General features: G+C 38.4%; 54 protein-coding genes and 2 riboswitches (2 of these 56 cut by a window edge). Of the genes, 15 read left to right on the top strand and 39 right to left on the bottom strand.

Annotated features, from left to right (window positions below; genetic code table 11):
- A protein-coding gene (locus MKX72_RS01920) for an MFS transporter (protein WP_155008628.1) crosses the window boundary here: on the top strand, positions 1–538 show its final stretch. It extends 647 nt beyond the left edge of the window; the window shows 538 of its 1,185 coding nt (coding positions 648–1,185); its start codon lies beyond the left edge, outside the window; its stop codon occupies positions 536–538.
- A 14-nt stretch (positions 539–552) separates the two neighbouring features.
- Here MKX72_RS01920 and MKX72_RS01915 read toward each other — a convergent pair whose 3' ends face one another.
- On the bottom strand, positions 553–1,482 hold the full coding sequence (locus MKX72_RS01915) for a cation diffusion facilitator family transporter (RefSeq protein WP_049162767.1): 930 nt from the start codon (positions 1,480–1,482) through the stop codon (positions 553–555).
- A gap of 15 nt (positions 1,483–1,497) precedes the next feature.
- Positions 1,498–1,815, bottom strand: a complete 318-nt coding sequence (locus MKX72_RS01910) for an ArsR/SmtB family transcription factor (protein ID WP_034267028.1) — start codon at positions 1,813–1,815, stop codon at positions 1,498–1,500.
- Between the two features lie 208 nt (positions 1,816–2,023).
- Here MKX72_RS01910 and MKX72_RS01905 point away from each other — a divergent pair, with 208 nt between their 5' ends.
- Positions 2,024–2,173 (top strand): BH0509 family protein, encoded by a 150-nt coding sequence (locus tag MKX72_RS01905; protein WP_013055132.1) that lies wholly within the window; start codon positions 2,024–2,026, stop codon positions 2,171–2,173.
- 225 nt (positions 2,174–2,398) lie between these two features.
- Positions 2,399–4,318 carry a heavy metal translocating P-type ATPase gene (locus MKX72_RS01900; RefSeq protein WP_049162765.1) on the top strand — a complete coding sequence of 640 codons (1,920 nt, stop codon included), beginning with the start codon at positions 2,399–2,401 and terminating at the stop codon, positions 4,316–4,318.
- Positions 4,319–4,547: 229 nt separating this feature from the next.
- On the opposite strand, the gene MKX72_RS01895 is transcribed toward MKX72_RS01900, so the two are convergent.
- The 3 genes from MKX72_RS01895 to MKX72_RS01885 are packed head-to-tail and all read right to left on the bottom strand — an operon-like array spanning position 4,548 to position 6,253.
- Positions 4,548–5,387 (bottom strand): YihY/virulence factor BrkB family protein, encoded by an 840-nt coding sequence (locus MKX72_RS01895; RefSeq protein WP_034267022.1) that lies wholly within the window; start codon positions 5,385–5,387, stop codon positions 4,548–4,550.
- A 14-nt stretch (positions 5,388–5,401) separates the two neighbouring features.
- Positions 5,402–5,740, bottom strand: a complete 339-nt coding sequence (locus MKX72_RS01890) for a YtxH domain-containing protein (protein ID WP_155008627.1) — start codon at positions 5,738–5,740, stop codon at positions 5,402–5,404.
- 39 nt (positions 5,741–5,779) lie between these two features.
- Positions 5,780–6,253: a low molecular weight protein-tyrosine-phosphatase gene (locus tag MKX72_RS01885; RefSeq protein WP_033580741.1), complete on the bottom strand. Its 474-nt coding sequence runs from the start codon at positions 6,251–6,253 to the stop codon at positions 5,780–5,782.
- A gap of 176 nt (positions 6,254–6,429) precedes the next feature.
- Between MKX72_RS01885 and MKX72_RS01880 the strand changes: the two genes are divergently transcribed.
- Positions 6,430–6,657, top strand: coding sequence for a DUF1128 domain-containing protein (locus MKX72_RS01880; RefSeq protein ID WP_013055127.1), 228 nt, complete (start codon positions 6,430–6,432; stop codon positions 6,655–6,657).
- A gap of 182 nt (positions 6,658–6,839) precedes the next feature.
- A riboswitch (purine riboswitch) is annotated at positions 6,840–6,941 on the top strand.
- An 83-nt stretch (positions 6,942–7,024) separates the two neighbouring features.
- Entirely contained in the window at positions 7,025–8,761 is a 1,737-nt protein-coding gene (gene ade / locus MKX72_RS01875; protein WP_047751737.1) for an adenine deaminase, read from the top strand.
- Positions 8,762–8,999: 238 nt separating this feature from the next.
- Here ade and MKX72_RS01870 read toward each other — a convergent pair whose 3' ends face one another.
- The 4 genes from MKX72_RS01870 to hmpA all read right to left on the bottom strand — a co-directional run bounded on the left by MKX72_RS01870 (position 9,000) and on the right by hmpA (position 13,304).
- Complete coding sequence (locus MKX72_RS01870; protein ID WP_033580739.1) at positions 9,000–9,746, bottom strand: CAP domain-containing protein; 747 nt, start codon at positions 9,744–9,746, stop codon at positions 9,000–9,002.
- A 358-nt stretch (positions 9,747–10,104) separates the two neighbouring features.
- Entirely contained in the window at positions 10,105–10,617 is a 513-nt protein-coding gene (locus MKX72_RS01865; protein ID WP_013081517.1) for a type 1 glutamine amidotransferase domain-containing protein, read from the bottom strand.
- Between the two features lie 143 nt (positions 10,618–10,760).
- Positions 10,761–12,050: a lysine N(6)-hydroxylase/L-ornithine N(5)-oxygenase family protein gene (locus MKX72_RS01860; RefSeq protein WP_028412459.1), complete on the bottom strand. Its 1,290-nt coding sequence runs from the start codon at positions 12,048–12,050 to the stop codon at positions 10,761–10,763.
- A 72-nt stretch (positions 12,051–12,122) separates the two neighbouring features.
- Entirely contained in the window at positions 12,123–13,304 is a 1,182-nt protein-coding gene (hmpA, locus tag MKX72_RS01855; RefSeq protein WP_155008626.1) for an NO-inducible flavohemoprotein, read from the bottom strand.
- 216 nt (positions 13,305–13,520) lie between these two features.
- On the opposite strand from hmpA, the gene MKX72_RS01850 reads away from it, so the two are divergent.
- Together MKX72_RS01850 and MKX72_RS01845 are read left to right on the top strand one after the other, a co-directional pair.
- A complete protein-coding gene (locus MKX72_RS01850) occupies positions 13,521–13,970 on the top strand; it encodes an Rrf2 family transcriptional regulator (RefSeq protein ID WP_028410145.1) in 450 nt (149 codons plus the stop codon).
- 173 nt (positions 13,971–14,143) lie between these two features.
- Positions 14,144–14,275, top strand: a complete 132-nt coding sequence (locus MKX72_RS01845) for a YflJ family protein (RefSeq protein ID WP_016762840.1) — start codon at positions 14,144–14,146, stop codon at positions 14,273–14,275.
- A gap of 48 nt (positions 14,276–14,323) precedes the next feature.
- Here MKX72_RS01845 and MKX72_RS01840 read toward each other — a convergent pair whose 3' ends face one another.
- Entirely contained in the window at positions 14,324–15,409 is a 1,086-nt protein-coding gene (locus MKX72_RS01840) for a nitric oxide synthase oxygenase (protein WP_155008625.1), read from the bottom strand.
- Between the two features lie 99 nt (positions 15,410–15,508).
- Positions 15,509–16,441 carry a D-2-hydroxyacid dehydrogenase gene (locus tag MKX72_RS01835; protein WP_033580734.1) on the bottom strand — a complete coding sequence of 311 codons (933 nt, stop codon included), beginning with the start codon at positions 16,439–16,441 and terminating at the stop codon, positions 15,509–15,511.
- A gap of 261 nt (positions 16,442–16,702) precedes the next feature.
- Here MKX72_RS01835 and MKX72_RS01830 point away from each other — a divergent pair, with 261 nt between their 5' ends.
- The gene (locus MKX72_RS01830) at positions 16,703–18,259 is read left to right on the top strand and encodes an ABC-F family ATP-binding cassette domain-containing protein (RefSeq protein ID WP_028412463.1); all 1,557 of its coding nucleotides are present in this window, start codon (positions 16,703–16,705) and stop codon (positions 18,257–18,259) included.
- Between the two features lie 194 nt (positions 18,260–18,453).
- Here the strand turns inward: MKX72_RS01830 and MKX72_RS01825 are convergent, their stop codons facing one another.
- Both MKX72_RS01825 and MKX72_RS01820 read right to left on the bottom strand, forming a co-directional pair.
- A complete protein-coding gene (locus tag MKX72_RS01825; protein WP_155008624.1) occupies positions 18,454–19,350 on the bottom strand; it encodes an amidase in 897 nt (298 codons plus the stop codon).
- A gap of 160 nt (positions 19,351–19,510) precedes the next feature.
- Entirely contained in the window at positions 19,511–20,848 is a 1,338-nt protein-coding gene (locus MKX72_RS01820) for an ATP-binding protein (protein WP_155008623.1), read from the bottom strand.
- Positions 20,849–21,195: 347 nt separating this feature from the next.
- Here MKX72_RS01820 and msrA point away from each other — a divergent pair, with 347 nt between their 5' ends.
- Positions 21,196–21,711, top strand: a complete 516-nt coding sequence (gene msrA / locus MKX72_RS01815; protein ID WP_028412466.1) for a peptide-methionine (S)-S-oxide reductase MsrA — start codon at positions 21,196–21,198, stop codon at positions 21,709–21,711.
- Positions 21,712–21,759: 48 nt separating this feature from the next.
- Here the strand turns inward: msrA and MKX72_RS01810 are convergent, their stop codons facing one another.
- Both MKX72_RS01810 and MKX72_RS01805 read right to left on the bottom strand, forming a co-directional pair.
- A complete protein-coding gene (locus tag MKX72_RS01810; protein WP_033580731.1) occupies positions 21,760–23,397 on the bottom strand; it encodes a family 14 glycosylhydrolase in 1,638 nt (545 codons plus the stop codon).
- Between the two features lie 104 nt (positions 23,398–23,501).
- A complete protein-coding gene (locus MKX72_RS01805) occupies positions 23,502–24,656 on the bottom strand; it encodes an endonuclease (RefSeq protein ID WP_155008622.1) in 1,155 nt (384 codons plus the stop codon).
- A gap of 287 nt (positions 24,657–24,943) precedes the next feature.
- Here MKX72_RS01805 and MKX72_RS01800 point away from each other — a divergent pair, with 287 nt between their 5' ends.
- Entirely contained in the window at positions 24,944–25,420 is a 477-nt protein-coding gene (locus MKX72_RS01800; RefSeq protein WP_028412469.1) for a hypothetical protein, read from the top strand.
- Between the two features lie 50 nt (positions 25,421–25,470).
- Here the strand turns inward: MKX72_RS01800 and essA are convergent, their stop codons facing one another.
- The 16 genes from essA to corA form a co-directional block, all read right to left on the bottom strand.
- Entirely contained in the window at positions 25,471–25,968 is a 498-nt protein-coding gene (essA, locus tag MKX72_RS01795; protein ID WP_155008621.1) for a type VII secretion protein EssA, read from the bottom strand.
- Positions 25,946–29,128, bottom strand: coding sequence for a type VII secretion protein EsaA (gene esaA / locus MKX72_RS01790; protein ID WP_155008620.1), 3,183 nt, complete (start codon positions 29,126–29,128; stop codon positions 25,946–25,948). The genes essA and esaA overlap by 23 nt, the downstream gene beginning before the upstream one ends.
- Positions 29,125–33,603, bottom strand: a complete 4,479-nt coding sequence (gene essC / locus MKX72_RS01785) for a type VII secretion protein EssC (RefSeq protein ID WP_034266980.1) — start codon at positions 33,601–33,603, stop codon at positions 29,125–29,127. The genes esaA and essC overlap by 4 nt, the downstream gene beginning before the upstream one ends.
- A 12-nt stretch (positions 33,604–33,615) precedes the next feature.
- Positions 33,616–34,920 carry a type VII secretion protein EssB gene (gene essB / locus MKX72_RS01780; protein ID WP_155008619.1) on the bottom strand — a complete coding sequence of 435 codons (1,305 nt, stop codon included), beginning with the start codon at positions 34,918–34,920 and terminating at the stop codon, positions 33,616–33,618.
- A gap of 14 nt (positions 34,921–34,934) precedes the next feature.
- A complete protein-coding gene (locus MKX72_RS01775) occupies positions 34,935–35,174 on the bottom strand; it encodes an EsaB/YukD family protein (RefSeq protein ID WP_025752817.1) in 240 nt (79 codons plus the stop codon).
- Positions 35,175–35,267: 93 nt separating this feature from the next.
- Positions 35,268–35,561, bottom strand: coding sequence for a WXG100 family type VII secretion target (locus tag MKX72_RS01770; RefSeq protein WP_028412473.1), 294 nt, complete (start codon positions 35,559–35,561; stop codon positions 35,268–35,270).
- 369 nt (positions 35,562–35,930) lie between these two features.
- Entirely contained in the window at positions 35,931–36,323 is a 393-nt protein-coding gene (locus MKX72_RS01765; RefSeq protein ID WP_033580724.1) for an SseB family protein, read from the bottom strand.
- Between the two features lie 61 nt (positions 36,324–36,384).
- On the bottom strand, positions 36,385–36,984 hold the full coding sequence (locus MKX72_RS01760; protein WP_028412475.1) for a WXG100 family type VII secretion target: 600 nt from the start codon (positions 36,982–36,984) through the stop codon (positions 36,385–36,387).
- A 109-nt stretch (positions 36,985–37,093) separates the two neighbouring features.
- Positions 37,094–37,411: a hypothetical protein gene (locus MKX72_RS01755; protein ID WP_013055102.1), complete on the bottom strand. Its 318-nt coding sequence runs from the start codon at positions 37,409–37,411 to the stop codon at positions 37,094–37,096.
- 252 nt (positions 37,412–37,663) lie between these two features.
- Complete coding sequence (locus MKX72_RS01750) at positions 37,664–38,869, bottom strand: DEAD/DEAH box helicase (RefSeq protein WP_028412476.1); 1,206 nt, start codon at positions 38,867–38,869, stop codon at positions 37,664–37,666.
- A 364-nt stretch (positions 38,870–39,233) separates the two neighbouring features.
- Positions 39,234–40,328 carry an ATP-binding protein gene (locus MKX72_RS01745; protein WP_224980631.1) on the bottom strand — a complete coding sequence of 365 codons (1,095 nt, stop codon included), beginning with the start codon at positions 40,326–40,328 and terminating at the stop codon, positions 39,234–39,236.
- A gap of 293 nt (positions 40,329–40,621) precedes the next feature.
- The gene (locus MKX72_RS01740) at positions 40,622–41,374 is read right to left on the bottom strand and encodes an STAS domain-containing protein (RefSeq protein ID WP_033580723.1); all 753 of its coding nucleotides are present in this window, start codon (positions 41,372–41,374) and stop codon (positions 40,622–40,624) included.
- Positions 41,361–42,020: a cobalamin B12-binding domain-containing protein gene (locus MKX72_RS01735; protein ID WP_028412479.1), complete on the bottom strand. Its 660-nt coding sequence runs from the start codon at positions 42,018–42,020 to the stop codon at positions 41,361–41,363. The genes MKX72_RS01740 and MKX72_RS01735 overlap by 14 nt, the downstream gene beginning before the upstream one ends.
- A 141-nt stretch (positions 42,021–42,161) precedes the next feature.
- Positions 42,162–42,887 carry a response regulator gene (locus tag MKX72_RS01730; RefSeq protein ID WP_028412480.1) on the bottom strand — a complete coding sequence of 242 codons (726 nt, stop codon included), beginning with the start codon at positions 42,885–42,887 and terminating at the stop codon, positions 42,162–42,164.
- Complete coding sequence (gene dcuS / locus MKX72_RS01725; RefSeq protein ID WP_049166327.1) at positions 42,880–44,466, bottom strand: DcuS/MalK family sensor histidine kinase; 1,587 nt, start codon at positions 44,464–44,466, stop codon at positions 42,880–42,882. The genes MKX72_RS01730 and dcuS overlap by 8 nt, the downstream gene beginning before the upstream one ends.
- Positions 44,467–44,620: 154 nt before the next feature.
- Positions 44,621–45,586: a magnesium/cobalt transporter CorA gene (gene corA / locus MKX72_RS01720; protein ID WP_155008618.1), complete on the bottom strand. Its 966-nt coding sequence runs from the start codon at positions 45,584–45,586 to the stop codon at positions 44,621–44,623.
- A gap of 151 nt (positions 45,587–45,737) precedes the next feature.
- Between corA and MKX72_RS01715 the strand changes: the two genes are divergently transcribed.
- On the top strand, positions 45,738–46,193 hold the full coding sequence (locus MKX72_RS01715; protein WP_028412483.1) for a ferritin-like domain-containing protein: 456 nt from the start codon (positions 45,738–45,740) through the stop codon (positions 46,191–46,193).
- Between the two features lie 54 nt (positions 46,194–46,247).
- On the opposite strand, the gene MKX72_RS01710 is transcribed toward MKX72_RS01715, so the two are convergent.
- The gene (locus tag MKX72_RS01710) at positions 46,248–47,414 is read right to left on the bottom strand and encodes a M20 family metallopeptidase (protein WP_155008617.1); all 1,167 of its coding nucleotides are present in this window, start codon (positions 47,412–47,414) and stop codon (positions 46,248–46,250) included.
- Positions 47,415–47,557: 143 nt separating this feature from the next.
- On the opposite strand from MKX72_RS01710, the gene MKX72_RS01705 reads away from it, so the two are divergent.
- A complete protein-coding gene (locus MKX72_RS01705) occupies positions 47,558–48,613 on the top strand; it encodes an aromatic acid exporter family protein (RefSeq protein ID WP_033580721.1) in 1,056 nt (351 codons plus the stop codon).
- Between the two features lie 32 nt (positions 48,614–48,645).
- Here the strand turns inward: MKX72_RS01705 and MKX72_RS01700 are convergent, their stop codons facing one another.
- Positions 48,646–50,100 (bottom strand): alanine/glycine:cation symporter family protein, encoded by a 1,455-nt coding sequence (locus MKX72_RS01700; RefSeq protein WP_028412486.1) that lies wholly within the window; start codon positions 50,098–50,100, stop codon positions 48,646–48,648.
- A 256-nt stretch (positions 50,101–50,356) separates the two neighbouring features.
- On the opposite strand from MKX72_RS01700, the gene MKX72_RS01695 reads away from it, so the two are divergent.
- Positions 50,357–51,109 carry a lipase family protein gene (locus tag MKX72_RS01695; protein WP_034327418.1) on the top strand — a complete coding sequence of 251 codons (753 nt, stop codon included), beginning with the start codon at positions 50,357–50,359 and terminating at the stop codon, positions 51,107–51,109.
- A 26-nt stretch (positions 51,110–51,135) separates the two neighbouring features.
- On the opposite strand, the gene MKX72_RS01690 is transcribed toward MKX72_RS01695, so the two are convergent.
- Both MKX72_RS01690 and MKX72_RS01685 read right to left on the bottom strand, forming a co-directional pair.
- Positions 51,136–51,624 carry a DinB family protein gene (locus MKX72_RS01690; protein WP_028412487.1) on the bottom strand — a complete coding sequence of 163 codons (489 nt, stop codon included), beginning with the start codon at positions 51,622–51,624 and terminating at the stop codon, positions 51,136–51,138.
- A 634-nt stretch (positions 51,625–52,258) separates the two neighbouring features.
- On the bottom strand, positions 52,259–52,783 hold the full coding sequence (locus tag MKX72_RS01685; protein ID WP_013055087.1) for a type 1 glutamine amidotransferase domain-containing protein: 525 nt from the start codon (positions 52,781–52,783) through the stop codon (positions 52,259–52,261).
- Positions 52,784–53,088: 305 nt separating this feature from the next.
- Here MKX72_RS01685 and MKX72_RS01680 point away from each other — a divergent pair, with 305 nt between their 5' ends.
- Positions 53,089–53,511, top strand: a complete 423-nt coding sequence (locus MKX72_RS01680) for a DoxX family protein (RefSeq protein WP_033580717.1) — start codon at positions 53,089–53,091, stop codon at positions 53,509–53,511.
- Between the two features lie 67 nt (positions 53,512–53,578).
- On the opposite strand, the gene MKX72_RS01675 is transcribed toward MKX72_RS01680, so the two are convergent.
- From MKX72_RS01675 to MKX72_RS01660, 4 genes are all read right to left on the bottom strand, one after another.
- Positions 53,579–54,742, bottom strand: coding sequence for a M20 family metallopeptidase (locus tag MKX72_RS01675; protein ID WP_155008638.1), 1,164 nt, complete (start codon positions 54,740–54,742; stop codon positions 53,579–53,581).
- Positions 54,743–54,973: 231 nt separating this feature from the next.
- Positions 54,974–55,771, bottom strand: a complete 798-nt coding sequence (locus tag MKX72_RS01670; RefSeq protein ID WP_340758611.1) for a HoxN/HupN/NixA family nickel/cobalt transporter — start codon at positions 55,769–55,771, stop codon at positions 54,974–54,976.
- A gap of 133 nt (positions 55,772–55,904) precedes the next feature.
- A riboswitch (cobalamin riboswitch) is annotated at positions 55,905–56,087 on the bottom strand.
- 105 nt (positions 56,088–56,192) lie between these two features.
- Positions 56,193–56,612 carry an organic hydroperoxide resistance protein gene (locus MKX72_RS01665; RefSeq protein WP_028412491.1) on the bottom strand — a complete coding sequence of 140 codons (420 nt, stop codon included), beginning with the start codon at positions 56,610–56,612 and terminating at the stop codon, positions 56,193–56,195.
- A gap of 152 nt (positions 56,613–56,764) precedes the next feature.
- Entirely contained in the window at positions 56,765–57,358 is a 594-nt protein-coding gene (locus MKX72_RS01660; protein WP_155008616.1) for an undecaprenyl-diphosphatase, read from the bottom strand.
- A 190-nt stretch (positions 57,359–57,548) separates the two neighbouring features.
- On the opposite strand from MKX72_RS01660, the gene MKX72_RS01655 reads away from it, so the two are divergent.
- Positions 57,549–57,671, top strand: the start of a protein-coding gene (locus tag MKX72_RS01655) for a response regulator transcription factor (protein ID WP_155008615.1). It continues 570 nt past the right edge of the window; only the first 123 of its 693 coding nucleotides appear in the window; it begins with the start codon at positions 57,549–57,551; the stop codon falls past the right edge of the window.

Genomic DNA, 57,671 nt, shown 5'->3' with positions numbered 1-57,671 from the left:
ATATGGTTTTTTAGAGTCATCACTGAACGGCAGCTTTCCTGTATACGGTTTACGAATTGGATTGCAAGTAGAGTTTATTTCACTGCTGCTGACTTCCTTTGCAGTTGGAGCTATTGTGTTTCAGCTTCCTCTTGGCATACTGAGCGATAAATTCGGACGGAAATTGATATTAGGATGGATTTTATCAATTGGAGCCGTGACTTTTTTTACAGCAAGTCTCTTGGAAGACACCGCTATTCCATTAGTAGCGTGTTTATTTATAGCAGGCATGGTTGTAGGTTCTACGTTTAGTTTAGGAATCAGCTATATGACGGATTTGATTCCTACTCGTCTGCTTCCTACAGGTAATTTACTGTGCGGCATTGCTTTTAGTATCGGAAGCCTTGCCGGTCCTTACATAGGCGGTACTTTTATTCAGTTCTTTCATCATGTCAGCTTTTTTAATATTATTAGCGGGATGCTTGGCTTTATTTTTATCCTTCTTTTTGTATTCGGACAAAAAATGCCTATGCAGCAAAAAACAAGCGAGAACTTATAAGTTCTCGCTTGTTTTTAAACTTTTAGCGTCCGGTGCTGAAGAGCTGATTTTTCAATTTGTATCGTCGTATGCTCAATACCACAGTGATCGTGTACTAAATCAATGGCTTTTTGCAAAATCTGCTGACAATCTTTTTCATCTTCTACGCGCATATGACAGCTCAATGAGTCCAGTCCTGAAGTAATCGTCCAAATGTGTAAATCATGCACATCTTTGACTCCTTCAATGTTTTCAAGAAGGTTTTTTATTTCACTGTGATCCACTCCTTCAGGAGAGCCTTCCATCAAAATATGAACGCTATGAGCAAGCACGCCCCAAGCGCTTTTTAAAATTAATACAGACACAACTACAGAAATAATCGGATCAGCAATATACCATCCAAACAGCATCATAAGAAGTCCCGCTACAATAGCTCCAATAGACCCTAAAGCATCTCCCAATACGTGTAAGTAAGCGCTGCGCAAATTTACATTTCCTTTTACATCGCCTTGTCTCATAAGTGACCATGCGCTGATTAAATTAGCGAGTAAACCAACAGCAGCAATCAGCATCATGCTGCCACTTGCTACAGACTGCGGCTCCAGTACGCGCTGATAGGCTTCATAAATGATAAACCCTGCTATTACAAACAGTGCCACTCCGTTAAAAAGAGCCGCTAATATTTCAAAACGATAATAACCGTACGTTTTTTTAGCCGACGCAGCTCGGTTAGCAAACCATATGGCTACGAGGCTAAGAGCAAGTGAGCTTGTATCAGACAGCATGTGTCCGCTATCGGATAATAGCGCTAAACTATTTGTAAAAAGCCCTCCGACAAACTCAAGAACCATAATACCCGCGGTGATAATTAGTGCAATTAACAGACCTTTTTTGTTGCCTTCACGCTGTGTATCAAAATGGTGATGATGACCATGATGATGATGGTGGTGATGATCATGACTCATGCAAAGACCCTCCTTCTAATCGTTATGTGCGCATTCTACGTGCTGAATCACTTGATGCAGTATTCCAACCACGTGTTCATCATCGTACGTATAGAAATACGTATTCCCTTCACGGCGATATTTTACTAAACGTAAATGACGCAAGTGAGTTAACTGATGTGAAATAGCTGATTGTGAAACACCAAGCACTTCAACCATATGACCGACTGAACACTCTTCTTGAAATAGCAAATAGAGAATCTTCATTCTCGTAGGATCTGAAATAGCTTTTAGTATTCTTGATGCTTCTTCTACTGTTTGAGGTGATAAAAACGAATGTTCATCTTTTTTCATAACATCTCTCCGTTCATTATATGCAAGTATATGAGCATATGCTCATATATGAATTATAAAATACCTTTTTCTCTATAGTCAATTATTTACGTCTTTCAAAATTTTTTTGCCTATTTTAAAAAAAAATCCACACAAAATACTTTTTCTGTTATATAATACAATTAAATATAATAAACTGTATTAAAACAGATGGAGAGGAGAATAATAAATGAGCAGACAAGAACGTAAAAACATGATTACATTTATTGAAACAATGAAGGGGATTGACCGTGAAACCTTAATGTACATGACGGATGCCGATATCGAGCACATTTACACTTCCGCTTATAAATATTATGAAGAGCATTTAGATATGTAGTACGTTTTTTACAGAATGCAGACGTCCAGCTGCATTCTGTTTTTATTTTTTAAGCATTAGTTGTTACCTACTTGCTTGTTCCGTGCTATACTATACTAAATATCCCAATTCAAAAGATAATAAATGGAAAAAGTGTGCTGCTATCGCTGAGATGGCAGCTTTCGTGCTTTTTTAGGGGTAATGATTGTGATTATTTTTCTCAATTATCGTTCAAGGAGGATTTGTATGGAAAATGCGTTACCTAAAAAACAAGAACAAACGCCGCAAACATCTTCTGCTGTCAACGTATTAAAAACACATGGTGAACTCATTGCTGCACTGTTGAGCGGAGTGCTTATTTTAGCCGGCTGGCTGATTTCAAAACAGCAGGATACAGCTGTATCTATTACGCTCTTTGTATTAGCTTATGTGATAGGTGGATTTGCTAAAGCAAAAGAAGGCATTGAAGAAACGATTGAAAATAAAGAATTAAACGTCGAAATGCTAATGATTATTGCGGCCATTGGAGCGGCTGTAATTGGCTACTGGACAGAAGGTGCTATGCTTATTTTCATTTTTGCACTAAGCGGTGCATTAGAAACGTACACCATGAATAAAAGCAACCGAGAAATTAGCGCCTTAATGAATTTGCAGCCGCAAGAAGCAACGCGGCTGATTGGAGACCAAGAAGAAATTGTCTCCATTTCAGATTTACAAATCGGAGACTTGCTGTTAGTTAAGCCGGGTGAACGAGTGCCGTCCGATGGTATTGTTGTCTCAGGTCAAACAACGATTGATCAGGCAGCTATTACGGGTGAATCTGTCCCTGTACTAAAACAGCTCGAAGATGAAGTATTCGCGGGCACGGTGAATGTGAAAGGCGCCATTACCATTAAAATGACAAAGCCAAGTGCTGAGACGCTGTTTCAAAAGATCATTCAACTTGTTCAAACGGCTCAAAGTGAAAAGTCTCCTTCTCAATTGTTTATCGAACGATTTGAAGGCACATACGTAAAAATTGTTCTATCGGTTGTGGCAGTTATGCTGTTTCTCCCCCACTATGTGCTTGGATGGAGCTGGACTGAGACATTTTACCGAGCAATGATTCTCTTAGTTGTAGCGTCTCCTTGCGCCCTAGTTGCATCTATCACCCCTGCTTCGCTGTCTGCTATTTCAAACGGAGCAAAAAAAGGAATTTTGTTCAAAGGCGGCGTGCATTTGGAAAGGTTAAGCCATTTAAGCGCAATTGCTTTTGACAAAACAGGCACGTTAACAAAAGGAAAGCCAGAAGTGACAAATGTTATTGTACGTTCTGATATAAACGAACAGGAATTTCTTATTAAAATAGCATCAATTGAACGTCAGTCTAATCATCCGCTTGCTCAATCCATTGTTGACTTTGTGAAAAACAAGCAGGAATTGACGCTCGTTCAGCCAGATTCACTTGAAGACGTTCCCGGATACGGTGTGATTGGGTCTCTTCAAGGAGATACGTGGAAGATAGGAAAAGCAGATTTTGTAGGTAAAGAAGAAGCAGCTGAATTTGAAAATGGGATTTCATCTACGCTTGCCAGTGAAGGAAAAACGATTGTGTACGCAAAAGACCAGCATGGTATTGTGGGATTGCTTGCGCTAAAAGACGTTGTACGAACAGAAGCTGTAGAAGCTGTTAAATCTCTTAAAGAGCAGGGTATTCATACCGTCATGATTACAGGAGACAGCGAAAAAACAGCCGAGGCCATTTCAAAAGAATGTGCCGTCGATGAATACATTGCAGAATGCTTGCCTGAAGCGAAAGTAGATAAAATTAAAGCGTTAAAAGAAAAATTCCCTACCGTTTCAATGGTGGGAGATGGTATTAACGATGCACCTGCTCTCGCTACTGCTAACGTTGGAGTAGCCATGGGAGAAGGAACCGATGTGGCACTGGAAACGGCAGATATTGTTTTAATGAAAAATGATTTATCAAAAATTTCGGATGCAGTAGCTCTTTCCAGACGAATGAACTCAATTGTGAAGCAAAACGTTATTTTTTCTATTGCCGTCATCTTTTTATTAATTTGTTCGAATTTTTTCCAAGTGCTTGATATGCCATTTGGTGTTATAGGTCACGAAGGCAGCACCATTTTAGTTATCTTAAACGGCCTTCGCTTGCTAAAATCTTGACGAAAAAAAGCCTAACGTATTTGTTAGGCTTTTTATTATGGAAATCAATGCCTTAATGGTAACCGTTTTGTCCATTTTGGCTGTTGCTTGTTTTATGCTTTGGCTGACTCTTTTTATTTTGCTTTGTATTGCTTCCGTCTTTTTTCGTATGCTTTGTCATGATGTAAAACCTCCCTTTCACTTTGTTAGTATGCTCATATCTTGTGAATGATTTCATCCCAATTTGTGACTATGAAGATTTGACTCGGCGGTCGTAGAAAATAGCGTTAATTTCTCCTCCAATAACGATAATCATACCCGATAGGTACAGCCAAATAAGCAAGATAATAATTCCGCCCAAGCTTCCATATGTAGCCGTATAGTTATTGAAATGATTGACGTAATACGCAAATAGCATCGATACCACTGTCCATCCGACCGTAGCAAAAGCCGCTCCTTTTACAACATTTCGAATCAGCAGCTTTTTATTAGGAGCAAAGTAATACAACCCCGTAAAAACAGTAAACAAAATGAGACCGCTGATAATCCAGCGGGAAGCAGACCATAAAGCGAGAAAAGTTTCTGAAAATCCAAACGTAGACGATAAATAAAGACCAATCATATGACCAAAAACAGGAAGTAAAAGCGCTACAATAATAACAAATATCATCGCAAAAGTAAGGAGAACTGCCATGCCTCTCGCCACTAAAAACGGCCGATTTTCTTGTACGTGATACGCTCGGTTAAATGCCCTTACGATCGCATTAATTCCATTTGAAGCAGACCACATCGTGGCAATGATACCAAAGGACAATAGTTTTTCATTATGAGAACCAATGATATGAGAAACGTTGCTTTCAATCATGTGCAGCGTTTGCTGTGGCGCTACATTTTCGACCAAGTCAAGCAGATCTGTTGATTCCAATGGCAAAAATCCAATCAGCGTAATTAAGAAAATTAAAAAAGGAAATAGCGAGAGCAGCAAATAATAAGCCAATTCAGCTGATAAGCTGGGCAGCTCATCTCGATGAATGCGGCCCATCAGTTCTTTGCCAAACTTTACGATGTTATTTATGTATATTCCAGCCATATGTGCCTCCTTATTTATTTTTGTTCATCACCATACTTCTCTACAAATGCTTCTTTTGTATCGTTTACAATTTCCATCACCTGAGGGGTTGTTTCTTTTAACTTTTCTACTTTTCCCGCTACAAATGATACATCTTCAGAAACTTGCTCAATGGTCGTACGGATCGTTTCATATTTCTCTTTCACAGTATCCGTCACAAGTTCAGGATGCTGAATAAGAGTTTTTGTTTTGTCTTTCAGTTTTTTACTTCCTTGAATGACGGAACTTCTGGTTTCTTTATCAAATAAAGAAACAGCTCCTCCTATAATTGCTCCAATGACCATACCTTCTACTAGCTTATTTCGATTACCCATTTGTCGTTTCTCCTCCGTTTTTTATTTTTTAAGTATCACTTATTCTGAGAAATGCTTCTCTATAATTTCGTCTAAAAGAGCCTTGCATCCTTCTTGAACTAAGTCATATACTTCGTCAAAATTCCCCGTAAAATAAGGATCAGGCACATCTTCAATATGTAAATCGGGCACAAAATCCAAAAGTCTTGCAATATAACCTGTTTTAGTATGTCCAGCCATTCTTCTCAGATTTCCTACATTTTCGACATCCATTCCAATAATATAATGAAATTTAGCTACATCCTCTTGAATCACTTGTCTTGCTGTTTGCCCTTTAAAATCAATGTTGTTTTTCGTTAAAATAGATTGCGTCCCTTCATGAGGAGGATTTCCTTTGTGCCAGCCTCCTGTGCCTGCAGAATCTACGTGAATTTGTCCTTGTAGCCCTTTTTTCTTCACCATATCTTTAAAGACCGCTTCTGCCATGGGTGAACGACAAATATTTCCCAAACAAACGAATAATACGTTAATCATAGTCTCGACTCCTTTCCCTTATTACAAACATTATATACAATCATTTTTAAACTAAAAAATAGTTTTCTTTTATTTATATCGTTTCCACTCTTCTGTGGATAAGAACCTGACATAAAAGTGTTCACACGATAAAAACATGTTACAATAAAAAAAACGCAACTGGAAGGATGAACAAAGTGGATTTATCAGTAAAATCTCCAGAGAATATTAAACATATGGTCGATAGCATCAGTGAAAAATTGCGCATGCTAAATATCGGAGCAATTAAAGCCGAAGCTTTTGACGAAGAAATGTATGAAGACTTAAAGTACTTATACGATATGGTAATGAGAAAAGATTCTTTTAGCCCAAGTGAAATGCAAGCGATCGCGGAAGAATTAGGTACACTGCGTAAACAAGCTTAATGACACCTCCGTCAATGACTAATAGCCATTGACGGTTTTTTCTACATTTTTTTCTATACATGAATGCTGCACCTTTTAGCGAGCAAATAAGAGTTAAATCGTTTACATACACATAGATGAAATATTCCCAAAAATCTTTCTTTTTTATTAGGAATTGACGTTTTTATTATTTGTCTATAGAATGTATCGAAATACCTAAAGCTCGTATAGTCTTGGAAATAGGGTCCAAGAGTTTCTACCGAACTACCGTAAATAGTTGGACTACGAGGGTTGAACATCATTCATACTGCATTTTTATTCTTCTTTATGTTCTCCCTTACATAGTCCTTCATTGTTATTCAGTTATACAATGAGAGGAGTCACATTCATGTCAAATACAAAAACAACCTTAAAAAAACAGCTTGCTGTTGCCAATAAAAAAATACCTGCAGATCTTGTAGTGAAAAACGGGAAAATTATCGATGTCTTTACGCTTTCCATCATTGAAGCCGATATTGCGATTGCTGATGGAGTGATTGTTGGAATAGGTCAATACGACGGGAATAACGTCGTTGATGCAAAAGGAAAATACATTTCGCCTACGTTCATTGATGGACACGTTCACATTGAATCATCAATGGTTACACCTAAAGAGTTCTCAAAACTTCTTGTACCTAGAGGCGTTACAACTGTCGTAACGGATCCTCATGAAATTGCGAATGTTTCAGGGAAATCTGGCATTGAGTTTATGCTTCAAAACTCGGATTCCATTCCTTTAGACGTATTTGTGAACTTACCTTCAAGCGTGCCAGCAACTCCTTTTGAAAGCTCTGGAGCCGTCTTAAAAGCAGCTGACTTAGCGCCATTTTTCTCTCACTCTCGCGTGCTTGGATTAGCAGAAGTGATGGATTTCCCTGCTGTTCGAGATGGAGATGACGATATGCTCGATAAATTACAAGCAGCTAACGATGCAAACGGCGTAATTGATGGGCACGGCTCAGGGCTAGATGCCACGGGCGTTAACATTTATCGTACCGCTAATATTTCAACAGATCATGAATGCGTAACAGCAGAAGAAGCAATTGAACGTATTCAGCGCGGGATGTATGTTCTAATCCGCCAAGGTTCTGTTGCTAAAGATTTGAAACAATTGTTACCTGCTGTAAATGAACGCAACGCGCGCAGATTTTTATTCTGTACCGATGACAAACATCTAGATGATTTATTAACGGAAGGCTCTATTGATTACAATGTTCGTTTTGCTATTGAACTCGGGCTGGATCCGTTAATTGCGATTCAAATGGCTTCATTAAATGCCGCTGAATGCTACGGGTTAAAAGATAGAGGTGCGGTTGCTCCTGGTTACAAAGCTGATTTTATTCTGTTGGACGACTTAACCGATATATCTGCAGCACATGTTTATCAAAACGGAGAGCTCATTGCTGAAAATGGAGAGATGCTGTCTGTGCAAGAAGAACAAATTGATCTTCCGACAGAACTAATGAATTCTGTTCATTTGAAAGAGTTTTCTATTAACAAACTTACGATACCACTTCAGCACAATCGGGCTAATATTATTGAAATTAATCCAAACAGCCTGCTTACAAATCATATTGTAGAAGAAGTTCAAGTAAAGCAAAACGAATTTCAGCCTTCTGTAGAAAACGATCAGCTGAAAATGGCTGTTGTTGAGCGCCATCATCTAACAGGAAATATTGGTCTTGGGATCGTAAAAGGCTTTCAGCTAAAAGACGGAGCGATCGCTACTACGATTGCTCACGATTCACATAATATCGTAGCCGTAGGAACAAATGATGAGGATTTAGCAAAAGCAATTGCGGCAATTGAAGAAATCGGCGGAGGTATTGTTATTGTAAAAGATAATGAAGTGATTGGTTCCCTCCCTCTTTCCATCGGAGGGTTAATGTCACCTCACCCTTACAATGAAGTAAATAGCTTACTTAAGCAGCTTCACGGGGCTCTTCATGAGCTTGATATTTCACAGAAATTCAACCCGCTGCTGACGTTATCTTTCTTAAGCTTGCCTGTTATCCCATGTCTAAAATTAACCGACAAAGGATTATTTAACGTAAAAGAATTCAAGCATATCCCCGTTCAAGCATAAAACAAAAAGGACTCTTTTGAGTCCTTTTTATTTATACCCTTTAGACGGCGTAGTTCGAGTTTTACGATTTTTATAATGACGATATCCTTCTTTTAAAAGGATGGGAAAAACAGCGACTAGAATTTTTTTTAATATACGTCCCAATGTAAGGCACTCCTTTACGTGTTCTTACTTTACTATACCCAAATTGGACAGCTAAAAACGCAAAAAAGAGCAGGTATATCCTGCTCTTTTTGTATTACTTACCGATAAATTGTTGAGTCCAGTACGTAGTATCACCTTTTACGTATCCAACACCAATTTCAGTGAAATCAGGGTTTAGAATATTTTTGCGGTGACCGTCACTATTCATCCAAGCATTCATTACATCTTCAGGAGATTGCTGACCTTTTGCAATGTTTTCACCTGCAGTTGTATATTCAATGCCGAATTGTTTCATCATATCAAATGGTGAACCATATGTTGGTGAATTGTGGTCAAAGTACCCTTTGTCCATCATATCTTTTGATTTAGTGCGTGCAACGTCACTTAATTTTTTGTTAAGTGTTAAAGGCTTTAAACCTTGTTTTTGACGTTCTTGGTTTACTAAATCTACTACTTTTTGTTCAAATTGACTAGCATCTTTGGTTTGCTCTGCTTTATCAGTATTTTCTGATTGTTGAGCTTTTGTGTTTTGCTGTGTTTGCTCCGGAGCTTTTGCTTCTTCACTTTGCTCTGGTGCTTGTGCTTGTTCCTGTGGAGCTGCTTCAGCTTGATCTGGTGCCTGTGTTTCTTGCTGTGGAGCTGCTGCTTGAGCAGATTGTCCTTGAGCGTTAAATTTCTTTAATAGCTCGTCTACATTTATATTTTGTGCTGCTTGAGCATCTTTAATGGTAATTTGTTTTGGAGTGTTGCAATCAGGAGCTGCTGCATTTGCTTGTCCTGCTGTTAGTAATCCTAATGATACGGCACCTGCGACAGTGGCAATACGAAACCTTTTCTTCATGTTTGAAATCCTCCTATGTGATAATAAAGTTTTTTGTAAAACCGCAACGCATCTAAGCTTGTAGCAAGCCAACCTCGTGATGCACCCTCATTGTTGCACGAAAACTATGAAACTCGCAACGTCTTTTAAGCTACCAAAATTATACTAACACTTATGTAAAAAATATTTCGATTATATTACGCGGCTTCTAGCTATTGATAGTAAAAGGTTTTCATATACTTTGAGAAATAGCTTCATCCAATGCGGTAATATAACTGTAAATTCCTCGTCAAAAACGTTACATACAAAAAAGGCGACAACAGAGTGGTAAACCACCCTGTTATCGCCTTTTACAGAAAGTTTTACTAATATTATTTACTTATTTTAAGACGTTTACTGATTCACGTACGAATGCTTCCATATCATCTGGTGTACGGCTTGTAACTAGTTGATTACCGCATACCACAACTTCTTTATCATGGAAGTTTGCGCCTGCATTTTTCAAATCAATAGCAATTGATTTGAAACCAGTTACGTCACGTCCTTTTAATGTTTCAGCATTGATTAGCAGCTGTGGCCCGTGACAAATAGCCATAACCGGTTTGCCTTCATCCATAAATGATTTTGTAAAAGCTACGACTTGATCGTCCGCACGCAAGATATCTGGTGAGAAGCCTCCGGGTAAAAACAATGCGTCAAAATCTTCTGGTTTTACATCGGCAATTGCTTTATCAATTGTTAATGTTGTTTCGCCTTGTTTACCTGTTACTTCGCCTGTTTTCACATCGATTTTTGTTAGCGTATGGCCTTCTTCTTCAAAGGCTTTGGCTGGATCTGTATATTCCACATCTTCAAATAAATCTGTTACTAATACTGCAATTTTCTTACTCATTCTAAGCAACTCCTTAATTGATTTGTGTACTAATGTTCTATAAATAAAATACCCGTACACTATTCTTTTAAACATGGTTTACGAGTAAAAAACTTTTCTACAATAATCTAAAAACACAGTGTAGGTTTTTATAAATCAGACATTCAAAACAAATTAAATGTCTGAAACGTCGTCTCTTCTGGAACTGGATACACATCTCTACCTGCAATTACGTTCAGAATACGCTGATTACGCTGAACGGATAAACCAAGATTTGTTGCGCCAGATCCGTGTGAATGTTCAATGTTAGTTAACGTAAAAAAGTGGTGGTTACGGGGTTGTTTAAAGACAAGCCGGTAATCTTTTGTGACGTTGAAACGCTTGTCATCTTCCCATTCGATATCATCTTTTATTCGTTCGATGAACGGCGAAATCTTTGGCTTATAGCCCGTGGATAATATCAAACGATCCGCTTCGTATTGAAAAGAGCGATCAGCCTTTAATTGTTTACACTCCAGCTCATATCCATTTGCTTTTTTATGAATGTCACTTACTTCAGTCGAAGCTTGAATCGTAACGGGTACTCTTCCTTTAAGTGAACGATGATAGAGTAAATCATAGATTTTCGTTAAGGTAGAAGATTCAATTCCGTGACGTAGGGGGTTTAAATCTTCTACCGTGCTTGTACGCTCCTCAAAAGCCAGCGAATGAAAGTAATCTACATAGTCTGGCGAAAATAACTCTTGAGCAAGCTTGGATTGATCAAGCTGAAAAAAATTAGAGGATCTTGTAAACCATGTAAGGTGGTAATGATGTTCAGTCTGTTCTTCTAGTAAATCCAGAAAAATCTCGGCAGCACTTTGCCCTGAACCAACGATCGTTACATGCTTCCCTTTTTGAATCTCTTCTTTTTTATGTAAATAGCCGCTGCTGTGTAAAATATGCTCATTTAGCTTTTCTTCAAAAGCCGGAGGCACAAGTGGAATGCTTCCTGTTCCCATTACAACGTGTTTAGCATTTACCGTTTGAATTCCCTCAGGTGTTTCTACCTTTACTTCATAATACTCTTCTTCATTTTTTGGTATCACGTCCACAACTTTTGAAGAAAAGTGGCAGGAAGATAGCTGCTCCGCTACCCATTTTGCGTACTCGTTGTATTCTTGACGCGGAATGTCAAAACGATTAAAGAAAAAGAACGGATACAAGCGCTTTTGCTTGTGAATATAATTTAGAAAAGAATAGGGGCTTGTTGGATCTGCAAATGTAACTAAGTCTGCTAGAAACGGAATCTGCAAGTCCGTGCCGTCAATTAACATGCCCGGATGCCATTCAAATTTCTCTTCTTTATCAAAGAAGACTGCATCAATTTCATCAAGAGGCTCAGCAAGGGCCGCTAAGCCTAAATTAAAAGGGCCTATTCCTATTCCCACCATGTCATACTGCTTATTTGTCATCTTTAAACTCCCTTTCATAAAAAAAGCTAACAGTATTGTCTACTGTTAGCTTTTTACCCTTTTTCCATACATTTATGCGGAAGGAGTCATACTCATTTTCGGGCCAAACGATTCATACATGATATTTTCTTGGGAAATGCCCATTTCATCTAGGCCTTCTAACACCATTTGTGTAAATGAAGAAGATCCACAAACATAATAATATGCATGTTTATCGCCGGCATATTTAGCTAGCTCTTTTTTAGTTAAGCGACCATACGTTGTGTTTTCATCATGCTGATCTGTTTGCGCTTGACTATAGAAAACGTGCTGTTCAAACGTATATGTCTCTGACAACGATTGAAGCTCTCGTTTCATTGCATGAAACTGCTCATTTTTAGCACTGTGAATAAATGTTACTTCTTGATTGTTTTCCAATGCTTGATGAAGCATTGACATCATTGGAGTAATTCCTACACCTCCGCTGATAAATACTGATTTATTATTTTCTTTTAAGACAAAATCTCCTGCTGGAACGCTGACTTCAAGCAAGTCTCCTTCTTTCAATTGATCATGTAAATACGTTGACACGACCCCGTCTTCCATTTGTTTTTCTTTTTTCACCGTAATTTTATAGTATGGTTGGTTTGGATAGCCAGATAAGCTGTACTGGCGAATGGATAAATATTCTTGACCAGGAATTCGTACACTCACGTACTGACCTGGCAGAAAAGCAGGCAGTGCTTTTTGATCAGGTGATACTAAATAAAACGAGTACACGCCTTCTGCTTCTTTTACTTTTTTATGAACCATTAGTTTTTTATAATCTTTCCATCCTTTTTCTTCAGCTTCTTCATATAACTCTTGCTCCACACTTATGAATACGTCTGCAATGGCACCGTAAGCTTCTTTCCAAGCTTCCATAATCTCATCGGTCGCAGCTTCTTTTAAAACATCTTTAATTGCCTTTAATAAGAACTCGCCGACAATTGGATAGTGCTCTGCTTTCACGCCGATACTACGATGTTTATGGGCGATTTGCTTCACAACTGGAAGCAGCGTTTCAAGCCGATCGATGTACTGCGCAGCGGCATAAACTGTATTAGCTAACGCCATTTGCTGACGTCCTGTTTTTTGATTTGTTTGGTTGAATACATTTTTTAAAGAAGGATACTGTTCAAAAAGCATTTCATAAAAACGAGTTGTGATTGCTTGACCATGCTTTTCTAAAACAGGAACTGTACTTTTTACAATAGAAATAGTTGTTTGTTTCATAACTTTCGCCTCCGAAAGATTTATTTTTAAAAGATATATTTTTAATACATCTTTATAATACTCATATCCTACTTAAAAAGATATATTTTATATACATATTTAAAGAAATGTTCACAAATTCACCCTGTCAAAAATGTGAGCATTCTTTCTGTATTTCTTAGATATAGACATGCTATTATAGATATATCAGCTGCTGATAAGAGAAGAGGTAAAAAGATGAGGCTCACACAATATACAGATTACTCACTGCGAGTTTTATTATATTTAGGCGTTCGCGATAATAATAAACTAAGCAATATAAAAGAAATTGCTGAAGCGTATAATATTTCAAAGAACCATCTTATGAAAATCATTCACGAACTTGGAAAACTTGGCTTAATTGAAACGATCCGAGGACGAAACGGCGGTATTCGTTTAGCTCAGCTTCCAAAAGACATTAATATTGGCAAAGTGGTACGTCAAACTGAAGAAGATTTTCATATTGTTGAATGTTTTGACCGTGAAGGAAACTTCTGCATTATTAGCCCCGTCTGCAAGTTAAAAAGTGTTTTGCATGAAGCCATGCAAGCCTTCATTAAAGTGTTAGATCAGTATACATTAGAAGATCTAATCCAAAATAAAGACGAATTAAACCTCCTCCTCCTATCTCAAAAAAACGAGGAATGAACAAACTAAAATTCACCTGAAATCATTCTCGTTTTTTTGACCTTTTTCCCTTTCATCATAAAATAAAAGATGTTACAATGAGGCACGTATTGGAAAGACAAGATGTCTCCATTCGAGCAGACAATGAACCTCATTCTGTTCATCCTAAAAAAATGACGAAAGGGTGTTTGAGTATGCACGTAGGAAGCAAAGGTTGGTATGTTGAGGAACTTAAAAAACGAGGAGTTCGCAACCATGAAGGCCGCAAAGTGGAAAAGTACAAAACATATGTACTTGCTAACTTGCTTGATAAACACAAAAATTAATTAACGTGTAATAAGAGAGTACAAACTTGTACTCTCTTTTTTGTTCATTTAATAAGCAGCGTCTTGATAAAAATAATTTGGTGATAATACTTTATTTTTATAAGGCTTATGAAAAATATGTGTGGTAGCTGGTGAAACCGGTGGGATTAACCATGTCCAGTTCCCAGTCACTTCCCGGCCATTTTTTTGTTCTCTTTCTTCAAACAAGTGAAATTGCTGAGCAGCCGTATGATGATCTACAATGCTAACACCTTCTCGTTTGAAAGAAGAAAGCACCGCAACGTTTAATTCAATAAGAGCTTTGTCCTTCCAAAGCGTCGCGTTGTAATCCATATTCAATCCCATCATAGAAGCTATTTTTGGAAGTTGATTATAGCGATACGTATCCGCCAAATTTCGGGCACCAATTTCAGTCCCCATGTACCATCCATTAAATGGTGCTGCGACGTAATCAATCCCTCCAATTTCTAGCTTCATATCTGAAATCATCGGGACAGCGTACCATTTTAACTGTAAGTCTTCAAATTCAGGAAGTTCTGGATGCGTAATAGCTACTTCTTTCACTAAATGTTTTGGAATCTCAAACAATCGAGGTGACGCTTCATTAACTTGCAGGACCAGAGGAAGAACATCGAAGTGAGTTTTCTCACCTTCCCACCCCAGCTTTTGGCAAACTTCTGTGAACGCAACAGAATCAGGATCTCCTATCACGCCATATTCCGTCTCGTACCCAGCATAGCGGATTAGCTGATGATTCCAGATTCTAATCGGTTCTTTTGCTTGCGTTTTCGGTTTAAACACCGTAATAGTAGGCCGGATTTTCCCGTCATTTGTTGCATATTCAATATGGTGAAAAAGAGCGTCTCTTACCTCTTCAACTGTGCTCACCTCTCGCTTATCAAATACATTGAGCGATTGCCAAAATAGTCGTCCGATACATTTATTGCTGTTTCTCCAAGCCATGCGAGCTCCGTGCTCTAACTCTTCAAATGTATGATCATAATGTCCGAGTGACATAATTTGCTGATGAATTTCTTTTAATCGCCTGTTTTTGTCCGCTTCGCTTTTTTCAAGTTCAGCGTAACACGTCTCTATAAATACACGTGCTTGTTCAAATAATTCTTCTTGCTTCAACGTTTGTTCCCCCCTAGAAGAACAGATTTCATTCTTTTCGTCCAAGAAAAGCAAGTTTCAGTATACCATCCTCATAGCGGAAACGCGCATCATAATGCTTTAATAACCTCTTTCAATATTAACCAAGTTAGAAGGCAATTCGCCTTGCTCAACTTTTTGCAGCGTTTCAACAAAGCACTCTACGGCTTCTGCAGGCGTAGTCACCGCCGAAATATGAGGTGTTATGATGATATGTGAATGATTCCACCAAAAAGATTCTTTCGTTAACGGCTCACGTTCAAATACGTCTATGTATGCTTTTCGAATACGCTTTTGCTCAATAGCCCCTACTAACGCATTTTCATCTACAGTTGCACCTCGTCCAACATTTATAAAGTATGCATTCTCAACTAAATTCATCCATTTTTGGTCAAAGTAGCTTTTTGTTTCATTCGTTAGCGGCATTGTACTAATAATCCAATCAGCTTCTTTTAGCAAGTCTCTCTCATTTGAAATCGAGACTACTTGATCAAATGACGGCTTTTCATTTCCACTTTTAGATACTCCTATCACTCGTACACCAAAAGATTTTAAAACGGTTGCAAGACGTCCGCCGATTTCACCTGTTCCATAAATGATGACCGTTTGAGCAGAAAGCTGCTGAGGCTCTACCGCTTTCCACCGCTTTTGTTTTTGCTGATGCTGAAACTGTGCGTGGTGCTGAAGTTCAGCTAGCATATAGCTAAGACAATATTCACTGATCCGCTGACCAAATGAACAAACCGTACGTGTTAACATCACGCTCTTTTTCCAATCCGCACTTTCTAAGAACCGATCAACTCCTGCACCGAGAGAATGAATCCATTTGAAGCTATGGTCTTTAAAGTAATTCGTTGGACCGAAGGATAAAAGCGCGTCAGCCCAGTTTAAATCTTCCATTGTAACGTCTTGCTCTTCCATAAATCGAAACGTCTGAGACAGCTGCTTTTGTTTGATTATCTCCTCCAGCTCCTTATGCATTCTTCCTGCCACTAGTATCGTATAAATGTTCATTTCTTTTCCCCCTGCCTTTTTATTCTTCTATATACTCTATTTGAATGATTCGATATAACCGTCCCGTCGTCATGAAGGATTTTCTACATTGATATATATAGTATGAATCAAGTGAAAGGAAGACGCGAGTGAATTTTATATGACTTTCAAGGCTGGAAAACTCATATGGATTTATGTATATAAGTTCGCTATAATCGTTATGAATCAATTTGTTTATAACGAAACGTACGATAGATATTTTAAAAGAAAAGGTGTGTCAGCATGAGTGTATTAAACGTAAAAAATCTAAGCCATGGTTTTGGTGACCGTGCGATTTTTAACGATGTATCATTTCGATTGTTAAAAGGTGAACACGTCGGCTTAATTGGAGCAAACGGCGAAGGTAAATCAACATTTATGAACATCATTACAGGCAAGCTAGAACCGGATGCGGGAAAAGTAGAATGGTCTAAAAAAGTGCGCGTTGGCTATTTAGATCAGCACACGGCATTAGAGCGCGGCCTTTCTATTCGTGATGTACTAAAAAGTGCTTTTCAATATTTATTTGATTTAGAAGCTCAAATGAATGGCCTCTATGAGAAAATGGCGGATGTATCACCAGAAGAACTCGAAAAACTATTAGAAGAAGTCGGTACGCTTCAAGACCTCTTAACAAACAATGACTTTTACGTTATCGATGCAAAAGTCGAAGAAATTGCACGCGGATTAGGATTAGAAGATATCGGCTTAGATCGTGACGTACAGGATTTAAGTGGCGGACAGCGTACAAAAGTATTGCTAGCCAAACTATTGCTTGAAAAACCAGAAATTCTTTTACTTGATGAGCCTACAAACTACTTGGATGAACAGCATATTGAGTGGCTACGACGCTACTTGCAAGAATATGAAAATGCCTTTATTTTAATTTCTCACGATCTTCCATTTTTAAATAGCGTGATCAATTTAATTTATCATATGGAAAACCAAGAGTTAAATCGCTATGTAGGAGACTACGACGATTTTATGAAAGTATATGAGATGAAAAAACAGCAGCTTGAAGCAGCTTATAAAAAACAACAGCAAGAAATGGCAGATTTAAAAGATTTCGTAGCGAGAAACAAAGCGCGCGTGTCGACACGAAATATGGCCATGTCCCGTCAAAAAAAGCTGGATAAAATGGAAGTAATTGAACTAGCTCAAGAGCGTCCAAAACCAGAGTTTAACTTTAAGAGTGCTCGTACTTCAAGCAAATTAATTTTTGAAACATCTGATTTAGTCATTGGATACGAAGAGCCGCTTTCTAAGCCACTGAATCTAAAAATGGAGCGAGGTCAAAAGATTGCCCTTGTAGGAGCAAATGGAATCGGGAAAACAACTCTTTTAAAAAGTATTCTAGGAGAAATCAAACCGATTTCAGGCTCTGTAGAAAAAGGCGATTACCAGCATATTGGCTATTTCGAACAAGAAGTTAAATCAGCTAACTACAATACGTGTATTGAAGAAGCATGGAACGAGTTTCCTCACTTTACCCAATATGAAATTCGTGCAGCGTTAGCTAAATGCGGCTTAACAACCAAACATATTGAAAGTAAAGTAGAAGTTCTAAGCGGTGGAGAAAAAGCAAAAGTCCGTCTATGTAAGCTGATTAACAATGAAACCAACATTCTTGTACTGGATGAGCCTACAAACCACTTGGATGTAGATGCGAAAGATGAATTAAAACGAGCTTTAAAAGAATACAAAGGAAGTATCTTAATTATTTGTCACGAACCTGAATTTTATCAAGATGTAGTCACAGACGTGTGGAACTGCGAATCTTGGACGACTAAATTATTTTAAAAAAACGGGTTAAAAGAGGCATATCTTTTAGAAAAAGTGGGAATGATAAGATTAAGTTCCCCCCCTTTGTGTGAGTAGCCATTTTTTAAATGGTTACTTTTTTTATGTATAGTCCTTTAATAAAATGGCTATATTGTATCTATACTCCCTAAACCCAAAAAGACCGCTGCAGTGATGCAGCGGTCTTTTCGTTGTCATGGTTTCATCTGTAGCCAGCTATCAAAATGATGAACAGCTATACTGCTTGGAGGGTTTTTAGCTTGACACTTCGTAAGCAACTTACCCAGCTCTTGCATCATCTTTTCTTCTCCTTTAGCAGAAAAAGAAATGTATTCCCCTTCATCTGAAGCCATCGTTTCTACCCCTATTTCAATCGGAGTGGATAGTACACGTCCCCACTTGCGTTCATTTTGCGTTATGTCAGCAATACCGTCTTCTTTATCTGCATGGTTTCGGTACGACATAATTGTGACTTCATCAGCGTACTGAATAATCCAATGCCCCAGCGAACCGGAACCGTTGCTATTTTTGAATGGAACTTCGTCAAACCAAAACGGTATATCTACAGCAAGCGGCAAGTGTAACTGACGAGACTGTACTGCAGCTTGAGAAATAACATATTGATACTGCAGAATACTTTTCGCTCGATTATTTTTCCAGCTTTTATACAAATACGGCTCTATATCTAAATGAACCCCTGAAAATTGCTGTTGTTCTTCCGCTTCTGCTTGGTAAGCTGTTATCCAATTAAAAAATGCGTCTTGCTCTTCTATACCAGAAGGCCCTATCCAAGAAGGTGCGCCGTCAAGTGCGTAGACATCTATACCCTGGACTTGCGCTTGTTGGATAAAATGCCTATATACAGAAGGTGAAAGATGAGCGTCAATTTGTAAATAAACCTTTGTCACCTTTTTTTCTTGAAGTTTTTCACGGATAGCTTCTTGGTCCAACATCCATTTCTTTGTATCCCACACCCACGTCGACAGCGGTATATTCATCTCTGCATTCACCTTTGATCCACATCCTGTTCCTTTCCCCATATTAAACAGCCATACAACCACCAGAAAAATAAGAACGCACTTGCTTTTCACACTCTATTTCCTCCTTTATACGAGCCAGAACTCATATAAAGAGAGTCTGGCAGCTTGGCAACTTTATGGTGAATTTCTCCCTTAGATCTGTAGCTTTCAGCAAACTCTCCCTTATCAATTTTTTCAGCCTAATCTTTATTTGTTCTAGCGGTTGCTTGATTTACTTCCCTGTATCTTTCTTATGGAATAAATATGCCTGCTTTGGATGGTTTGGCTGATTTGGATATTTCAACTGTAATTGTCCTTTTCGTAATAGCTTTGTTAAATAATTATTACGTACTCCATCCGGCGTTCTTTCTAGTAAATAAGCAAACTCTTTAAGCATGAGCGGTTTTTCTTTGCATAATTCAAGAATAATATGCTCCATCTGATTAGGCGAAAGCCGTTTTTTTTCACGAGCCAGCGCTGCAATATCCCATAGCTTCGTATCAATATCCTCACCATTCACTGAATTAGAAGAACCATCTTCCGATTCCTTATTATAGGAGTTTTGATAAATATTATAGGAGTAATCATCTTTATTATATGAGTTAAGTTCACTATTATAGTAGTTTTCTTCTTTATTATAGGAGTTATTGTCGTTATTACATGAGTTTAACTCCTCTAATAAATCTTTATTATAAGAGTCTTTATTTTTATTATAGGAGTTATTTTCGACATTGTTTTCAGGTATGTTTTGATATTTTTCGACACTTTTAAAATTATTTCCCAAATCAGTTACAGACGTATGATAAGTGTCTTTTTCAGAAGAACTAATCTGTCTTTCTTGAGTGGACAGAGATAACGTGACTACCGTACGATGCATAGAAACATCTTGATCAACAGAAGGCTTTTTATAATGATGCAAGCTCCAGTTTTGCTTCACTTTTTTCAAGCCAGAGCCCGAACGTTCACATAGCCCTAGTAAACTGAATAGCTTAACGATATTCGGGTTTCGAAGCTGACTAACGGTTTTACTAAAAACTGAATCTGTAGGTACTAACAAAAGACCTGGATTAGAAAAAACGTAATGAGAAGGTTGCTTTTCTAAAATAACGCCGCCCTCGCCATTATAATCTGCATGAATAAGCATATTGATTAAAACTTCTGTTAAAGAGGAAGCGATTGACGACTGGGGTTCGCTATTGCGAACAATTTCATGAATATGGAAATAAAAATCGAAAATATTTCCTGACCACGTCCCGTCTTGAGAGGTAAAACGCTCTGTCCATTCTTCATTCCCTTTACTTTCCCGGTATTCTAAAAAGTATTGTGGTAAAACTTCTGTGATAATCCGTTCTTCACTGAATAAAAGCAGGCCTGCGAGCGTAACTCCTTCTTTATGGGTATCTCTTACCTTTCCCCATGCTCCTACTTTGTATAAAAACTCTTTTGTTTCAAGCGCATTCCAAGGATGAGCTGGTTTTACTTCAGCAAATCGATCCCGGTAGCTTTTGATCGTATCAAAATTTAATTCATTTAATCCATAGTGCTCTAGGATGAGATTATCTTGTAACATATTCAACTCTCCTATTATCTTTGTATATTTATTTAACAGCGCGAATATGCTGTTTCTTACCTCTTGTTACTAACGTACTAACTTTATTTATCTAGATGCCGCATAGATCCTGCTTCTGCCGCCTAATCTCTGCTACATCGATATATACACCTCATCTATTCTATCATTTTTTCTTTCTTCTCTCCTGCATTTTTCAATCTTCAACATAGCCGAGTTTATTGTGTAAAAGCTGTGGATATTTATCTTTATCCACAGCTTTTACACAACCTACAAACCCTTTTCTAGCTGTTTCAATATAAATTTGTTATAATACCCTTCATAACAACGGATTAAGTGAGGGATTACGTATGGAAAAAGCTACATTTGCAGGTGGATGTTTCTGGTGTATGGTTACACCATTTGAAGAGCTAGAAGGTATTCACGGCATTGTATCAGGATATATGGGGGGAACTGTGGATAACCCTACCTATGAGCAAGTAAAATCTGGCACAAGCGGTTATTACGAAGTGGTTCAAATCACATTTGACCCTGAAGTGTTTCCGTATAAACGTTTGTTAGATCTTTATTGGCCGCAAATTGATCCAACAGATGATGGAGGTCAATTCCAAGATCGAGGCTCGCAGTATCGAACAGCAATTTTTTACCATAACGATAGCCAAAAGCAGGAAGCTGAAGAGACAAAGCTAGAGGTCGCAAAAAGCGGACGTTTTAAAAAACCAATCGTGACAAGCATCCTTCCTGCCTCTGCGTTTTATGAAGCGGAAGAGTATCACCAAGATTTCCACAAGAAAAATCCAAAGCATTATAAAGAAGACCGCGCTAAGTCTGGTCGAGATGAGTTTATTCAAGCGAACTGGAAATAATTCTTATGTTCGAAACAAAGCCGCATAGCGTTTGCTATGCGGCTTTGTTTACCAATTATCTGTATAAGTTGCTGTTGTTGACGGCACGCTCCAATATTGCTGCGAAGGCTGCCATGCTTTTAACGAGCCATCAGCTCTCTTCACAATTGCTTTAAATTGAACATTTTGACTCGCAGGAAAATAGACGGTGCCTCTCCAATCGGCTGTAGATGAATTATATGTTAATTTAATTGGATAAAGGGACGTATCCCACTGACCTAGCTCAGCTCTGTCTCCAACAATATAAACCGTTTCTCCTACCGCAGTTGGCGCATTTTTTACTACAACCGTTTGCGCAACTGGTGTAACGCCCAGCGTATTTTTAAATTGCCCCATCAGCGTATCATTGTTAATGACATCGTAGAAACGAAGCAAAGTAAATCCTGCAAAATTATAGTTAAAGGCCATTTCAGCTGCTTTTTTATATTGATCTTCACTGCCTATAGTTAGAGCATTTTCCCCGTTTAAAACAATTCCTTTTGCATTCGCAATACCTGCTACTTGGCGTACAAGCGTCTTTGGCATAGAATATTCGGGATAACTTCCGCTGTCCGTCATTTCTAAGCACGTAAACGTTATATCTAATTTAGCTGTTTTAAAAGCGTCTAAAAGCGCATTGTAATCATTATATCCAGCAGGTTTTTCTGCAGCATGAGGAATCGTCGGATTATTATACTGCCAATGAATTCCCGCCACTTTTGCACCGATTGGTACGTTAAAGGTGGCATCAAAAGCCTGATGAGCTAACTGTCCAATACGTTTTGTGTGATCTTCCAAAGCTCCTTGATACCATGCTAAGAAATCTTTTCCATAAGCTGTTGAATAACCATCTTTTAAGAACTGATAGCCATCTGATGGCGGTAAAATTTGCGATGCAGAGGTTAAATTGGTTCCCCATGCCTGATTGACGCCGGCGAGTGAACCGTATTTAGTCAAAGCATATGATTGAAACTTGCTTTTGGCGAAGTTCGTATACACTTGAAATTTTCCTCTAGACGGATAGCCGGTTCCGTCTGCTGCTGTATAGGACGGATAACGAATTTCACCTGCAGGGCCTCCGGATAAATAGATTTTAGCAATCACGTCTTTATAAGGTGCTAACGCTTGCGCAAATGCCGTATAGAGCTCTCCGTATTGCTTAGAAATAACGTCAGTTGCAAGCGGGCTTAACGTTTCTTTATTTGTCGTACCTGTTTCAGATTTAAAGTAAAGGCTGTCATCACTTTTTAAGTTCCATACCCAAGACGGAAGCGGAACGTTACAATCATCTCCAACATTACCGCCGCACTGATGAGTAGAAATAATAGGAACGATCTTTATACCTGCATTACGAGCAGCTTGAGCAAAGCGCTGAGCATAGGAAAAATCAAACTGCTGATCGCCGTTCTTCTCCATATCTCCCCACCAGAAGTCTACTGTCACCGCATAAAATCCATTTTGTTTCGCTTTGCGTAAATCGTTCTCAAACGCTTCCCATGTTGTATAGTCTGTTACCTTTTTTAAAGGCGCCATTAAGTAGGTTTTGTAACCAGGATTCATTGATTTTCCATCTACGGCAGCCGCTCCATTAAGTGGATTCAAAATGAAAGCGTTAACAAAAATGAGCACCAAAATAAAAGCCAATCCTTTTTTACATAGCTGTTTCATAGCTTCCCTCCATTTTTTCAAAATCACCTATAGGTATTCGGCGGATTTTAGTTTTTTCCTTTTTCTTTTATAAAAAAAGACGCCCCGCCAGGACGCCTCCTACATTAGTTCCAAATCTCATTCACCCATTCAGGATGGTCAATAAACGGATTGCGGTTATGCTGATAGTCTGAATAAATAATATCATTTCTGCGTCGTTCTCGATCATCTACTGGATCTTCGGCGTTCCATTGAAGAAGCACAGATAATTTCCCATGATAAGGAGCAGTGCCATTATTCACTGTGTTATTAAGTTCTAAGTCAGGCTCATCACTTACATCGCCTTCATAGCGTATGGCCATATAAAACAACATACGAGCCACATCACCTTTTACTTCATCTCGAGGTTCCCATGAATCACTGTCAAAATAATTTCCGAGTGCCTCGCTATGTTCCGTCCCTCCGTTATCAAAATCTAAGTTTCCTCTCGTACCATTTACAGACACATCGGTTGGACGTAAATGATGAAGATCTGTTCCAGGACCCATAGCTGTTCCAAAGTCCCCGTGAGACTTTGCCCAGACGTGCTCACGATTCCAATCGTCCACTCCGCCTCCATTTGTACTCTTACTCTGTGAACGCCCCGTATAGAGCAAAATAACGTTATTTGCGTTAGCTGGATCTTCATCCGTTTTCTTTAAAGCTTCCCATACGGCTGAATACGAAAGTTCTGTGTGATGGTCAATAATGTTATGAAGCTCTGTTTTTAAGGTGTTTCCTGTTTTTCCAGCTGCGGTACGATAATAGTCTTCTACTGGAACAGTTGGCTCTGTGGGGTCTGGATTCGGATCAGTTCCTCCTGTTTCTGTACTGATAGAAGTAACTGATTTTATTCCTGGGTGTGAAAAGTAAGGGGTGAGTGTGCCCGTAACAGTAAGACTTTTCCCTTTTAACTCCGAGCGACTTTGAAGTCCAAATGTACTTCGCAAATTTGAAGGAATTTGAACGTATACCATCTTGTCTGTGTTGGTTTCATTTGCACTGTCAGCGAGAGCAAGTGCATAATCGTTTGGGTAATTGCTCGTAATAACTGTAGATGTGCCTGTAGGTTGACCTACTACATATCCTTTAACAGCTTGTACACTATTGTTTTGATTTTCAAGAGCTTGTGACACAGATAAAGATGCCGCTGCTTGACTAACAGGAGTTAAGCTCACTACAAGAGCAAAAACAAGCAGGGACATTACCCATGTTTTTTTACACAGAGCATGTAATCTCACTTTTTTATTCCTCCTTATGATAGGTTTGAAAACTCGTTTCCTTCCACCTCTTTATATTATTTTTTCACTGTGAATTCCCTGCCTGTTTTTTGTTAAGTTTTATAGTGAAAAAGATGTGTTCTTCTTTACAGTGGCGGCTGCTTTATGCGAAGGGTTATATTTTTAAAAGTCCACACTGGAAAAAGCATTATGTGTCTTTCTTTATATATGGTATAATCAACCGAATCGTAAAAGAGCTTATACCATTTCAGAAAATGAAATGATTTAAATAGAAATGAGGATTGTCTATGCTTAGTTTTGACGAAAAATTAGCTATTATTTCATCGTTTCCAGAGCTGCATCGAAAAGATGTATCTTTAGGACGCGTGAATTTTCATTATGAAGAAAGCGTGTACGATAAAACGGTTGTTGTGCATCATCTGCATCCTAACGGAAATGGATTTGTATATGCAGGTTTTTTAAAAGGATATGAAACAAATGACAAAGGTCTTGTGAATATCCGTGATTACACTGAAGAAGATCTTCGATCAATTATTGAAGCTTCTATTGAATCTTTGTCTACCCTTCCTGATACAGCTAGAGAAGAAGCTATTGTAGGGAATGGAAATGAACAGCGCTGGAACGGCCCAGACAATGCAACGCTTTTACTTGTTCATGAAGATGACCTGTGGAATATTTATTCTGGCTTGAATTTAGAGGCAGCATTTTTATCTTACGAAGAAGCAGAAGATTATTTGTTTGAAGAAGGCTTCCGCCGCCTGTAAATTTACGTCTATACGCAAAAACCTCGCTGTTGATTAACAGCGAGGTTTTTTCATTTTTTCACAGAAGGCTGAGGGCTAATGCGCGGTATTAAAACCACAAATAATACAACAACCCCCACACCAATCAATAATAAATAAAACCATTGTAGATCTGATGACTTTTCAGAAGCCGTTTGTTCTGTCCGATTTTTCTTGTAGGAAGTGTTTTTAGAAGAAAACAAGTTATATTCTTTTGCTTTCGCAGAAATCGTATTATCTTCAGCTGATGCGTTCGCAAAAAGACTTTCTTTTAAACTCTCTTTCTCTGCATCTTCCTCTTTTTCAAATGTAAGATCCTTTATTTCCTCCGGAATATTTCCTACTTCTTTTTTATTTTCTAGCAAAGATTCGGGGTCTAAGTTAATGGGATCATCTTTATATACATTTGGTTTAATCTCTTCAACGTTCCCATCATCAGCTTCAGCCGCTGCTGCTATAGGGAAACAAAAAAGTGAAAAAATAAGAACAACACTTCCAATCTTCTTACTAAGCACTATAGGTTTCATCATTTTCAACCTCTTTAGTCGTCTTTAAAGCACGAATAATAGATGGCAGAACACTTAAAACGGCAGTCATTCCCAGTAATACAATAAGCGCCTGTCCAAACAGAGACTGCGTATCATATTGAATGGACATGTACACTTTAGATACTGGATCTTCGTAATTAAAGTTTGGCATAGATAAGTTAAGAAGCGGGGTAATATAAAATAAAATCAACCCTACTGTCGTCACCCATCCAGCGAAGCTTCCTAATAAGAAAGCAATACGTACAAGTGTAGATGAAGCAAGCAATAAGACGATCGTAAAGATTGACCATTCCATTGCCCGGTCTCCCGATAACGAATAAATATTAAGGCTAAAGATACTTACCATTAACCCTACAATCAAATTCAATAATCCAAAGAGCGTACCTTTTACAAGCATCGGTGCATGTCGGTAGTATTGACTGAAATAGCCAATTAGTAGGCTGCTGATTAAGATAATAACCAAAATGACAACCGGTGGAACCTCTTTTACTTTTTCAGCCGGCACTTCACCGCTTACTTGAAGAGGATTTGCTAAATAATGATAAACGTAATCGTTATTCTGTCCATCTACTAATGTATTATTTAACAAGCGGTATACCTGGCCTCGCACCAACTTCGTTGAATCCACGTTTTGGGCCCACTTGCTGTTAAGCGTGTCAGCCTTATCCTGAACTTCATTTACACGCTTCTGCAATTCATCTGTGTACGTGACAACATTAGCTTGTCTTTCACCTAAAGATGAAATGAGTTCGTTCATTCCCTTCAACTCTTGACCCATGCTTTGCTGCAGCGTCATTAAGCCTGTTACGTCCGGAGCTTCTTTCTTTTCTAATGCTTGATCTTCACCTGCGCTAGATTGAAGCTCTTGATTCATTGCATTTGCTTTTTCTTGAATAGCTGATAGCTCTTCCATAATCGATGCTTGTTCAGCATCAACTGTTTGTCCATATTGATCAGCAAAATCTTGCACTGAACTTTGGAACTGTGCTAACTCTTCTTTTGTTAGAGACAGGTTTTGTTGAATTTGCTTACGCGCGTCTTGAGAAGAAACGGTTCCAGCTAACGCCTGCTGCAAACTTCCTTTAATAGAGTCATTGTTAAGGACGCTGTTCTGTATGTCTGTATTTCCTACTTGAGCTAAAGTCAAATCATACTGCGATAAATCACCGTAGTACTTTAACAGATCTTCGGCACTGCTGCTTTTAATCTTACCTGAGAATGTATTGCTCAGCTTTTCCTTTCGAGAAGCTGAAAGGTTTGGAGAAGATAAGATTTTATCTTCTTTGTTTTTAATCATCGTAATGAGACCATCAACATCCGCACTGCCTTTAGAAGGTTTTTTGCCGTCTTCTTTCAACTTTTCATTCTCTTTTTTTAATCGTTCATTTTCTTCTTGAAGCTTAGCAATTTGACTGCTCGACGACTTGGTTGCTTCTTCTAAGTCTTTCTCTGCTTTGTTTTTCTGTGCTGTCAAAGACTTAACGTCTGCTTCCAAACTGGCAATTTTCTGCTTCAGCGCATCCGTATTTTCTCCTGAAGTTTCAGGCTGAACGGTTACATTTTGCAGCTCATCTTTGACTGCCTGTACCTGTGTTTTTAGATTAGCCACTTTTTCAAGCGCACTTTTCACAGCATTGGATGTGCCTGATGTATCCGGTGTATCCGGTGTTTCAGGCGTTACAGGCGTTTCCGTGCCCTCAGGTGTCTCAGGTGCTTCAGGCGCTTCGGGTGTTTCACTCGTCATGCCTTGAAGCTGCTGTTCTAAATCATCAAGCCCTTTTGATATATCATCAAGCTTTGCTGTTTGCTGAGATAAATCCACTTGAATTGGTTCTGACGTTCCTTCGCCTTGACCGGAATCTGGCTGAGTTCCATCATCTTCTCCAGGATCCGTCGGCGTCTCTCCACCTTGATTAGGATCTGGCTGAGTTCCGTCACCTTCTCCAGGGTCCGTTGGCGTCTCTCCGTCTTGATTAGGATCTGGCTGAGTTCCATCACTTTCCCCTGGATCTGTTGAGCCTCCACCACTATCATTTGATGAAGCTGTCTCTAGCTGCGCACGAAGCGGCTTTAGCTTACTTTCAATTTGATTTAAGGTTGTTTGCTCAGACTGCTGTTTGTATGAACTGATGATTTGGCCGTTCAAATCTTGCAGAGCTTTTTCTTGTTCACTGACGTTATCTGCTTGTTGATCTCCAAGTTCTCCAACGGCTTTTTGATTTTCATCCAGCTGCTGTTGAATGGAAGATAAGCCACTAAACACTTGATTGGCCTGCTCATTAAAATTTTGCTTAGAGCTTGGCTGATTAGATTCAAGGGAAGACAACCCTTGTTGAATCGCAGCGACGCTTTGAGCCTGCGTTTTTTCAAGCATTTGTTTCTGTGTTTCTTGATATGTTTGATATTGATTTACATATTCAATGAAGCTGTTTAAATTCTTTTCAACCTGTTCTACGTCGCCTTGTCTGTCGCTAGAACCTTTTTCTGCTTTATTTACATTATCTTGGATTTGCTGAAGAATTTTCTTTTGATCATTTAATTCACCTGCTAAATCTTTTGAATTCGGTTTATAAAAAGCGACCATTGTTTTTTGAAAGGCGATTTCTTTATTTAGAATTTTATCGAACTGTCCGCGTACCTTATCCACTTCCTGTGATACATAACTCCAGTACAAAGAGGACATTTCATTATTAACCTTTGTAGTAGCATCTTCTAATTCCCCTACTACTTTTTCCTTATTAACTGCGTTAAGCTGGCTTTGAACTTTGTATTCCAAAGTAGCTTTTTCTGGCTTTTTTTCCTGATACGATAAAATATTTTGTGAGAAAGTCGAGGGAATATAAATAACCGCATCATATTTCCCATTCTGTAAACCGCTTGTAGCTGCGCTTCGTCCAAGCACGGTCCATTGATAATCCGACCCCTCCTGTAAAAGAGGAGTCACTTTTTCTCCAAATTCTATCGCTTTTTCACTGTTTTCTTTTACTCCATTATCTTCGTTAACAACCGCAATCGTTCTTGTTGAGTTTTCTGTGACTTGTAGCGGGTTGTCTCCAATATACTGGAAAAAGAAAGAAGGAAGAGCCAAAATTAAAACAACAGCTAATATGACTTTAAGTGTATACTTACGCTGTTCGGTCATGTTAAGATCTTCCTTTCACTTACACATAGCGGGATTTGAATTCTTGTTTCTTTTCCACTTTTAATATAATAACCGAAGCCAGGGTTAACGTCGGCTTCTTTTCGGTCATAAGGAAGTGTAAATAAGCTTTGCTCTGTTTTCTTCATCAACAACACAGCTTGGCCAATTTGCTTCACTTCTGTTGTTAACGCGTCAAATCCTTTTGAAAACTCATTGTTGTTCCCTGCAACAATCAAGTTAAAGCCCAGGTGGCTATAATTTTTCATCAATTTTGTAATACGATCCTGCAAGACACTGTCTAAGTTTTGCTGGAATCGTACAAATCCGTCTACTACAAGCATGATCGGGGCAAATGAAAGGCCGTGTACGGTTCCTTCCTGCACTGCTTCCAAATACTTATTTTCACGTCGCTGCAATCGTTCTTCGGTTAGGTCAAGCCAGTCGACGATCTGTTCTTTTGTTTCCATGTAAACAACTTGCTCTTCAGCTGCATAGCTTGATAAACCACGGTCAACCGAATCAAATAGTCCGATTTGCTTCACGCCTTGTTCAAGCGCTGTTTGCAGTATGACTTTCACTACATTTGTCTTTCCTTTTTGCGTCTGCCCCATGACGATACAATGCTTATTTTTCGTAAAGTTCATATGCACCGGTCGAACAAACTCTTCATCTAACCCAAGAGGAATAACTCCTTTTTCGCGAATAACTCTTCTGTCCGTCATAAATTCGGCAAGTACAAGTTTCGATGACAGCATTGGCACCGGCTCCGGAAGAATAGCATCAGCGTATTGATTCTTTAATCGTTGAATGTGCAGCTTAACTGCATCAAAAATTTCAAAATCATCTTTTCCTTCCGCAGGTAAAAACAGCTGTGCAAAATAAGGTTGATCCGTTTTGATAATAGCCCGGCCTGGAATAGACTCTAGCGCATACGGCGTACGCCCTAAAATAGAATACGCTTCTGAATGATCCATTAAGTAATGAACCACCTTCGTTTTCAAGTTATTCATAAGTGACTGACGAATAGAATTCACGCGCGTTGCGGTAAAGATCATATAAATTCCTAAAGATTGGCCGTCACGCACAAGCTGCGTGAACTGCATTTCTAGATCTTGCATTTCTTCTTTGACAAGATCAAAATTATCAATCGTGATAAAAATTAGAGGAAGCTCTTCTGAACTTAAAGCATTATACATTTTGATATTGCTAACTTCCTGCTGTTGAAATAACTGCTTTCGCCTTGCGATTTCTTGTTTGATAATCGTCATGAATTTTTCAATTTTACGCATTTGATCCATTAAGAAATAATCCGCCGTATGAGGCAGCTGACGAAGCGGCAGCAGCGTACCGTTCCCAAAGTCAAAAATGTAATAATGAAGCTGCTCTGGGCTCTGTCTTTCAGCTAGACTAAGAAGCAACATCATGACTGTAAACGATTTACCGTATCCTGACGAACCAAATATACCAATGTTTCCATCGTCCATCAGCTGATAGTTATATACCGTTTGACTTTGCTTTTCAGGTTCATCAATTAAGCCAATTGGGAATACGCCGTCTCGCTTCTCTTTGTACTCACTGCGAAGCAATCTCTCTTTAAGAGGCGGCAGCCATGGACTATTTAATTTTTTGATACCTAATTCCTGCTGCGTTTGTTCGATTTTTTGCACCACAACATCAATTTCTGCTTCCGCTTGTTTGGATGACGTCTGCTGAGTAGATACATCAGATAAAGGAATCAACCCGAGATCTGTGACAATGGCTACTTCATCTTCAGCCCCATACGTATCTTCCATGTACGGCGCGCCGCTCCAGGCTGACTGAAACAGTTCATACACTTCATTATTTCCAACCTGCAGATAGCCTCGACCCGTCACCGTAATAGAAGCAGCGTCTGCATTTTTTAAGATTTCTTTACTATCAGCGGCATCTTGGACTTTTAACGCTACTTTAAAGCGCGCATTACTCCAAATTTGATCGTCAATAACACCGCCTGGCTTTTGTGTTGCTAAAATTAAATGAACGCCTAGACTACGTCCAATTCGCGCCGCGCTGACTAATTCGCGAATGAACTCTGGTTCTTCACTTTTTAACTCAGCAAATTCATCCGAGATTAAGAATAAGTGAGGCAGAGGTTCTTCTGCCATACCTTGCTTATATAAATCTGTATAATCATTAATATGATTGACTTCATATCTATCAAACAAGCGTTGGCGTCGCTTTAATTCACTTTTAATAGAAGCTAAGGCTCTTGTACTAAAATTCTTACTTCCTTCAATATTTGTAATGGTTCCGAGCAGGTGAGGCATGTTTTTAAACGGCTGAGCCATTCCTCCGCCCTTATAGTCAATCAATAAAAATGCGACTTCATGGGGGTGGAAATTCACCGCTAGAGAAAGAATGTACGTTTGTAAAAATTCACTTTTCCCTGACCCCGTCGTACCTGCAAGTAATCCATGAGGGCCGTGAGCTTTTTCGTGAAGATTTAGTTCAACAATATCCTCTTTTCCTTTTAAACCAATTGGAACCGCTAGCGACTTAGCTGATTCATTGGTGTGCCACCTTTGCACGATATCCAGCTCACCAATTTCTCTTGCTTTAAATAATTCTAAGAATGAAACGCTATTTGGAATTGAGTTGGTCATGCCAACTTGGTGATCCAATGTCCGCAGCATCCTTGCAAATCTTTCATTATAATCAAGCGTGTGTTTATCAAGCTGAAATGGAATATTCACAGCTTTTTGCTTTTGAATTAATATATCCCCCTCGGATTCGTTAATATAACGAACGAGTGTGTGAACATGCTCCGTTAAGCTTTCTTTCGTCTCTGCCGCAAATATCGTAGAGAACCCAAGATGAGGGTGATACCCTTCTAAATACTCTAAGATAACGTGATCTGCAATTAGCTGCTGATTCGTAATAATAAAAACAAAGTGAGGCAAGAAAACCCCTTCTCCTTTTGCTTCATCTAAGTCGCGTTCTCTCAGCATTTCGTAAATAGAAGATAAAAGCTGATCTCTCGTTTGTTCATTATAAATGAAGCCTTTCGCAAAAGAATGAGGCAGCTGAAAATGAGGGAGCCATTTCATCCATTCCCACTCTTTATATTCTTCTTCATCAAAAATGAATACGAATCTCACATCATGATAACTGTGGGAGAATGCCAGCTGTCCTACAAGCTGATGCAGTTCATTCTTCACCGTCTTCATCTTTCCTACCAGACCGATAGAGCCTAAACCTAAGTGAGCGGTAACAGGCGCATTTTTGACTTCTCGATAGACTTTTTCCATGTGCTGAGACTGCTCAAGCAAATCATCAATTTCTCGATTAGCCATATCTCCGCTATTTAAAGAAATTTGGTAGCTTCCAGGAACTGTTCCTTTTCCAAGACGCACCTGTAAGAAATCACTGCTTTCCACAGTTCGTTCCCAAATTCGATCGGAAATCTGTTCTGTTAAATATTTCATTCGTTCAAACGTTGGAAAATGATAAGATAATACATCTCGTTGAACTGATGCTAGTTCTTGTAATTCCTCGCGTTTGTTCTCTAAGTACTTTGTATAAATTCGACGACGACGCTCTTGGCGCTTCTTGCGCTGTTTTTTATCTTTGAAATATTGAACGGTAGATACAATCAGCGTGGTCGTAAACATCATGACAGATATAATAATAAAAATTCCCCTGGGCTGAATAATCGATACCGTACCCATGACTAAAAGCATGACTAATGGGGGTAAAATGGTAAGCCATAAGCTTCGGTTATTTTCATCATTGTCTTGAGACGGAAAGGACAAGCTCACCTTATCATTAGGCAAATCATATATCATGCGCGGTGTCCGTCTATAAACCGGGTACTTCTTTTTCATTTCAGAAATAGGTTGCGCCGTAGCCGGAAGCTTAGATGCATAATCATAGTAGCTTTGAATCTTCAGCAAATCTTTTTCGATCAATTGAATCGTCATAGAAGACCATAAAATAAGATCTCCGGGCTGAAGGTTCCTATTCTCTTCTATTCGGTGTCCATTAAGATAAAGCCGTTCTTGGTTATAAAAGACCTTCCACTTCCCGTTTATCTTTGATAAGTAAAATCCTTCTTTTGGCTCTACTACATACTTTTCTTTCTGCTGATACACATCAGCTGCTTCATCACTTGTGGAAAACGAGACTTCTGATCCGTAATCAATATAATAGACAGCTTCTTTAACAGCCGTCTCTGTAAGGGCAAAGGTTAAAGCCTGTCCTTGTTCTCGCCATACAAACGACTCAGAAACAGATAGCTCTGCTATCCTTTCTTCTCCATAGGAAATCAAGAGCCGGCCGTTCTTTTCAGATGACAGCGTCATTTGCCCTTTCTCAAACGGATAGGAAAAAGTAAACGTTTGATGCTGAGTGTTTCCAACCGTTGCTTGGCGAAAGGTTTTAAAATCTATAGGCAGCTGCTGATACGTTTGCCCACTAACTATCCAAAGCATATTCATACAACTACCTCCCTACTTCGATTGATCTTCCTGCTGTTTTTTCTGCTCTTCTTGTTTCTTTTTCTCGGCTTCTGCAGCTTTCTGTTCTTCTTCCTGCTGCTTGGCCGCCTGTGCTTCCTCAGCCTGTTTCTCTTCTTGCTGCTTGGCTGCTTCCGCTTCTTGCTGATCATTTTCTTTCTTGAATTCTTCCAGTTCATTCGCTACTTTATCAAGCTCTTCTTGCTTTTTATCAGCCGCTAAATCGTTGTCTGTCTTTAGCTGACCTTCGTATTTCATTAATGCATAGATAATTAACGAACGTTCTTCTAACAACCGGCTCACTTCTAAAGCTTTTTTGTTGTCTCCTCGGCCAATGTAAAACCAATAGGCAAAGTACTGAGGATCTGACTGAAGCGTAATAGTCTTTAAAGCATTTGCCTTTTGCTCCTCTCCCAACTTTTCATTAACAAGATAGGAGGTTGCTATTTCGTATTGCACAATTTTAGGCATACTTTCAATATCGTAATCTTCAAGTGTGTCGACTACTTTGCTGTAGTTTTTTTCAAGAAAGTATTCGTTGCTTTCTACAAATGCTTCTTGTTTCGGCTGAGCAAAAAAATAAGAATAAAAAGTATAAATAAGAGCTGGAATTAATAAGACAAGTATACCGACAGATGAAAACTTAAAAATGGTCCAGCGTTTTTGAGGAAGTTGAACAAGTGTCTTTTGATGTTTTTCAATTTGGGTTAGCTTATGCTGAACAAATTGACTCAACTCTTCCTCATTGCTGATATGCATTATTTTTTTAGCGTCTTCTTTTAATTGCAAGGTCTCGTATAACTTAAAATACTGTTCAAATGTATGCGATGAGTCAACGGCCGCCGCTATCGTAGCCTTTAACTCCTGAAAGATTTGTTCCTCGTTAGGCTCATAAGGAGGTAAACTTTCTTTCACTCCATAATGTAAAAAAGCAGGACTTAAACTTTTATCAAAAATGATATTTTCTGGACAAATCAACAAATGCAGCCTTGAAAAAGAATGCTGCTTTACCTTTTTGATAAGCTGATCTGCAAACAGCCACTTTTGCTGTTCTTCTTTTCCCCTTAATGCTGTAAAAGGTTGAAATTCAGAGGTAGGCTTAATTGTTATTTTAAGTTCATCATCGCTCATCATGATTTCTTTTTGAAAAGCCGTGTTTACATCCTTTAACATTTCAATTTCAACAGAACGATCAAGTCGAATTTTTTCTTTTTGAAAAACAAATGTATATTCATTATTATGACGTGTCATTACAGCTTCGAGCTGCTCTTCTAAGTAAGTCGGTTTCTTCTCTGACATTCTAATAGACTCCTTTAGAGAATTTCGATACAATCACCTGTGGTAATTCCGCAGTTAATCATCGTCTCATTTCCCGAGAAAATAAGATTTTTATTTGAAACACGTATCCACGCACCGTCCTTTGGTGATTGAGTAATCTTTTTAGCTTGCCAAACGATCTCGACTACTTTTTTGATTGAATGATAGTTTGATAGTCGCAAATCGAACCGATCACCTGTATAGTGCTTTAAGTCTACTGTTACTTCTATATACATAGGGTTTCATCACCTCAAAACATAGAAAAAGCGCCTTCATCTTTTGAGAATGGGGCGCTCCTTTTATTACTTCACTTAGATTATTAGATGAAGTTAACCGCGGATTTGGCTAGCGATTTGGTTATCTGTATCTTCAAGAACATTTGCAGAGTCGTCTAATTGCTTAGCAATTTTTGTAAGTAGGTTAGACATTTCAACGAAAGAAGGTTTTAATTCTTCGTATTGAGCAGCAAACGCTTCGCTTGAAGCACCTTCCCACATATCTTGAAGTTGATTTTTCATTGTATCAAGACGGCTTACTAGTTCTTGAACTTGACCGCTTTCGTTAGTATAGCGACCTGACATGTCGCGAAGCTCTGCTGGTGTTACGCGAATAATTCCTGACATACATATCTCTCCTTCGGTTTATATATTTACTATTATTGTAAGAAACTCTAGTGATAAGGTCAAAGGTTACTTGCAAAAGCCTCCAAAAATGAGAATATGTATCTACAAATACCCCTAAAAAATGCAAATAAAACCTGAAAAACCAAGATTTTGTTCTCATTTAAACCTTTTCCATCTAATCTATAGGTACCTATTTAAAGGAAAATAAAAACTATAAGACTATTAAATTACATTTCTATTTATTATCTATAGAACTATTTACTAGTAATAAAAAAGCAGCAGCCTATTTAAGGCCCTGCCTATATATATCCTATTTATTTAAGATTCAGACATGCTTGAAAAAAGGACATGTGCTTGTTATCGCCTTGGCTACTGCTTAAAATAATTTTGATCTTCTTTTAACATTCTTATTTCTTCCGGGATGAATAATTTTGAGAGAGGCGTGTCAGGATTAAGTAATATGGCTATTTCTTCATTTAATACAGGCAGCATATCCTTAAATGATACACATACGGTCTTTTCATCTTTTAGCATCTGTTCAATCGGATATTTTGACGAAAAAACAGGTAAATATCGATACGCTGCACTTTTCATCGTCTGAACATAGTGCTCTGCAATTAATATATCTGATGCTACATGTTCTGAGCTAACAACTAGCCATAAATTGCTATTCATTAAAGTTTTATAAAATTGAGCAATTTTTTTATTATCTTTCATTGCTTCAATTAACGATTTTTCTAATAAGTTAAATGTATACTTCATTGCTGAGACAACCCTGTAAGGAACTGTACCATTTCACTTCCAGCGCCATCATATACTTCATTCATTCTCTCTTCACTTCCTCTGTGCTGTCACTAAACATAATGTTTGAAGGATTCATCTCCTGACTTAAAATGCCCAATCCCATTTGAATAACCCCATAAGTAAAAAATTCCGTTCGACTGCATGTAGAACCATTCACTACTTTTTCTTCCCAAGACATAGAAAGCGAATTCCACATAACATTAAGAGTACCTAGAGGTTTTTCAATCGTTCTATGCATATTGTCATACGTGTTCCATTCTTTTAAGTTCTTTATGTCATTCCACGTATCTTGCGAATGGGCGCTCCCATCGCTCCATACGCTCGACCAAAACTCCGTCCAGCCTGAAGAGCCTTCTAGCTCTCCATCTGCTTTTCTCATTTGCTCCGCAGTGTCTTTTACTAATAAATGTGCATTTTCCGTTAGCGAATCAAGTTTGCGAATCATATGCTGTAACTCTTCCTGCAAGTCCAGCACTTTATCAATATCTGCAACAGACAAGAAATGTAGATTTGTAGCTTCCCAGCTTAGTTTTTGAAGTGCATCAGCCGTCTGTGAATGAGACTGTTGAATTCGCTCTGCAAATGTCTGCAGCACCTCTGGATTTACTTTTATCTCCATGTATGTCCGTCCCCCTATCTCTTGTAAGCCTTCAGTCATCATCCAAACATTTTTTAAGCCTATACGGAAAGACTCACTTTCTAAAGGAGTGAGTCGATAATGTTATTTATTACGCCGATGCTAGCTCTCTTAATCGTGAAATTTCTAAGCGTAAAGTTTGAAACAATTCATCCCTTACGTCGTACAGATGAAAAGTAGATTGCGTAATATCATTATAAATATCCTCATATGAGCTCTTAGAACGCCCTGACCAATCTGACGCATATTGTTGGTGCGAATTTTGAAACAGATAGATACCTTCTTCAAGAAATTCCATGATACGTTGAACTTCATGTAAATATGATTCTAATTGATCTGCATCTCGACTATATTCTTTGCTTTTTCTTCTTCGCTCTATGTCGTCAAAGAGATCATCAATTGCATCCATAAAATGTCCCCACGTCCTTCTTCCTCTTTTATTAGAAGTCTCTTAAAGTAATGTTAAAATAAGGTTACAAAAAACAAAATCCATCATTCAAACTATTTTCATACCTAGGAAAAAATATCTACATTTCTCTTTTTTTACTTATTTATACAGGGGAAATAGAGAAAATAAACAACGCCAAGCTGCTGTAATAAAGCAGTAGACGTTGCTTTTTAGGTTGTGACACTGCTGTTATAAAAAGGAAGAATACCTAGTTTACATACGACCTTTTTGTTTCTTTTTCTTGTTAAATGGCTTTTTTGAAGGTTTTTTAGCTGTACGAGACTGCTCTTTTGTACCTTCATCGACGATTTCGCCCATATAAAGCTCTTTTTTCGCTAATGAAAGTTGAAGTTCACGTGCGATTTGTTTTAAATTTCGCTCTTCTCGTTCAGTGACAAGAGAAATGACTGTACCTTCTGCTCCCGATCTGCCTGTCCTACCTGAGCGATGTACGTATTGATCTGCATCTTGAGGAACATCGATATGAATTACATGCGTCAATCCCTTAATGTCTAATCCTCTAGCTGCGACATCCGTTGCTAATAAGACAGGGAAATCTCCTTTTCGAAACCCTTTAATCGTCGTAGCACGATCTTCTTTTTTCGTTTCACTGTGTAAAGAGCCTGCTTCTACACGCTTAAATGTTAATTTTTCTTCAAACTCGATCAGAGTATCAATCCCTTTAAAAAAGGCTAAAGCTTTCATTTGTTCTTGACGAACTAGTTTTCTAAGCACGTCCACTTTATCTCTAGCTTCACTTTTGATGTATACATGCTCTACCTTCGAAGCTGGGAGTTCATCTCTTCCTACCTCTATTTCAAGAGGCTGGTTCATCATGTCTTTCGCTAGCGATTTGGTACGTTCTGATACAGTAGCTGAGAAGACTAGGATTTGACGATCACTTAACGCCATTTTTACAATCTGTTGAACCGTTTGAACATGCTCAGGTACAAACAATTGATCCGCTTCATCAATCACAATTGTTTTGACTTCGTGCATTTTTAATTTCTTCATTTTAATTAATTCGTTCAAACGTCCTGGGGTACCAACAATGATATTAGGGCGCTTTTTGAGTTTTTCTAATTGCCGTTTCATATTTGCTCCGCCAATAAACGCAGCGCTTGAAATACCGCTTCCCTGCGACCAAGTTTGAATTTCACCATGAATTTGCATAACTAATTCATGGGAAGATGCTAAAATAACCGCTTGAACATGAGATGGTCCCGGCTGAATGCGATGTAAGACAGGCAACAAATATGCCAGTGTCTTTCCTGTTCCCGTTGGGGATTCTCCTATTACATCTTTATTAGCTAAAATCTCTGAAATAGCTTTCGTTTGAATGGCAGTAGGCTCATTGAACCCTGCTTTTTTCCACGCCTCTTGTAAAAAAGGCTGTAAAGTCTCTATAAACTGACTCATATCTATCTCCTTTTCCATGCTTTTCTCGATATTATAAACGATTTTTTTATTTCAATTAAACGAATGTATCAGTGGCCATGTGCGTTAATACTGACCTTAATTTCTATTTATAAATAAACCTTCCTTATCCCAAGGGACCCTGTCAATCCGTCAGTAGAAAAGTCGATTGTTGCCTTAACTTTTCTACATCGATATACATAGCTTCAACTATGATACACTATTGCTTCTATAGAAAACAATATGATCCTCTTTATTATGGACGAAAACTTGTATAAGAAGGAGGTTTTATGTCCTATATGGATCCGGACGCAAAGGGCTCAGCTGCTTACTTCATCTTTTTCAAGAAAACAACCGCCTCTCTGAACTACGAAAGGCGGCTGTTTCGTTCTGTAATTGGCATATCAATAGTAACCGTTGTCCCTTTTCCTTTACCGCTTTTAAAATGCATGGTACCTTGATGACGCTCCATGATTTTGTAACACACGGCCAGCCCTAAGCCCGTTCCAGCTTCTTTTGTAGAATAAAACGGCGTCCCTACTTGTTCAATCCTCTCTTGACTCATTCCGATTCCATTGTCTTCAAAGTGAATCAATGCTCGTGTATCTTTTTCTTCAACTGTTATTGTAATATGGCCTTTCTCAATAATAGCTTCTACACCGTTTTTGATCACATTGATGAACACTTGTTTCAACTGATTTGCATCAGCCGAAACATAAATAGGCCTTTTTGCTGTTTCTTTCAATAAAATAGAAACATTATTTAAATTGGCCTGCGCTTCCATTAGCGTAATAACTTGTTTTAAAATCTCGCATAAATTGGTCTTTTCAAAAGATACATGCTGCTTTTTTCCAAGAATGAGCATTTCACTGGAGATTAAGTTGATGCGGTCGATTTCAGACATCATGATATCTAAATATGTGTCATTTGTTTCCTTAGAGGCTTGCATAACCTGTACAAAACCTTTTAAAGAAGTAAGGGGGTTTCTAATTTCATGTGCTACGGCACCTGCCATTTGTCCAATAACCGACATTTTTTCCGAGGTTATCATAAGCTCTTCATCTTGACGGTATGTAGTAATATCGCGTGCAATCATAAATACACCTACTACCTGCTTATGAACAATAATGGGAAGCAAAGAACACCTAAGCAACCGTCTTTCTCGCTTTCTATTGATCACATTCATTTCGAACTTAGCACCTTTTCCATTCAGCACTTCTTTAAAATACTCTTTACACATATCAAACTCTTCAGCTGCGATAAGAGCTGAAGGTTTCATCTTTTGCAGTTCTTCACTGGAGTATCCAACGATTGCTTCACCTTCCGGGTTAGCAAGAAGTACTTCACCCGTTTTACTTATTTCAAAAACACCATCAGGATTATGTTTGAACAAAGATTGATAGTGCTGATTGCTCGTTTGAAGTTCGTGTTCTTTCACTACGAGCTCTTGCTGGGACTCCACTAGTTTGTAAGCTCTCCTATATACCAACCCATACAAAATAATGCCCGTAGCTAAAATAAAAAACCAACCTTTGTATTGTTGAAAAAAAATATATACTTCAAAACGACCTTGCGCTAATGTTCTAGATATATTATCAGATATCAAGATCCATACAGCGCCAATAATGATATATATAATTGAAATTCTTAAAGCTACTTTACGCGCGTGTTTCACCAAATTTTAATCACCTGTTTATCCGTATTGATCCCCTGTCTTATTGCCTTTATATGAAGTGTTCACTTTTTGTAGCCATTTCATGCCGTTGTAAAAAATTGATGAATGGCCTGACCTAGGTTACTAATAGATTTTACATTTGCTTGAAAATGATACTGGTGAAGCCATTGACTGTGATCGGGTGTCACACCTGTTAAATAAATCTGTACGCCCATTAGCTGAAATTCCCATATTAAATGTTCTAGGGCTGCAACACCTCGTTCATCAATTTGACCGATTCCATTAAAATCAATGATAACTCGATCAACCGTTTCCTCATCTATTTGTCTGAGCAGCCGATGTTCATTTTTCATGATGACTTCTTCAAATAAATCGCCAAACAGAGGTATAAGCACCATGTTGTTCGATAAATGAATAAACGGTCCCGACAGCTCTATAACTCGGTTCATGGCCTTTTCTAATCGTTCTTTTTGCAGCAGCAGTTCTAAGTCTGTTTCAGATAAACGCGCTGTATGCTGTTCGATTTTTTCTGAGAGAATTCTAATTTGAGAATCTTCCTCTACACATATTACATGCGCCTTATCTTGCTCCCATTTGCAATTCACGGTATAAAGAGACATCTTAGCTTTACGCGAATGCATGACTAATTCTGTTTTTATTTTTTCCTTCTTTCCTAATCGTTTTCTAGCTTTGTTCTGACTATCTTCATCAACAATTTCTAAAAAATGTTGAACCTCTCCGAATAAAGCGGCTGCTTCATCAGATTGCGCTAGAATATTCATTTCCTCATCCATAATAAAAGCAGGAAGCGGAGCATATTTAATAGTCGACAACCTTAATCCCCCTAATTGATTGATAATGAAAAAGCTCTTTCAACTCCTCTAGCTGTGCAATAAATCGAACTTGATTTGTTTGAACAAGAGGAAACTTATAGTTTGAAACTACTCGGCCTCCAACTAAAATAAGCGGCTGATGTTTTGTCTTTTTTAATCCTTCTATATATTCGTTTGCTTTTTCTATATGATGAGTTAAACTGAACGAGATTCCTACTAAATCAGGTTTCCATTGTTCAACAGCGTGCGTTGCATGTAAAAGCGGAGAATCTGCTCCTAAAAGTTTCGTCTGCCATCCGTGCTCTTCAAAGAGAATGGAAATCATTTTTAAACCTAAAAAATGCTGTTCATTTTCTATACACAAAAACAGACCTTTTTTTTCACTTTTAATAACTTCTTGTCTTATACACAATTGATAGCGTGACAAAACATAGTCACAGGTAGTAGTAGCTAAATGTTCATCAGCCACTGAAATTTCATCTTCTTCCCACATCATACCGATTTGAGCCATTGACACTGAAATGAATTGCTGAAAAATATAAAATGTATCGAAACCCTGCTGTCTTTTTTTCCACACAATATTCCAAGCTTCATCTTGATTCCCTGATAACAGTAATTCAGTCAAGCGTTCTATGCTTTCAATCAAGAAACCACCTCTTTTTCAGTCAAACGACTTGTTTTTTTCCTTTGTTATTATCAACCATACCACTTAACTCACCGGCACTCTACAGTAAAATATTCTCACACCGACAAAATAGCACCGGACGTCTCTGACAGGTAAATCTTTTTATTTTTCAAAGTCAACGAGATAGTGATGCAGCAAGTGACGGTTTTGTTCATTGTATAAGTACGCATACACAGGACGTCCTATTGTGCCGTAAGTCATTCTTTCTCCAAGAAGACCTATATCTGTTAGAAATTTTAAATATTTTCGAATAGACACTCTTGAAATTCCCGTTTTTTCAGCCACATCATCGGTCGAAAAAGGGTGATCTTTAAGATGCACAATGGCTTCTACGATGACTTCTAATGTTCCTGTCGTTAGACCCTTAGGCAACGGCTCTACCGGAGCTTCTTTTATTTTTTTATTAGACAGCAGCCCGTCTAATTCCTGTTGATTAAGCTGAGGTTGCTGTTTTAACGTACGAAATGTTTGTTTATAAGCCGAAAGTGCTTGATAAAAGCGTTCAAATGTAAAAGGCTTAATCAAATAATCAATCGCTCCATAGCGTAAAGCTTGCTGAATCGTTTGGGCATCCGAAGCAGCGGTGATAAAAATGACGTCTATTTCCTCTTGCTTTGTTCGAATCTCTTGTAAAACTCTCAAACCATTTTGCCCAGGCATAAAGATATCAAGCAGTACTAAATCAACTTGATATTCATTTACCTTCACTAAGGCTTCATGACCCGAATGAGCAACAGCGACCACTGTAAACCCCTCTATCTCTTCAATGTACTTTTGATTAAACTGAGCAACCATTGGGTCATCTTCAACAATTAATACTTTAATCAACTTGATCTCTCCTTGTTTCGTACGGAATATCAATATAGAATGTGGTACCGCTATTTATAAATGAGTCAATAACGATTTGGCCACCTAGTTCATCAATCGTTTGCTTCACTAAATGCAGCCCAAACCCTCTGCTCGTTCCTTTTGTAGAAAAGCCTTTCTTGAAAATCTGATTCATTGTATCGGAAGGAATGCCGCAGCCTGTATCCGTAACTTGAATCGTAAGCTTATTGTTTTTATACACAAGCATAACGGACACTTTTTTAGAGGCTTGATGACAAACTGAATCAATTGCATTATCAATTAAATTTCCAATAATGGTAATGAGATGATGAGTAACGTGTGGATCTGAAGGTTCTGGAATAACTTCATCAGCGGAAAACGTCAGTTCTACGCTTTCCTCTCTAGCATAACTCATTTTGCCCATGAGAAACCCTGCCAACGCATGATCTTTAATAGATTTAGTCACTGAACTAGATTCATCGACACGATGATTAACAAGCTGATGAATATACGTTTTTAGCTCATCATAATAATTCATCTGCACCATTCCTAAAATCACATGAAGTTTATTCATAAATTCATGCGATTGTGCTCGAAGCGCTTCCACATACATTTTAACACCTGTTAGCTGTTCTGCTAAGATATTAACTTCTGTTTTATCCCGAAACGTAGAAAGTGCTCCTACAATCTCTTCGTTTACCACTAGCGGAACCCTATTAACTACAATGGCTACTCCATTTATGACTTGCTCTTCATCATAATGAGATTCCCCCGTAGACAAAACGTCGTCCAATCTGGAGGTGGGCATATATTCTCGAATAGACAAACCGATTGGCTCTGGTGCTAACCCTGCTTTAACAAATAAACGGCGTGCAGAACGATTAGCAAGTGTAATATTACCTTCTTTATCAACAGCTATCACTCCTTCACGAACCGACTGCAGCATGGTGCTTCTCTCTTCTAGAATTTTAGCAATTTCAGAAGGTTCCAAGCCAAATAAAATTTTCTTTATGTAATTCGCTAATAAAATAGCACCAAGAACGCCTACAAGTAGGCCAATTAATGAACCTAAAACAATTCGACGATGCCCATCTCTAATCGCTTCATTTACATTATTCAAAGAAATCCCCACAGCCACTGCGCCAATTTGTTGATTTTTTTCATTATAAATGGGTGCAAAAGCGCGCAGAGATTTATCAAGCGTTCCTTTTGATACAGATACATAAGATTTCCCGTGCAATGATTTTTGCTCATCGCCTCCGGCAAACCTCTTTCCTATCTTTTTAGGATCTGGGTGAGATTGGCGGATTCCATTCATATCTATAACAACGATAAACAAGACGCTTGATTTTTTACGAATTCGTTCAGTAAATTCCTGAATTGACTGAGGTGTTTTTGTCTCTAGTCCTTTTTTCACGTTCGTTGATTCTGAAATAATTGTAGCAATAGTCCGAGCTTTTTCAGCCTGTTGATCTCGGATGTTTTTTCCAATTGAACTGCTAACTAATAAATCCGTTAACAATAGCGATAGAATTACCACCATGCATACAAGCAGCACCGTGATGCTTCGCAGCCCCATTCTTCCGTGTTTCACATTCTTCCCTCGCTTCCCTGCTTTCCTTGTTTATAGCACAAGAAAAAGATCTTATCTAGAGGCAGATAAGATCTTCGCTTATTTAATTTCATTTTTACTGAGTTGATGAACATTTATACAGGAAGGTTAACAATCTACTTTATAGTTTAGGTCCTTTTCGATATTTGAACCATCCCATTTTATAAAAGGCAAAGACCATTACGCCTACAAGCCCAATCATAATGCCCAGTACAATAAAATAATTATATTTTCCCGTCAGTTCCGGCATATATGAAAAGTTCATGCCATAGAGGCCAGCAATAAACGTCAACGGTAAGAAAATAGCTGACATCAGCGTTAGCGTAAACATGATTGAATTCATACGATCCGAGTTAATGGACATAAAGCTTTCTCGAATATCATTTGACAAATCCCTGCTTGCTTGCATAATTTCAATCATATTTAATAGGTGGTCATAAATATCATTAAAATAGCGAACCTGCTCTTTTGCTTTTAACGCATTGGTTGACATAATACGATACATTAAATCTCTCATGGGGTTCAAAATCCGGCGCATTCGTGACAAATCACTTCGGATGTCATAAAGCTGCCTCATTAGTTCATCCATAGGTTCATCTTTTGCATTGTCTTCAATGTCGTCTATGTGATCTTCAAATTTATAAAGCACAGGGAAGTATTCATCAACGGTATGATCTAAGAGTTCATACATGATATCCCATGTTCCATCTTCGGTAGCCTCAGGGTCTTTTTTGATAAGCTCCCATACTCTAGCCACGCTCGTTAGCTTGTCCAAGTGGTAAGTGACTAAAAAGTTATCTCCTACAAATGCAGATACTTCTAAGTGCTCAAGCTCTTCTTTATGAAGTGCATAATACACTAAAAAATAATGCTCATCATACAACTCAAATTTAGCCCGCTGACCTTGATTCAAACAGTCCTCAACTGCTAAAGGATGAAAGTTAAATTGTTCAAGCTGCTTTTTTTCTTCCTCGGTGGGATTGTAAAAATCAACCCAATACCATTGAAAGCCATGGCTTGAACGAATCTCATTCATTTCTATCTCTTTAATAGCTCCTTCTTTGGTTTTAGCTACAATTTTAATCATAAGATAACCTCTGTCTTTTTTGATACTATTCTCTGCACATACCCTTTTTACCATTTTGTTAAACTTTTTTCTTTTAATGTACGCCTTTTCTTGTCTATACATACGATGATGGTGACGACAAGAGAACAAAACGGTGAGGAGGTATATCCATATGTATGAATTTTACTCCCGGCATGAAGAATATTGGGAAGATGATACAAGACTAGACGAACAGCTTTTAAGAGATATAAACAAAGCTGTAAACGATGAGTTTTCCGCTATTCACTACTATACACGCCTAGCAGAGCTGGCTCCTAATGATCAGTTTCAACAAGCTATATTAGGTATTCGGCAGGATGAAATTAAACACTTTGACTGGTTTTCTAAAGCCTATTATGATTTATCAGGCAGCTACCCACAGATTTCATTAAACATAAAACTGCCAAATACTTTTCAAGAAGGGGTCTCTGAATCCATTAAAGATGAAGTAGAAACCGTTCCATTTTATCAATCAATCGCTAGAAGAATCACAAATGCTCGAATTCAAAGCCGCATTGTTCGAGCTGCGAGCGATGAACAGCGCCACGGTCAAATTTTTCGAACCATTCAGTCCCACTTCTCATACTAAATAATACGCTTGCCACTGCAAGCGTATTATTTAGTATGGTTTTATTATTATCTCTTACTTTGTAGCATTAAATTCTTCTTTAATTTTTTGGAGCAGCGTTTGATTGGTTAATACGTCATACCCTGTTAATGCCATTGTTTTTGCACCAAGTATCATTGCTTCTCTTCCTTGCTCACTTAAAGCTGCTTCTCTAAATTCGTGCGTATGACAAACAAAATAATCATCACAAATTTGAATATACGGATGAATAGCCGGAACAACCTGACTCACATTCCCCATATCTAAAGATCCATGATCGCCTTGGTCTTCCGTAATGCTTTGCTCGCTCACACCTAATGAGATGAGATTATTTGTATAGACGTCGGATAATGTTTGATTCGTTTGCATATCATCATAAGAAAACTCATAGTTTGAGATTTTTAATTTTGTTCCTGTCGCTAAAGCAGCACCATGTGCACATGCCTTCACCTTATCTGTTACTTCATCTACATATGCACGAGTTGAAGCGCGAACATAAAATTGTGCTACTGCATAATCCGGTACAACGTTGGCCGCCTTGCCACCCTCTGTAATCACTCCATGAATACGTACATCCGGCTTCACATGCTGGCGAAGCGCATTAATGCTATTGAACGTTTGTAATACACCGTCTAGTGCATTGATTCCTTCATGAGGGGCAGCGGCTGCATGTGCAGATTTTCCGAAGAACTCAAACTGAATCGCATCCATCGCAAGAGAACGCCCGCTTTTTTGATGACAGTAATAAGGGTGCACCATCATAGCTACGTCTAAATGATTAAAAATACCTTGTTCAGCCATCGTTACTTTGCCGCCTCGTGTTTCCTCTGCAGGCGTTCCGTATACGTATATTTTACCGCCCGTTTTTGCGACTGCTTTACTCAGACCAATACCAGCGGCAATTGACATGGTTCCAATTAAGTTATGTCCGCATGCGTGTCCGAGATCCGGCAAAGCATCGTACTCTGCCATAAACCCAATCGATGGACCTGGCTTTTGACTGTCATAAACAGCGGTAAAAGCCGTTGGCAAGTCACATGTACCAATTTCAACTGTGAACCCTTGTTCTTTTAAAACATCTGTTAATGCTTTGCAAGCCTTAAATTCTTCATGGCCAAGCTCAGGATTTTGTCCAATATATTTGCTTACATCACAAAATCTATCCTGTAATTTATTAATTGTTTCATTTATTAATTGTTTCATTAGTTGTACTCCTCTTTTAAATATTTAAACAAATTATAGTATATTTATTCGTTTTTTGAAAGCTAGTTTTTAAGACGTGTTTTCCTATCACCTTAATATGCCTTATAATTAAACTACTAACTGTTTTAAAGAAGGTATGCATAATGATTAACGTAAAAAAATTTAATTTTTTAGGCGGTCGTATTATTAAAACAGGCATTGCCGTTTTTTTGACTGCACTCATTTGTCAGTCCGTTGGCTGGCCGTATATGCTCGCTGTTATTACAGCCATTGTTACGATTGAACCAACCGCTGCGGATTCTATCAAAAAAGCGTTCATTCGCTTTCCTGCTTCAGCAATTGGAGCTGCTTTTGCCATGATTTACACATTTCTTTTAGGCGTAACGCCGCTTACCTATATGCTTGTTGCTGTTTCTACTATTATATCCTGTTATAAATTGCGTTTACATGCCGGAACACTCGTTGCAACGCTAACAGGAGTGGCTATGCTGACGATTGTGCACGACCATTATTTCATATCATTTTTAATTCGCCTAGCGACCACTAGTATTGGGCTGCTTACTTCTTCACTTGTAAATATCATTGTTCTTCCTCCTAATTATACACCGATTATTACGAGGAAAATTCAAAATCTCTCAAAACAAATGAGTAGCGTCTTACAGCAAAGAGGAAGCGAACTTTCTCAAGTACACGCTTGTCATAAACAAACAAAGCTTCAATTTCAGCAGCTTTCTGCTGAAATTGAAAAAATTGAGACGCTTTGTGAGTATCAGCGAAAAGAATGGAAATTTCATCATTTCACTCGTACAGCTATGAGAAAATTCCACTATGAATATAAGAAACTTTCTCTTATGAGGCAGCTTGTCTACCATATTGGTAATTTAATTTATTTGCCCGCTCATCAGCTGCAAAGTGCAAAACATCAAGTGATTTGGGACACTTTCACTTCCTTTCATAACGTCTTACAAAATGAACAATATAAAAGCTCTTTGCAGCATCAAACGCTTGTTTTGACTTTAAAACAAAGGTTTTGGGCACATAAGCAGGAAGAAAACAGAGTGGATCAGCCTTTTTCAACAGAAACAACCATGCTGTACGAACTTCTTGCGATTCATCACCTGCTTGAAGAACTACACCGTATTCACCGTTTGAAGGAACGCTATAACTTAAACAATTCGCCTGTCTCACTTTCTTCATAAAAAAATCCTCACAAATGTGAGGATTTTCTTGTTTACGAAACTTGTGACTCATCTTTCTTATATTCTTTCTCCCAGTAGTCCGCATTTTTAATTCCTAGCTTAACAGGATCAAATACGGGGTCTACCCCTTGTTTTTTCTGAGCTTCATAGTCTTTTAATGCAACTAACGCAGGCTTAGCTAAAATTAAGATAGCAATTAAATTTAGCCATACCATAATACCAAGTCCTGCATCACCTAACGCCCAAGCTAATGAGGCTTGTTTCACTGACCCGTAAAACGTAGCTCCCAGCAGGACAAGTTTTAATGCAAACATAGCCCACTTCCCGTTCTTTCCGCGAGTTAGATAAGCAATATTTGTTTCAGCAATGTAATAATAAGCCATGATCGTTGTAAACGCGAAAAAGAATAGGGCAACTGCCACGAAGCCAGCTCCAAACCCCGGCAACACTGTTTCAATAGCAGCTTGTGTAAATCCAGGTCCTGCTTCTACACCCGGTAAATTTGAAATAATAAATGAACCTCCCGGTCCTTCCGTGTTGTACATGCCTGTGAATAAAATCATAAACGCTGTTGCTGAACAAACGAACAGTGTATCAATATAAACCGAAAAAGCTTGTACAAGACCTTGTTTCGCCGGGTGTGACACTTCTGCTGCAGCTGCTGCGTGCGGCCCCGTTCCTTGTCCTGCTTCGTTTGAATAAATGCCGCGCTTCACTCCCCAAGAAACAGCTAAACCAACGATTCCTCCAAAAGCAGAATCTAATGCAAAAGCACTTTTAAAAATAAGAGCGATAACTCCCGGCAACTCCGAAATGTTCATGGCAATAATAATAAGAGCTAAAATAATATACCCAAGTGCCATAAAAGGTACAACGAATTGGGCTACCCCTGCAATACGCTTAACGCCTCCAAAAATAATAAAAGCAAGAATAATAACTAATCCTACTGCTGTAACCGTTGGACTAACACCAAATGCATTGTCGATGCCAAGCGCGATGGAATTGGACTGAACGCCCGGCATTAAGATACTCATCGCAACAAGGGCTGCAATGGCAAATAAAATGCCATACCATTTCATACCTGTTCCTTTTTCAATGTAGTACGCTGGACCACCTCGATATTGGCCATCTTGCTTAACTTTATAAATTTGAGCCAGTGTTGATTCGATGAATGCACTAGAAGCACCAATAAAAGCAACTGCCCACATCCAAAATACAGCCCCTGGACCTCCAAAAGCGATAGCTGTCGCAACTCCAGCAATATTTCCTGTTCCAACTCGTCCCGACAGCGCTAAAGACAGTGCTTGGAAGGAAGAAACTCCTGCTTCTGAGCTTTTACCCTGAAACATCAGCATAACCATGTCTTTTAAGTGTCGTACCTGTAAAAACCTTGTTAAAATCGAGAAAAACAGGCCAATCGCAAGACACCCATAAATAACAGGCGTGCTCCATAGCACATTATTCAAACTCGTTACAAATTGCTCCAAACGATAACCCCCTCATTTTTTCATTCAGACTATTTTAAATTATAAGTTAAATTATAAATTTTAACAATAAAACTCTAAATTAAAACTTGTTTTTTAGTTAAAATACACAAAAAAAGTTATAAACCCCTCAAAAACATCCAATAAGAAATCGTTTACATTCCATAATTATTGCTCTCAAAAAAGAGATATCTGCACCTTTCTTCTCAAGAACACATAGGCTATAGGAGTTATTTTCTATTAGAAGGTGTGAAAAACAATGATGAGAATCGAGCCTTTATTTTATCGTTCTTTAGCTCTAGACCTTCTTTATGCGTGCGTCTTAGCTTATAAGCAATACGCACAGGGAGGCACATTTGATGTACCTGAAGGCTACCGGCTTATTAAATCGTTTAAAGCTTCTGCCGTAGGGGTGCAAGAATGGTTTGGTTTTATTTTAGAATCTGATGACTCTATCGTAATTGCCTTTCGAGGAACTCAATCTGAGGCAGATTGGATTGCTGATGCTCGCATTAGGCAGCGCCCCTATCCATACAATCAACGAGCCGGGCTCGTTCATGAAGGTTTTTTAGCCGTTTACGAATCATGCCGTGATGAAATTTTTGAAACATATAAATCGCTTCCCACCAAGCCCATTTATATAACGGGGCATAGCCTAGGTGGCGCACTCGCTGCTCTTCATGCCTTAGATGTCGCCACAAACGCATCTTTTCCGGAAATTACAATGTACAACTACGGAGCTCCTCGAGTAGGGGATCCTCAATTCGTTCAAACATACACAAATCTTGTTTCAAATAGCCGCTGTTTTGTTAACACGACGGATACGGTTCCTAAAATCCCTCCGAAGCGACTCTATTCCCCTTCCACCAAGCAAACAATTTATTACGATCAAGACCCTCTGCAACTCTCATTTACCATCCAAACAGGCTCTACCGTAGGGAACCATAATCCCCAAACATACAGTGTTGGGATATGGATGATGTCGGATTATCCTATTTTAGTCCAAAAATAAAAAAACAGGCGGAATGCCTGTTTTTTTTATGCGCCAATTGCTGTTTTGATTTCTTCTATTTGTTCTTGATGACGCTTTTCATGATAGCCAATAAAATCAATCCATTGCTTTAAATCCATTAACCCAAACACAGGATGTGGAAACGATTTTTGCTTTAGGTTTTCTTCACTGGCTGTTTCTTCTAACTCTACTAAAGCCGCTCTTGATTCCGCCAGCTTACTCTTCATTTCTTCTAATGTCTGATTTTCATTAGAAGGCGTAACTTGAGCCGGTGCATCTACTTTTCGAGAACGGTCTACCGCTAAATGAAACGGCTTATCTTCGGTTGGCTGATCTACACCGTTTTCTAACTGATCCTTTACACGTGAAACAATCATGCGCTCCATCAAATATAAATGTTCTAATACTTGCATAACGCTCCATGTATTAGATGCTGGCTGCTGATTTAATTGTTCATATGTTAATGATTCTACACTGTTCAATACATCATTTCGAAACTGTTCATTTTTGTTCATTGTTCATCCTCCTCTAGGATTCCTCTAGCTTATCGTATCAAAAAACTCTTCTATATAAAAAGGATATCCCTTTGCATAACCATGTTTTAGCTACAATTGTTTCACGTGAAAAAAATCTTTTTTCTATTTGACATAGATCAACTGAAGTGTTATATTTAGATTTCTGGCTTTTCTTTAAGAGCTGGACATAGTGAAAGTAACTTGAAAGGATGTATCGTACAATGCAAGGTAAAAATACTGGCATTCGACACATGTCTTTGAACAAAACTTATTCACACTGGATCGGCTTCGGAGCCGTAAGGATGCAAGAGAGGTAGGGCTTGCGTCGTTTAGGTTAATCGATCATGTGGAAAAACAAACCGCGGCAATGGATGAAATCCATGCAAGCACAATCAATGCTAATTGTGCCCTAACAACAACGAAACATACAAAAACCGTAATCATGGATTTTATAAAGAAAGTAATCATTTTGTTTTTACACTTGCAAAAAGCAAGTTACTGATAAGAAACACGAACAAAAGCGAGCAGATGCATCTGCTCGCTTTTTTAATGATGATTTTTTATTTACTTTATCATTTCTTTTTTTAGGGAATCTTATAAAAAAGCCAAAACCAATATGGTTTCGGCTTTTTTCTTATTGCTCTGCTAGTACATCAGCAAATGCTTTTGCATAAGGAGGAAGGTCTGGCGGACGGCGACTTGAAATGATGTGGCCGTCGATTACGACTGCTTCATCATGCCAAATAGCTCCCGCATTTTCCATATCATCTTTGATTCCTGGCGTACTTGTTACGTTTCGGCCATCTAAGATTTTTGCAGAGATTAATACCCATCCTGCATGGCAGATTTGGCCGATTGGCTTTTGCTGTTCATCCATATGACGAACCATTTCAATTACTTCAGGGTAGCGGCGCAGTTTATCCGGCGCCCAGCCTCCAGGTACTAAAATAGCGTCATATTCAGCTGGATCAACATCTTTAAATGCATAGTCCGATACGGCTGGAACACCGTATTTCCCCATGTACGTTTCGTTTGCTTTTTCTCCAACTAAATGTACTTCTGCTCCTTCTTCGCGAAGACGCATCACTGGATACCATAGTTCTAGATCTTCAAAGTCTGCACTAACAAGCGCAATAACTCTTTTATTTTCTAAGCGCATCGTAACACCTCCGCCATCAGTATAGCATGTTGGAGAATAAGATTGAAAATAAGGAACTAAATTGTACATAATTAAAGGATTTTTCAAGTGCCCTTCAGAAATTTTTTGTATGCCAAATGGTCTAATTTTATATTTTCACTTGACTGGGGACAAACACCACACTACAATGTGTAGTGTAGTGTTCATAATGTTGTAAAATTATCCAAATAAGAAAGACTTTCTGATTTAATTGCTACATTTCTTTTTTCGGTCTTTCACACTACATAATGTAGTGTTTTTCAAATACACTTAAAGGAGGAAGTAAAGTGAATAAAAACGTCGAAATTGGTTCACTTATTATTCGTTTAGTATTAGGTTTTACATTTTTAGTACACGGCTTTCAAAAATGGCAAGGCGGGATTGAAAATACAGTAGGGTTCTTCGATAGCTTAGGAATCCCTGGTTTCATGGCATATATTGTGGCAACAATTGAACTTGTAGGTGGGGTTCTGATTATCCTTGGTCTAGCAACAAGAGTCGTAGCTGCTTTATTTGTGGCAGTTATGCTTGGCGCTATTTTTACAGCCAAGCTTAAAAGCGGATTCGTTGGCGGGTTTGAGTTTGATATTGCCTTAATTGCCATGTCTGCTCACCTATTTCTTGCAGGAAGCCAGTTCCTTGCTCTTGATAAAGTGGTATTTAAAAAGAAAGAAACTGCTTTTTCTCTTCAAGAAGAAAGCAGTAAATAAAAAAGAAAGCTTATACTCTCCCACTATAAGCTTTCAGGTTAGTCCCGCCGTTTGAGGCGGGCTTTTTTTATATTTGAAGCAGCAAATTCGCAAATAAAGAAGAACGCTCGGACAACGTATCAATTTGAATATGTTCATATTCTGCATGTATTCCTTTTCCGCATGCTCCTAATCCATCCAACGTGGGAATGCCAATGGCCGCTGTAAAATTGCCATCACTTCCGCCTCCAACAGCTGCTTCTTCTAATTTCATACCCAGTTTGGCCGCAATTGACTGAGCGCATTCAAATAACTCTTCCGTTTGTTTAGACTTAACCATTGGAGGACGGTTCATGCCTCCTGTTACTTCAATCTTAATCCCTTTTAAAATGGGCGTTAAATTCAAAATAATATCCGTCATACGTTTTGCTTCTTCTTCTGTAGAAACACGTAAATCCACGTGCGCTTCTGCATATTCCGGCACTACATTTGTACCGCTGCCTCCGGTAAATGTCCCAACGTTCACCGTTGTACCTTTTTCATAATCGGTTAAGCTCTGCAGAAAAATCACTTGGCGCGCTAGCTCTTCAATAGCATTGATTCCTTCTTTGTGGTGATTACCAGCGTGGGCTGCTCGTCCCCACACCTTTACGGTGAAAATCCCCGCTCCTTTGCGCGACGTTTTTAACGCACCTGAACCCGCCACCGCAGGTTCTGCTACTAGCACTGCTTCACTTCTTTGTGCTTCTTCTTCTATATATTTTTTAGAGGAAATTGATCCAATCTCTTCATCTGAATTGCAGAAAAACACAATTTTTTTATCCATTTCTAAGCCGAGCTCTTGAATCGCTTTAATTGCCCATATTGATTGCACAATGCCGCCTTTCATATCTAAAATTCCCGGACCATAAAGCTTGTTTCCTTCTGTTCTTAGACTCAGCCTTCCCTTTTCCCATACCGTGTCAAAGTGACCGATAATTAAAAGCTGCTTCTCTCCTTCTCCAATCGTAAATTTCAAGTGGTTTCCTACTTCTTTTTCTTCTATGATTTCATACCCTACGCCTAAACGCTTCTGAAACAGCTGCGTTAAATACATTCCACACTGATCCACTAACTCTTTACTGTAGGACGGTGATTCTTTTTTCACAAATCCAACTAAATCTTCGAGCATCTCGTGTTCATGTTCTTTTAAATAACTAAATACGCTTTGTTCTACCATTACCTGACTCAAATCAATTCCTCCTCCAAACAACCCCTGCTGCTTGTGCATTCACTGCTTTTATTTATCGTACGTATGAGTATGTTCTACGTTTCACATAACGACCTTAAATTATCCTTAATTATAATGGTTTTCAGACAATTTTCCATCCTTAAAATACAGATAATACTTTAACTTATTCATAACCGACCGAAAATAGCCATAAACTTCAACAAATTTATACAAAAAAGCTTCAATCTTCAACAGATTAAAGCTTTCATTTTATTAATTGACATTTATTTTGATATTTTTCCCTTTTGACTTCACACTTACAAAAACAAACATAGACACTAAAAAAACAAACAAAATAACGCCAACCATTTCAAAGTTTACTTCGGCCCATGGATTAAAGAAAGTGAATGCTAAGTAGAAGGACACCCCGTATGCGAGGATAACAATAACCCAGCCCATCAAGCGGGAAGCAGATTGCCCAAACTTACTCGATTCATTCACCATTTTATGTACAATCAGTGAATCGATTGTATCTGTCAGCATCATACCAAACATAAATACTAGTCCTAATAAAAGCGGCGTATATTTGCCTGCGTTCCCTACAGCTAGAGACCACACGGCCGTTTGACTGACTGTTTCAGCCGCTAGGGCAAACAGCGCTCCTACAAGAATAATTAAAAAAGGATTCGTTGTTCCTTTTGCGATTTTCGGAATAAACTTCCCTTTTAACCCGCTCACCTGAAACTCTTCTTCTTTGTTTTTAGTTCGAAGCAAATGATATGTGTTTAATGTCCCAATCAGAAAGAGAGAGATGATAGATACCCAAGATGCAAAATGATCGAAATATGCTGGAAACGTAAAATTCTTCATCACTACGCCCAGCACCCCGGCCGTGACGGCCACCATTCCTCCATGACCGAGTGAAAACAGCGTTCCGACCCACGGGGCAAAATGGCTGCCCATTCGCCAATTATATCGGGTCTGGCCATCAATAAAAGCTAAGTGATCTGCATCTAATCCGTGCCTGATTCCTAATAAAAAGACAAGTAAAAAAACTGATAAACCTTCCATTTCCTACACTCCTTTTTTTAAAATAAAACGTAAAAAAGCCTCAATTCTATAGAAATTGAGGATGTGTCGGCATATGAAAATAAACAGTAATTGCTCACTGCGTACCTTGATACACCGCCTCTTTCCTAGAAGAGTCAAGTGTACAGAATAGGTAGGTCTCCTGGCTTGAGATCATCATTTTCTACCGCCTTCCCCGTTTTGAGTGACGATAAGATAGAAAACTCCCTGCTTACAGTGGCTGGACCGCTCGAGATTTGCACTCGATTCCCTGTTACCTCTTACGCTATGTAAGAGCACCTAAACTGTGCGAATGATTCATTTTCTTCCTCATTATACTAGTACTCCTTACAAATGAATAGAGAAAATTCAAATAAAAAAGCCCTGCTAAGCTTTACATGCTTAACAGGGCTTTTTAAAGCAATTAAACTACTTCTACCGTTACGTCTACGTTGCCGCTGATTGCTTTTGAATACGGGCAGTATGAGTGGGCTAGGTCTACATATTTTTTAGCTGTTTCTAAATCTAAGCCTTCGATATGAGCTTCAAGCGCTACAGCAATTTTTACTCCTTGATCAGCTTTATCTGGAAGCAGCTGAACCGTAGCTTTTACTTCACTGCTTTTAATTTCTACGTTATGTTTTTTCAACATAAATTCTAACGCACTGTTGAAACAAGCACTGTATCCAGCTGCAAATAGCTGCTCTGGGTTTGTTGCTGTTGTTGCTTCTCCACCAAGCGCTGGAGGTGTTGCAACGTCTAAATTAAAGATATTATCTAAAGAATGAACTTCTCCTGTTCTTCCACCTGTGTTAACGACTGTCGTTTCATATAAAGCTTTCATGTATAAATCTCTCCTCTTTTTTAGTAATTTTATTAAAATTTTTTATTTATCGTTTCTGTAATTTAATTGTACACAATTTAATTTTAAAAAACAAGTGTTAAATACATTAAAAATTTTCCAATAAAAAAAAGCCGCGTATATGCGACTTTTTCTTAATAATATTGAGACTGTTCGTCATAAGCTGATTTTCGAAAAATAGACAAGTTGGTAATAGCCCTCATCAGTTTCGTATTAAATATAACATAATGAATAAACAGCGCCAGCACGCAGCCTAAAACGGCTCCTGTTAACACATCGAATGGATAGTGAACGCCAACCCATACCCGTGAAAATGCAATGAGTGCACCCATGACAACCCACATGCGCCCTGAACGTTTGAAATGCAGCCAAATGGTAAAAGTGATAACTAATGCAGATGTAGCATGATCGCTTGGAAATGAAGAATTCGCGGCGTGATCAATAAGCTGATTCACGTGGTGAGAGATAAACGGACGATCTCGATAAGCAAATAAACTAATCACTTTATTGATAATGACTCCTGTGGCACAAGCACATAAAGCTTGAAATGCTACAACACGGCTGCCGTTTTTATTAATAAGTAAAAACAAGCCGAGTAAAACAATAAGTACATACTGGGCATAATCTGTAAAGAATACCATTAGCGAATCTACAAACTTCACATGCGAGGCATACTGATTCACCGCATGGAAAATGGTATAGTCTACTGAATTAATAGCTGATAACATAATCGAAATCCTTTCTTATTTTTAAATGTCATTAGCTATCTTATCAGTTTCTTGCGAAAATGAACATTATTTCTCGGGCTATTATTGATATATTTAGTAAATAACCATTGATTTCCTTATCATTTATACACCCCGAATCTCTCCATGCTATAATGTACGCAACTATACATAGACACAAGGGGGAATTTTTTTGAGTAAAGGCAGAATTTTAATTGTAGAAGATGAGCGCAAAATTGCTCGTTTAATTCAGCTCGAGCTTGAACATGAAGGCTATGAAACCGGCATGGCTTATACGGGCACAGAAGGATTGGCA

The sequence above is a fragment of the Priestia sp. FSL R5-0597 genome, from assembly GCF_038006305.1.
Lineage (GTDB): Bacteria > Bacillota > Bacilli > Bacillales > Bacillaceae_H > Priestia > Priestia zanthoxyli.
Note: the sequence above shows the minus strand (reverse complement) of the source record. Positions and strands in the feature narration are given on the sequence as shown.

Bases quoted from the DNA above. Each gene is read 5' to 3' on its own strand.
- MKX72_RS01915 (WP_049162767.1), bottom strand. From the start codon at position 1,482: ATGAGTCATGATCATCACCACCATCATCATCATGGTCATCATCACCAT.
- MKX72_RS01910 (WP_034267028.1), bottom strand. From the start codon at position 1,815: ATGAAAAAAGATGAACATTCGTTTTTATCACCTCAAACAGTAGAAGAA.
- MKX72_RS01905 (WP_013055132.1), top strand. From the start codon at position 2,024: ATGAGCAGACAAGAACGTAAAAACATGATTACATTTATTGAAACAATG.
- MKX72_RS01900 (WP_049162765.1), top strand. From the start codon at position 2,399: ATGGAAAATGCGTTACCTAAAAAACAAGAACAAACGCCGCAAACATCT.
- MKX72_RS01895 (WP_034267022.1), bottom strand. From the start codon at position 5,387: ATGGCTGGAATATACATAAATAACATCGTAAAGTTTGGCAAAGAACTG.
- MKX72_RS01890 (WP_155008627.1), bottom strand. From the start codon at position 5,740: ATGGGTAATCGAAATAAGCTAGTAGAAGGTATGGTCATTGGAGCAATT.
- MKX72_RS01885 (WP_033580741.1), bottom strand. From the start codon at position 6,253: ATGATTAACGTATTATTCGTTTGTTTGGGAAATATTTGTCGTTCACCC.
- ade (WP_047751737.1), top strand. From the start codon at position 7,025: ATGTCAAATACAAAAACAACCTTAAAAAAACAGCTTGCTGTTGCCAAT.
- MKX72_RS01870 (WP_033580739.1), bottom strand. From the start codon at position 9,746: ATGAAGAAAAGGTTTCGTATTGCCACTGTCGCAGGTGCCGTATCATTA.
- MKX72_RS01865 (WP_013081517.1), bottom strand. From the start codon at position 10,617: ATGAGTAAGAAAATTGCAGTATTAGTAACAGATTTATTTGAAGATGTG.
- MKX72_RS01860 (WP_028412459.1), bottom strand. From the start codon at position 12,050: ATGACAAATAAGCAGTATGACATGGTGGGAATAGGAATAGGCCCTTTT.
- hmpA (WP_155008626.1), bottom strand. From the start codon at position 13,304: ATGAAACAAACAACTATTTCTATTGTAAAAAGTACAGTTCCTGTTTTA.
- MKX72_RS01850 (WP_028410145.1), top strand. From the start codon at position 13,521: ATGAGGCTCACACAATATACAGATTACTCACTGCGAGTTTTATTATAT.
- MKX72_RS01845 (WP_016762840.1), top strand. From the start codon at position 14,144: ATGCACGTAGGAAGCAAAGGTTGGTATGTTGAGGAACTTAAAAAACGA.
- MKX72_RS01835 (WP_033580734.1), bottom strand. From the start codon at position 16,441: ATGAACATTTATACGATACTAGTGGCAGGAAGAATGCATAAGGAGCTG.
- MKX72_RS01830 (WP_028412463.1), top strand. From the start codon at position 16,703: ATGAGTGTATTAAACGTAAAAAATCTAAGCCATGGTTTTGGTGACCGT.
- MKX72_RS01820 (WP_155008623.1), bottom strand. From the start codon at position 20,848: ATGTTACAAGATAATCTCATCCTAGAGCACTATGGATTAAATGAATTA.
- msrA (WP_028412466.1), top strand. From the start codon at position 21,196: ATGGAAAAAGCTACATTTGCAGGTGGATGTTTCTGGTGTATGGTTACA.
- MKX72_RS01810 (WP_033580731.1), bottom strand. From the start codon at position 23,397: ATGAAACAGCTATGTAAAAAAGGATTGGCTTTTATTTTGGTGCTCATT.
- MKX72_RS01800 (WP_028412469.1), top strand. From the start codon at position 24,944: ATGCTTAGTTTTGACGAAAAATTAGCTATTATTTCATCGTTTCCAGAG.
- essA (WP_155008621.1), bottom strand. From the start codon at position 25,968: ATGATGAAACCTATAGTGCTTAGTAAGAAGATTGGAAGTGTTGTTCTT.
- esaA (WP_155008620.1), bottom strand. From the start codon at position 29,128: ATGACCGAACAGCGTAAGTATACACTTAAAGTCATATTAGCTGTTGTT.
- essC (WP_034266980.1), bottom strand. From the start codon at position 33,603: ATGAATATGCTTTGGATAGTTAGTGGGCAAACGTATCAGCAGCTGCCT.
- essB (WP_155008619.1), bottom strand. From the start codon at position 34,920: ATGTCAGAGAAGAAACCGACTTACTTAGAAGAGCAGCTCGAAGCTGTA.
- MKX72_RS01775 (WP_025752817.1), bottom strand. From the start codon at position 35,174: ATGTATATAGAAGTAACAGTAGACTTAAAGCACTATACAGGTGATCGG.
- MKX72_RS01770 (WP_028412473.1), bottom strand. From the start codon at position 35,561: ATGTCAGGAATTATTCGCGTAACACCAGCAGAGCTTCGCGACATGTCA.
- MKX72_RS01765 (WP_033580724.1), bottom strand. From the start codon at position 36,323: ATGAAGTATACATTTAACTTATTAGAAAAATCGTTAATTGAAGCAATG.
- MKX72_RS01760 (WP_028412475.1), bottom strand. From the start codon at position 36,984: ATGGAGATAAAAGTAAATCCAGAGGTGCTGCAGACATTTGCAGAGCGA.
- MKX72_RS01755 (WP_013055102.1), bottom strand. From the start codon at position 37,411: ATGGATGCAATTGATGATCTCTTTGACGACATAGAGCGAAGAAGAAAA.
- MKX72_RS01750 (WP_028412476.1), bottom strand. From the start codon at position 38,869: ATGAGTCAGTTTATAGAGACTTTACAGCCTTTTTTACAAGAGGCGTGG.
- dcuS (WP_049166327.1), bottom strand. From the start codon at position 44,466: ATGGGGCTGCGAAGCATCACGGTGCTGCTTGTATGCATGGTGGTAATT.
- corA (WP_155008618.1), bottom strand. From the start codon at position 45,586: ATGATTAAAATTGTAGCTAAAACCAAAGAAGGAGCTATTAAAGAGATA.
- MKX72_RS01715 (WP_028412483.1), top strand. From the start codon at position 45,738: ATGTATGAATTTTACTCCCGGCATGAAGAATATTGGGAAGATGATACA.
- MKX72_RS01710 (WP_155008617.1), bottom strand. From the start codon at position 47,414: ATGAAACAATTAATAAATGAAACAATTAATAAATTACAGGATAGATTT.
- MKX72_RS01705 (WP_033580721.1), top strand. From the start codon at position 47,558: ATGATTAACGTAAAAAAATTTAATTTTTTAGGCGGTCGTATTATTAAA.
- MKX72_RS01695 (WP_034327418.1), top strand. From the start codon at position 50,357: ATGATGAGAATCGAGCCTTTATTTTATCGTTCTTTAGCTCTAGACCTT.
- MKX72_RS01690 (WP_028412487.1), bottom strand. From the start codon at position 51,624: ATGAACAAAAATGAACAGTTTCGAAATGATGTATTGAACAGTGTAGAA.
- MKX72_RS01685 (WP_013055087.1), bottom strand. From the start codon at position 52,783: ATGCGCTTAGAAAATAAAAGAGTTATTGCGCTTGTTAGTGCAGACTTT.
- MKX72_RS01670 (WP_340758611.1), bottom strand. From the start codon at position 55,771: ATGGAAGGTTTATCAGTTTTTTTACTTGTCTTTTTATTAGGAATCAGG.
- MKX72_RS01665 (WP_028412491.1), bottom strand. From the start codon at position 56,612: ATGAAAGCTTTATATGAAACGACAGTCGTTAACACAGGTGGAAGAACA.
- MKX72_RS01660 (WP_155008616.1), bottom strand. From the start codon at position 57,358: ATGTTATCAGCTATTAATTCAGTAGACTATACCATTTTCCATGCGGTG.